Here is a 53,887-nt window from a genome sequence, read left to right as displayed (position 1 = left end):
GCCGCTGAAGTCACGCTCGAGACCCTCTCCTCGCTCTTCGCCACGGTCTACATGCGGGCCTGGTACCGGCTGATGGGCGCCCGGATGGGACAGGGAGCGGAGATCTCCACCAACCTCGCCGGGCGCTACGACCTCGCCGATATCGGGGCCCGCAACTTCATCGCCGACGAGGTCGTGTTCGGCGAGGAGGAAATCCGCCGAGGCTTCATGCACATGCACGAGGTGAGCACCGGCGCCCGCGTCTTCGTCGGCAACGACGCGGTGGTACCCCCGGGCGCCGTGATCCCCGACGACGTGCTCATCGGCATCAAGTCGAAACCGCCGGCCAACGCCATGATGGCGCCGGGCGACACCTGGTTCGGCTCGCCGCCGATCAAGCTCCCCTCCCGCCAGAAGGTCGACCTCGGGTCGCTGGCCCGGACCTACGAGCCGGGCTTCGGGCCCAAACTCAGGCGCGGCGTGTTCGAGGCGTTCTCGACCTCGTTCTCGCCGATGCTGTTCATCAGCTGCGCGATCACGGCGATCGATTTCTACTTCTACCCCGCCATCCTGGCTCAGGACTGGGTCGGGCTCGCGGTCAGCTTCGTCGTTGCCAGCGTCGCCATCGCCTTCATCCAGTCCTTCACGGTGATCGGCGTCAAGTGGCTCCTGATGGGCGCCTACAAGCCCGGCATGCAGCCGATGTGGTCGTGGTGGGCGATGCGCACCGAGGCCGTCGCGGTGCTCTATTGGGGGCTCGCCGGCAAGGTGCTGCTGGAGCATCTGTGCGGCACCCCGTTCCTGCCCTGGATGCTGCGGCTCCTCGGGGTCAAGGTCGGCAAGGGCGTGTGCATGCTCACCACCGACATCACCGAGTTCGACTGCGTCACGATCGGCGACTTCGCCACCATCAACCGCACCTCGGCCCTGCAGACCCATCTCTACGAGGACCGCATCATGAAGGTCGGCCGCGTCGTGGTCGGGCAGGGCGTCTCGGTCGGCGCTTTCTCGACGGTCCTCTACGACACCAAGGTCGGCGACTACGCCCGCTTGCGCCCCCTCACCATCGTCATGAAGGGCGAGTCGATCCCGGCCCACTCGGAATGGGAGGGCGCGCCGGCGGTGCCGGTGGTGCATCCGGCGTAGGCATCTTCGCTCCACGATGGAGCTGCGCGCTACCGTCGTGTTATGATCCTGGAGCCTGCAGGAGAAATCCATGACCAGAGCCGTTTCCGAGGACGGGCCGACCAAGTTCCAACGATATCGACAGGCTCAGCACCGCGAGGGGTGAGGCTGCTTCGCGTCTGGGTGCCGGATCCGGCCGCTCCCGACTTCCAGGCCGAGGCGGCGCGCCAGGCCTCGCTTCTGCGCGGTGTCCCCGAAGAGGCCGACGCACTCGCCTTCATCGAGTCCGCGGTGGGCCGGCCAACATCGTGAAGCGTGGCGATATCGTCACCGTCTCAGCCTCGGGAGATTACGGGAAACCGAGACCCGCTATCGACATGCAATCGGATTGGCTCGACGGCACCGTTAGCGTCCTCGTCGCCTTGTTCACGATCACGTTGCGGGACACGCCGCTCTTCCGCCTCACCGTCGACCCTTCTCCCGCAACCGGCCTCAAGGTCGAATCCCAGATCATGGTCGACAAGATCGTCGCTCTTCCGCGCTCGAAATGCGGAGCGGTGATCGGGCGATTGGACGACGACACGATGCTGGGCCTGAACCGGATGCTCTCCGTCGTCCTCGGCCTCGCAGATTAGACAGAGCTCACCTGCTGTCATTCAACCGGCTCGACGAGAACGTTGGCCCGACTATCCCATCGTGATATTCTAGTCCGTATGACCAGAATACCGAACGCGTCGGATCGACCGTCCCAACCAGGGCGGTGGCCGCTACAGGATGCCAAAGCCAGGTTCAGCGAACTTGTCCGCCGCGTCCGCAGCGAGGGTCCGCAGCACGTCACGGTGCATGGGCGTGATGAAGTCGTGGTGATCTCCGTCGACGAGTTCCATAGACTGAAGGGAGACCGCGATGGTCAGGCGCTTGTCGCCGCCATGCAGGCCTCGCCGCATCGCGAGATCGACATCGAACCCGACCGGTCGATCATGCCCGTGCGCGACGTAGCGCTGTGACGGGCTGGCTGCTCGACACCAACGTTTTGTCGGAGCTGAGACGTCCGAGGCCGGAACCGAAGGTGATCGCCTTCGTCGGGGGTGAACCCCTCGACCAACTTCACGTCAGCGCGGCGACGCTCGCGGAAATCCGCTTCGGCATCGAACGCATCGCCGATGTGGGGCGGCGGGCTGAACTGAACGACTGGCTTTCGCTGAAGGTACGGCCTCTGTTCCGGGGCCGCGTACTCGCCATCACCGAGGACGTCATGTTCACCTGGAGGCTCTTGGTCGAAGAGGGCCGCAAGTCAGGCCACACCTTCTCGCAGCCCGACCTGATCATCGCGGCGACGGCCATCCATCATGGGCTCACCCTCGTCACCCGCGATGTCGGCGATTATGCCCGGACGCGCGCCGCCCTGTTCAACCCTTGGATCGACGCGACGGCTTGATCGTTGCCATTCACCCCACCGACTCCTTCGGCCCAAGCCGCTTGTCGAGGTAGGTGTCGACCGTCTGGGTCAGCTCGTCGACCTTGCCGTCGAAGAAATGATTGGCGCCCTCGACCATCTGGTGCTCGATGATGACGCCCTTCTGGGTCTTCACCTTCTCGATCACCGGCATCACCTCGCGGGCCGGGGCGACCCGGTCCTCGGAGCCGTGGACGAAGAGGCCGGAGGAGGGGCAGGGGGCGAGGAACGTGAAGTCGTAGCGGTTGGCCATGGCGGCGATCGAGATGAAGCCCTCGATCTCGGGGCGCCGCATCAGGAGCTGCATGCCGATCCAGGAGCCGAACGAGACGCCGGCGATCCAGCAGGCCCGCGCCTCGGGGTTCACCGCCTGCACCCAGTCGAGGGCCGAGGCTGCATCGGAGAGTTCGCCCGTGCCGTGGTCGAACGAGCCCTGGCTGCGCCCGACACCACGGAAGTTGAAGCGCAGCGCCGCGAAGCCCCGGTTCGCGAAGGTGTAGAACAGGTTGTACACGATCTGGTTGTTCATCGTGCCGCCGAATTGCGGGTGCGGGTGCAGCACGATGGCGATCGGGGCGCCCTTCTTCTTCGGGGCCTGGTAGCGCCCTTCCAGACGTCCGGCCGGGCCGGTGAAGATGACTTCAGGCATTGCGTCTATCCAAATTCCTGCTCGTCGCCCTGAACGCTCACGATGCCCACCCGGCCTCCCACGCGACGGCGCCACGCCTTGACTCGCGGAGCGACGTTCTTAAAAGCGCTCTTAGGACAATTCTAGTCAATTAGAACAATTCTAAAGAAGGTTGGTCCGGCGAAGACCGGGTCGGCTGCCTCGGAGGTCTGAGCGATCAGGCTCCACTGTCTCCCGCGCGCCTTAGCATGGTCGCGGGGGGCAAAAGCAAGGAATCATCGTTTCGGGTCCGGATGAAGAGATGAGTTCGCCGCGCGCCTATCTCGACCACAACGCGAGCTCGCCCGTCCATCCGGACGTGGCGGCCGCGATGGCGCGCGCCCTGTCCCTGCACGGCAACCCGTCCTCGATTCACGCCGAGGGCCGGGCAGCCCGCGCCGCCCTGGAGGAGGCCCGCGCTGCCGTGGCCGCCCTCGTCGCGGCAACCCCGGAGAATGTGGTCTTCACCAGCGGCGGCACCGAAGCCGCCAACGCGGCCTTGTCGGGTGCGCTCGTCCGCAGGGGCGGTGCCCGCCCGACGCGACTACTGCTCGGCGCCACGGAGCATCCCTGCGTGATGGCCGGCCATCGCTTCGCACCGGATTGCGTCACCGTGATCCCGGTCGATGCTGCCGGCGTCCTGCGGCTCGACGTCTTAGCCGAGGCACTGGTGCAGACCTGCGGCGAGGACGTCCTTGTCTCGGTGCAGGCTGCCAACAACGAGACCGGCGTGGTCCAGCCGCTGCCCGAGATCGTCGCCCTGTCTCGCCGCCACGGCCGTGCCCTCGTCCATAGCGACGCCGTCCAGGCAATCGGCAAGATCCCGGTCGATATGGGCGCCCTCGGTCTCGATGCGCTGACCCTGTCGGGGCATAAATTCGCCGGCCCCAAGGGTACGGGCGCGATCGTGCTCGCGGAGGGCGTCGGGTTCGATGCGCCGCTCCTGCGCGGCGGTGGTCAGGAGAGACGCCAGCGCGGCGGAACCGAGAACCTGCCCGGCCTCGTCGGCCTCGGCGCAGCCGCAGGCCTCGCCGCCGAAAGAGTGCGGGCGGGGATCGATGCCGGCCTACGCGACCCTGTCGAGGCGCATCTGCGCGCGATCGCGCCGGATGTCGTGGTGTTCGGGGAGGGCGCGCCGCGCCTTCCCAACACGCTCCACTTCGCCGTTCCGGGCCTCGCGGCGGAGACGGCCCTGATCGCCTTCGATCTTGCCGGGATCGCGGTCTCGTCCGGCTCGGCCTGTGCATCGGGCAAGGTCGCGCGTTCGCCGGTTCTCGCCGCCATGGGCGTGAGCCCTGCACTGGCCGCAGGGGCGATCCGCGTGAGTTTCGGGTGGAACAGCGGGGAAAGCGACGCCACCCGCTTCCTGGCGACCTGCGAACGGCTCGTCGCCACCCTATATCACCGGCGAGGACAAGCGGCATGAACGCCGCCTTCCCACGCCATTCTCTCACGAACGCCCGGCCCTTGACGCCGGGATTGTTAGGAGACGCCTGATGCCTGCAGTGCAGGAAACCATCGACCGGGTCCGGTCGATCGACCTCGACCAGTACAAGTACGGCTTCGAGACTACGATCGAGATGGAGAAGTCCGAGAAGGGCATCTCCGAGGACGTGATCCGCTTCATTTCGGCCAAGAAGGACGAGCCCGAATGGATGCTGGCCTGGCGCCTCGACGCCTATAAGCGCTGGCAGACCATGAAGGAGCCCGAATGGGCGCGGGTCTCCTATGACAAGGTCGATTACAAGGACATCTACTACTACGCGGCGCCAAAGCGCCCGGCGGCGATGTCCCTCGACGAGATCGATCCGGAGATCCTGAAGACCTACGAGAAGCTCGGCATTCCCCTGCGCGAGGTCGAGGTGCTGGAAGGCATCGCCCCCGAGCGCCGGGTCGCGGTCGACGCGGTGTTCGACTCGGTCTCGGTGGCGACGACCTTCAAGGCGGAGCTGTCCAAGGCCGGCGTGATTTTCATGCCGATCTCCGAGGCGATCCGCGAGTACCCCGACCTCGTGAAGAAGTATCTCGGCTCGGTCGTGCCCGTGACCGACAACTTCTTCGCCACCCTCAACTCGGCGGTCTTCTCCGACGGATCCTTCGTCTACATCCCGCCGGGCGTGCGCTGCCCGATGGAGCTGTCGACCTATTTCCGCATCAACGAGCGCGATACCGGCCAGTTCGAGCGCACCCTGATCATCGCCGACAAGGGGAGCTACGTCTCGTATCTCGAGGGCTGTACCGCCCCGAAGCGCGACGACAACCAGCTCCATGCGGCGGTGGTCGAGCTCGTGGCCCTGGATGATGCCGAGATCAAATACTCGACGGTCCAGAACTGGTACCCTGGCGACAACGAGGGCCGCGGCGGCATCTACAACTTCGTGACGAAGCGCGGCGATTGCCGAGGCGTCAACTCGAAGATCTCGTGGACGCAAGTCGAGACCGGCTCGGCAATCACCTGGAAGTACCCGTCCTGCATCCTGCGCGGCGACAATTCCCGCGGCGAGTTCTACTCGATCGCGGTGTCGAACGGCATGCAGCAGGTCGATTCCGGCACCAAGATGATCCATCTCGGCAAGAACACGACGAGCCGGATCATCTCGAAGGGCATCTCGGCTGGGCGTTCGCAGAACACCTACCGGGGTCTCGTCTCGGCGCACAGGAAGGCGACGGGCGCGCGCAACTTCACCAATTGCGACTCGCTCCTCATCGGCGACCAGTGCGGGGCGCATACCGTGCCCTACATCGAGTCGAAGAATTCCTCCGCCCAATTCGAGCACGAGGCCACAACCTCGAAGATCTCGGAAGACCAGATGTTCTACTGCCAGAGCCGCGGTCTCTCGAACGAGGAGGCCACGGCCCTCATCGTCAACGGCTTCGTCCGGGACGTGCTGCAGCAGCTTCCGATGGAATTCGCCGTGGAAGCCCAGAAGCTGATCTCGATCAGCCTGGAAGGCTCGGTGGGGTGATGGCGCGCGGGGTTGCAGAACGCGCCCCGCTATCGTCGCTCGAGGCGACTGCTCGACGGGCGAAAGAATGACTCAGGACGTGACTTCGTCGCCTGCGGTTCTTCTGGGCGATCTCGCTTGGTCGGAAACGGCGCCGGAACCGGTGACCTCGGGTTTCGACGAGGCTCTGCGTCACCTCGGTGGGGCGGAGCGTAGGGCAGAGGCCGAGAGGCGGATGCGGTATCGCGCGGCGAGCGAGTTCCTCGCCGCGTTCTACAAGGGCGACGTGGAGAACGCCAAAGCCTTGAAGCAATGGGGTATCTCGACGGGTTTCAAATCGAGCCAGATCGCCTTCGCGAAATCCGGCCGGCCCGCGGAGGTCGCCATCGTGGTCACGGGCGGCGGCGAATTGTCGGTCCTGTTCGCACCGGGAGGGCAGCGCTCGACCATGCAGAGGACGGAGCTCGGCGAGTTCGATCCGCTCACCAAGACGGCACTTCGCAAGCGGATGATCGAATTGGTGATCGGGTATCTCGGGGTGAGAAACTGATCGCCATACGACCGAGCGTCAATTGATTGGCCACGGCAAGGATAGCCGCAGGCTACTTGAGACTTTGAAGAATTTTTTACTGAACGGACCAGACTATGATCGAAATCAAGAACCTCGTCGTGCAGATCGAGGACAATCGCATCCTCAACGGCCTCAGCCTCACCGTGAACGACGGCGAGGTCGCGGCCATCATGGGTCCGAACGGCTCGGGCAAGTCGACCCTGTCCTACGTCATCGCCGGCAAGGAGGATTACGAGGTCCTCGATGGCGAGATCCTTCTCGATGGCGAGAACATCCTCGAGATGTCGCCGGACGAGCGGGCGGCGTCGGGCGTGTTCCTCGCCTTCCAATACCCGCTGGAGATCCCGGGGGTGGGCACCATGACCTTCCTCAAGGCGACGCTGAACGCCCAGCGCCGTGCGCGGGGCGAGGGCGAGATCTCGACGCCGGACTTCATCCGCAAGGTGAATGCGGCCGCGGAGAAGCTCGAGATCAACAAGGACATGCTCAAGCGCGCCCTCAATGTCGGGTTCTCCGGCGGGGAGAAGAAGCGCATGGAAATCCTGCAGATGGCGCTTCTGGAGCCGAAGTTCTGCGTCCTCGACGAGACCGATTCCGGCCTCGACATCGACGCCCTGCGCATCGTCTCCGAGGGCGTGAACGCCCTGCGCGCGCAGGGTCGGTCCTTCCTCGTCATCACTCACTACCAGCGCCTCCTGAACCACATCGTCCCGGACGTGGTCCACGTCATGTCTCAGGGGCGCATCGTGAAGTCGGGCGGCAAGGAGCTCGCCCTCGAGCTTGAAGCTTCGGGCTACGCCGAGTACCGGACGGAGGCTGCCTGATGGCCGAGATCACGCCGCTGCGTTCTCCCGCCGAGACCGGCCTCGCCAAGCTCTTCGAGGCCACGAAGATGCGCTACCCGACGGGCGTCTCGATCGCCCGCGAGGAGGCGTTCCGCTATTTCGAGGCTGTGGGCCTGCCGACCCGCCGCGTCGAGGCCTTCAAGTACACCGACCTGCGTTCCGCATTCCGTGATGCGGCGGCGCCCGCCGAGATGCCGTCCGCCGAGACCGCGCAGGCCGCGCTCTCGGGCGCGAAGGGTTTCGCAGGTCTCGAGGCTCTCCGCCTCGACTTCGTCAACGGGCACCTGATCACGGGATCCTCGGATCTCGGGCGTGCGCCCGAGGGCGTCACGATCACGCCGCTCACCGAGGCTCTGAGCCAGGGCCACGCGCTCCTCGACCGGCTGACGCCCGTTCGGCAGGCCTCGGAGAACCCGATCTACCAGCTCAACACCGCCTTCCTGGCCGATGGTGCGCTCATCCACGTAGCGGCCGGCGCCAAGGTCGAGGGCCCGATCCATCTGCGCTTCGTCGGCGCGGGCGGCGAGGCCTTCTCGACGGCGACCCGCGTCCTCGTGGTGCTGGAAGAGGGCGCCGAGGCGACGATCCTGGAGACCCACGAGGGGCCTGACGGCGTCGCCTATCAGCCCAACGATGCGGTCGACGTCGTGGTCGGCGACCATGCCGTTTTCCGGCACGCCCGCCTGAACGCCGAGGGTCGCGAGACGGTCGCCCTCTCAACGCTGTCGGCGCGCCTCGGCGTAGAGGCCGCGATCGAGACCGTGAACGTCGTCGTCGGCGGCGTGCTCTCGCGCCATCAGGTCTACCTGAACTTCGCCGGTGCCGACGCCAAGGCCATCGTCAACGGCGCCACGATGCTGAACGGCTCCCAGCTCGCCGACACCACCTTCCTGGCCGACCATGCTGCTACCGGCGGCGTCAGCCGCGAGCTGTTCAAGACGGTGGTCGACGGCTCCGCGACGGGCGTGTTCCAGGGCAAGATCATCGTCCAGCAGGCGGCGCAGCAGACCGACGGCAAGATGATGTCGGCCTGCCTGATCCTGTCCGAGGACGGGCAGATGATGAACAAGCCGGAGCTGGAGATCTTCGCCGACGACGTCGCCTGCGGCCACGGCGCCACCTGCGGCGCGCTCGACGAGGACCTATTGTTCTACCTTATGCAGCGTGGGCTGCCGAAGGCACAGGCGGAGAGCCTTCTGGTTCAGGCCTTCCTCGGCGAGGCGATCGAGGCGGTGTCGCATGAGGGCGCCCGCGAGGCCCTGGTCGGAACGATCGAGGCTTGGCTGAAGGCGCGAGGCTGAGAGAAACCGAAGGTCCGGCCTGGATGCTGGGGCCGGGCCTTCGGTCCTTCCCGGCGACCTCATCCTGAGGTGCCGGAGCGCAGCGGAGGCCTCGAAGGAGGGCTCCAACTCGCGCAAGGAGTCCTTGAGGCCTCCTTCGAGGCTGCTTCGCAGCACCTCAGGATGAGGTCGCGGGTTGGTAGAGCCACCCGACTCGTCATGAAAGTCGAGACATGAACGCACCCGTGCTCACCAAGCCCTACGATGTCGAGGCGATCCGGGCTCAGTTCCCGATCCTTGCCCAAACGGTCTATGGCAAACCGCTGGTCTATCTCGACAACGCGGCGTCTTCGCAGAAGCCGCGGGCGGTCATCGACGCGATGGTCTCCTGCATGGAGACGGGCTACGCCAACGTCCATCGCGGCCTCCACTTCATGGCCAACGCCGCGACGGAAGGCTTCGAGGGTGCGCGCGAGACGACGCGCCAGTTCCTCAATGCCGGCTCCACCGACGAGATCATCTTCACCCGCAACGCGACCGAGGCCTACAACCTCGTCGCCTCCTCGATGGGCCTGTCGGGCCAGATCGGGGAGGGCGACGAGATCATCCTCTCGATCATGGAGCACCATTCCAACATCGTGCCCTGGCATTTTCTGCGGGAGCGCAAGGGCGCGGTGATCAAGTGGGCGCCCGTCGACGACGACGGCAACTTCCTCGTGGAAGACTACGAGAAACTCTTCACCGCGCGCACCAAGATGGTGGCGATCACCCACATGTCGAACGTGCTCGGCACCGTTACCCCGGCGGCCGAGATCGTGCGCATCGCCCATGCCCATGGCGTGCCGGTCCTGCTCGACGGGGCGCAGAGCGCGGTCCACCGCCCGATCGACGTGAAGGCGCTCGATTGCGACTTCTTTGTCTTCACCGGCCACAAGGTCTACGGGCCCACCGGCATCGGCGTGCTCTACGGCAAGAAGGAATGGCTCGAGCGGCTGCCGCCCTACATGGGCGGCGGCGAGATGATCCGCACGGTGTCGCAGGACGCGGTCACCTACAACGACCCGCCGCACCGCTTCGAGGCCGGCACCCCGGCGATCGTCGAGGCGGTGGGGCTCGGGGCGGCCCTCGAATTCATGATGACGGTTGGCCGCGACCGCATCGCCGACCACGAGGATGCGTTGATGGCCTATGCCCAGGAGCGGCTTGGCGCCATGAACTCCCTGCGCATGATCGGCACCGCTAAGGGCAAGGGCGGCGTCATCGCCTTCGAGATGAAGGGCGCCCATGCCCACGACATCGCCACCGTGATCGACCGCTACGGCGTTGCCATCCGGGCAGGAACCCATTGCGCGATGCCGCTGCTGACGCGCTTTGGCGCCACGTCGAGCTGTCGCGCCTCGTTCGGGATGTATAACACCCGCCAGGAGGTCGATGCCCTGGCCGAGGCGCTTGCCAAGGCGGAGATGATGTTTGCCTGAGGGGACCCGCTCCCCGGCGAAGGCGCCGGGGCGAGCCATCGTCCGCGACAATCGAGAGGACAGACCATGAGCGATGCAGCCATCACCGGAGGGACCAATGCCCCCGCCATCGCCAGCAATTCCGCCATTCCCCCCGAGGAACTCGACCGGCTGACCGACGACATCGTGGCGGCGTTGAAAAGCGTCTACGACCCCGAGATCCCGGCCGATATCTACGAGCTCGGCCTCATCTACAAGGTCGACATCGCCGACGACCGCAGGGTCGCCATCGACATGACGCTGACGGCGCCGGGCTGCCCTGTCGCCGGCGAAATGCCGGGTTGGGTCGAGAATGCCGTGGCGGCCGTCCCGGGCGTTCAATCCTGCGCGGTGACGATGGTGTTCGATCCGCCATGGGACCAGAGCCGGATGTCGGACGAGGCCCGCGTCGCCCTCGATATGTGGTGAGGCGACAGGACTAGCGCGGCGGAGCGCGGCCGGGCTCGAACACCATGTCCTCGTAGATGTCGGCGAGGGCGAGGGAGGCGCCGATGGCGGGCAGGTCGATCCGGTCCGTCATCGCCTCGAAGACCAGTGCCTCCCATTCCTCGCTGCCCTCCTCACGTCGGTAGAGCACCGTGCCGGGAAAGCGCGTCTCGACGAGCAGGATGTAGCGCAGGGCTGGGTGGCGCCGGTACTCGTCGAGCTTGCGGAAGCGGTCGATGCCTGCTGGTCGAGGGAGAAAGCACCTCCACCACCAGGCGCGGCGCGCGGTTCTCGTAGGTGTCGCGGACGAGGTCCCCGCATTCCACGGTGATGTCCGGCCGTCGGATCGTCGTGATGCTGGTGCGCAGGGCCACGTCGTCCGTTGTCGGTCGGCAGCCCGTTCCGCGGAGCTGAGCGTGAAGGGAGGCAATGATGTTCACCGTTGCGCGGTCGTGCTGTACGATGGCGCCGGTCATCATCTTGACGTGCGGCACCGGCACACCATCGACGAGTTCGTAGAGCCCGTCCTGGCTGAGCTGCCATTCGAAGAACTCCTCCACGCTCATCCTGCGGACGGCCGGCTCGCCCACGGCATCCTCCTTCGGCGGTGAACGGAACATAGCACGACCGGGCCGCTGTGGACCTGCGGCTCCGGCATCCTTATCTTAACGCAGTACGATCATCCTCAACCGCCCGGGCCTTGAACCCGGTTGCCGGAGAGAACCCATGGCTTCGAAGTTCAAGGTCCTGTCGCTCACCGACGCGGCCGCCGATCGGATCAAGGCGATCATGGCCGACGCCGACCGGCCGATCGCCGGTTTGCGCGTCGGCGTGAAGAACGGTGGTTGCGCCGGCATGTCCTACACGATGGAATATGCCGAGGGCGCCAAGCCCGGCGAGGACACGGTCGAGGAGAACGGCGTCAGGGTCTTCGTCGACCCGAAGGCGGTGCTGTTCCTGCTCGGCACGCAGATGGACTTTCAGACCACCAAGCTGTCGTCGCAGTTCGTGTTCAACAACCCGAACCAGACCTCGGCCTGCGGGTGTGGGGAATCGGTGGCGATCACGCCCGTCAATCCCGAAGCCCTTCACGCCTCGGCGTAGGTCTCGGCGAGCCTGCCTCACGCCACGTGCGGCAGGTCCATTCCCTCCGGCGCGGTGGTGTCGTCCACCGTGCGGTTGCGGCCGTCGCGCTTGGCCATGAACATGCACAGGTCCGCGCGTTCGAGGAGGGAGACCGGAGTCTCGCCCTTTCGCGCGGTGGCGACGCCGAGGGAGATCGTCACCTTGCCGAGCGACTCGCCGGTCGAGCGCTTGACGAGTTCGCGTCCCATGACGCTGGTGCGGACCTTCTCGGCGATCTCGACGGCCGCCGCACGGTCGGTCTCGGGCAGAAGAATGCCAAATTCCTCGCCGCCGAAGCGGGCGAGCGTCGCCCGGCCCTTGACGTGCTCGCGCATGACGATGGCGACGAGGCGCAGCACCTGATCGCCCGTAAGATGGCCGTAGAGGTCGTTGAAGCGCTTGAAGAAGTCGACATCGATGACGACGAGGCTCGCCGGGCTCTTCTGCAGGGCGGCCCCGTCCACGAGCTTGCGCAAGGATTCCTCGAAATGCTTGCGGTTGGCGAGGCCCGTGAGCGAATCGGTGAGGCTCTCGAGGCGCGTCGCCTCCAGGGTCTCGCGCAGCGTCTCGATCTCGCTGCGGCTCTCGCGCATGCGGGCTTCGAGGGTGCGGTTATTGGCCGAGACTTCCCGGGTGGTCGTGACCAGGGCCGCCACGATCTCGCGCACGCGGGTGCGGTTGAGCCCGGTGCCGTCGAGGTCGATCGACAGCGCTTTGAGCGACTCGCCGTACTGCGCCGTCGAGCCGAGGGAGAGGTCGAGCACCTCCATGATGCCTTCGATCTCGGCGAGCACGTTGGTGCTCATCCGCTCGGCCTCCGTGGAGAGGCGGCGGCTGTCGAGATAGGTCTCGTAGAGGGTGTCGATGTCGGTGTCGGTGAGGTTGCCCTGCTGCGCCGTCAGCCGCTTGACCGCGTCGTTCATCAGGGGCTGGGCGCCGGAGACGTAGGTGTACCAGACCGAGTAGGCCCGCGGCGTTGCCGATGAGCCGTAATCGCGCATCAGCTCGTTCGCCCGCTCGGCCAGGGCGAAGGTCCGTTCCCGGTCTCCGTGGGTGACGCTGCTCATCCGTCCGATCATCCGCTTGGCCGGAGGCCGGCTCGGAGGTGAGCCTGGCTTCTGGTCGGCCGGATGATGCGGCCATAGGATGGAGAACGGGTTAAGGTCCCGCCATTCCCAACCGCCTCGTGCCCCGACCGCCTCGTGACGGAGAGGATCCTCAATCGTCCTTGCGAGGCTTGATCACCGCCGGCCGCAGCAGGAACGCCGGGACATGGGCGCCGAGGCCGAGAGGCGTCTCGCCGTCCTCGTCCTCGTTGCGGCGACGCACCGGCGACGGCCGGCGATCATCCTGCGGTCTCTCGTCCCGGCTCCGCTCGCCGCGAGGGTGAGGCGGCGGTTTTGGAGCGGCCGGCTTGGCTGCGGCCGGCTTGGCTGCGGCCGGCTTCGGCTGACTTGCAGCGACGATCGCCTCGGCTGCCTCGACGCCTGCCGCAGGTGCGGCTCGTGGCGTTCTGCGCGCGCGGGGTTCCGACCGGGCTGCCTCGCCACTGCCGCGTCCCCGCCTGGCACCCTCGCCGGACTTGCCGCGATGGCGGGTGCGTGGCTCGGCCTCGCCGGCGCTTTCGGGCAGGCTCGCGAGATCGCCCTCGGCCCAGGGGATGGGCTGGCCGATCAGCGCCTCGATCGCGTGGAGCGAGCGCTCGTCCGCCCGGCTCGCAAGGGTGAAGGCGTGGCCCGCCCGGCCGGCGCGCCCGGTGCGCCCGATGCGGTGGACGTAGTCTTCGGGATGGTGCGGCACATCGAAATTGAAGACGTGACTCACGGCCGGGATGTCGAGGCCGCGTGCGGCGACATCGCTCGCCACGAGGAGCGGCACTTCGCCAGAGCGGAAGCCGTCCAGGGCAACGGTGCGGGCGCGCTGGTCCATGTCGCCGTGCAGGGCCGCGACGTTGAAGCCGTGGCTGGCCAGCGATTTCTGGAGCAGCGCGACGTCGCGCTTGCGGTTGCAGAAGATGATCCCGTTATTGAGATCGGCCTCGCCGCGGATCAGGCGGCGCAGCACCTCGCGCTTCTCGTGGCCTTCCGGGCCCACGGCGACAAGCTTCTGCACGATCGTCGATGCGGTGGAGGCAGGCCGCGCCACCTCGATCCGCTGCGGGTTGTGCAGGAACATGTCGGCGAGCCGCTCGATCTCCGGTGGCATCGTCGCGGAGAAGAACAGGGTCTGGCGGGTGAAGGGCACCATCTTCACGATGCGCTCGATATCGGGGATGAAGCCCATGTCGAGCATCCGGTCCGCCTCATCGATGACGAGGAGCTCGACCCCGGTGAGCAGCAGCTTGCCGCGCTCGAAATGATCGAGGAGACGGCCAGGGGTCGCGATCAGCACGTCGGTGCCGCGCATCAGCTTGGCGTCCTGGTCGCCAAAGGAGACGCCGCCGATGATCAGTGCCACGTTGAGCTTATGGTTGGTGCCGTAGCGCTCGAAATTCTCGACGACCTGCGCTGCGAGTTCCCGGGTCGGTTCGAGGATAAGCGTGCGCGGCATCCGGGCCCTGGCGCGCCCGTTCTCAAGCATCGTCAGCATCGGCAGCGTGAAGGCCGCGGTCTTGCCGGTGCCCGTCTGGGCGATGCCCAGGACGTCGCGCCGGGCGAGCACGTGCGGGATGGCCTGAGCCTGGATCGGCGTCGGCTCGGTATAGCCGGCCGAGGTGACGGCCTGGAGGACCTTGTCGCTCAGTCCGAGGTCGGCAAAAGACATATCGTTCTAAAAAACCGTTGCGCGCGGGAATGGGCGAGGAACCGGCGCGGAGGGCGACGTCGGATGTGGCGGCTTGACCATTGGCCCTTACCGGATGAATGAGGACCCGCCAGGCGCCGCGCAGACGTTTCACGCGGACACTTAGAGCCTTGTCGCAGCGTGTCAATCGGCGCTGCTCCCTCAGGTCTGGATAGTCGGCGCATCAGAGAGCGGAAGACTCTCGGAAGGTCGGGATCTCAGGCCTCGAACTCGCGCCGTCCGAGATCGTCGTCTCGATTGCGGAAAGTGGCCGGTCTCACGAAGCCTGGACACTCAGCCGGGGACCGATGCAGTCTGAAAACCGAGAGGCTGCCGCGACCTTCATGTGACGCCGCATTCACGAGCGCACCCGAAGCAAACTTGCGTTTATCGGTCCCAGTGGAGTGGCTGCTGCAATATCCTGCCTCCACTGCAACCAACGGCAAGAATTCACCTTGGTCAATTCTATATCTATCGCCTGAACGAGACCCTCTAATCGATGTGCGCAATGGCACAGCCGGGCAACCTGCCTCATGACTTCCGGCTAACCTTTACCCTTCATTGACGGATTCGCCCGTATATGATCGCCTTGTTGCAGGAAAGCGACAGACCTCGCGGCTGCCAGGACCTACAAGCGCGGCGGCTTTCGCCAACTCCAGGACCAGTGAATCCCCATGAAAAAACTGCTTCTCGCTTCCACCGTGCTGGCTGGCCTGACCGCCACCGCTTCGGCTGCCGACCTTCCGCGGCGCGCCGCGCCGCCGGTCTTCGTTCCGGTCCCGGTCTTCACCTGGACGGGCTTCTACTTCGGTATCAACGCCGGCTACGGCTTCGACGCCGGTGACCGCGGCACCAACGTCTACAACAACGTGTTCCCGAACCTCGTGCGCGGCCCCAACGGCGTGCCCGGCGCCGGCGGTCCCTCGCAGGTCGCCTTCTCCGACTCCTCGAGCGAGGGCTTCGTCGGCGGCGGTCAGATCGGCTACAACTACCAGTTCACGCCGGGCTCGGGCCTCGTCGTCGGCATCGAGGCCGACGCCCAGTACGTCGATTTCGGCCGTAACCGGACCGCCTTCGTCCTCACCCCCGGCTTCACCCCGAACAATGGCGTCCAGTTCGTCGATCCGCGCGGCACCGCCAGCCTCGACTACTTCGGCACCGTGCGCGGCCGCATCGGCTACGCCTTCGACAAGGTCCTGTTCTACGGCACCGGCGGCTTCGCCTACGGCGCCGGCAGCGAGGAGCGCTCCTTCGGCGGCTTCCGCGGCAACGACAGCTTCCGCACCGGCTACGCGGCCGGCGGTGGTATCGAGTACGCCCTGCCCACCGACTCGTTCCTGAACTTCTTCAAGTCCTCGGCCGTGACGCTCAAGGTCGAAGGCCTGTACGTCAACCTCGAGAACAACAACCGGAACGCGGGCGTCTACGCCATCGATTCCAACAGCGTCCTCTACCGCCAGCCCGGCTTCACCAACCGCAACTCGGGCAGCGAGTTCGCCGTCATCCGCGCCGGCCTGAACTACAAGTTCGGCTCCTACTAAGCCGACCAGTCGACGCCGCCCGCCAGGCGCGGGCGGCCCATGACGACGAGAAGCCCGGCCTCCATGAGGCCGGGCTTTTTCATGTTCTCTGTGGTGCGCGAGGCCTGACCCGTCTGCGCGGGGTCATGGGGCGAGACAGGTAACCGCGACCGTTCCGGAAAGGGCAATGAGCCCTCTCACCCGACTGGCTATGATGGTGCCGCCTCATCCCGCTCGCGCCGAGCCTGTCCGCCGCGCGCATCGATGCGGGGATCTCGTTAGGCCCGAGCCCCGCTGGGGAGAGGAACGAGCGCGCCTCTCAGATGTCGAGCTCCGCCCCGTCCGCGAAGGCGGCACGTTCGGAGATGAAGGCGAAGCGGGCTTCGGGCTTGTTGCCCATCAGGCGCTCCACCGTGTCGCCGGTGGATTCGCGGGCATCGTCGAGGACCGCGACGCGCAGGAGCGTGCGCTTCCTCGGGTCCATCGTCGTCTCCTTGAGCTGCGCCGGCATCATCTCGCCGAGGCCCTTGAAGCGGCCGATCTCGACCTTGCCGCCCTTGAAGACGGTCTTGATCACCCGCGCCTTGTCGGCGTCGTCGCGGGCATAGGCGGTCTTCGCCCCTTGGGTCAGCCGGTAGAGCGGCGGGATCGCGAGGTAGAGGTGGCCGCGGTCGATGAGCTTGGGCATCTGCCGGTAGAAGAAGGTGATCAGTAGCGACGCGATATGGGCGCCGTCCACGTCCGCGTCGGTCATGATGATGACCTTCTCGTAGCGGAGCTCCTCTATCTTGAAGGCGTTGCCGGTGCCGCAGCCGAGGGCCTGGGTCAGGTCCGAGATGAGCTGGTTGGCGCCCATCTTGTCACGGCTCGCGCTCGCCACGTTGAGGATCTTGCCGCGCAGGGGCAGGATCGCCTGGCTCGCGCGGTCGCGGGCCTGCTTGGCCGAGCCGCCGGCGGAATCGCCCTCGACGATGAAGATCTCCGAGCCCGCCATGCCGGCCTTCGAGCAATCGGCGAGCTTGCCCGGCAGCCGGAGCTTGCGGGTGGCCGATTTCCTCGCGACCTCCTTCTCCTGGCGCCGGCGCAGGCGCTCCTCGGCCCGGTCGATCACCCAGTCGAGGAGCTTGTTGGCCTGGGCCGGGGAGGCGGCGAGCCAATGGTCGAAGGCATCCCGGATCGCGGTCTCGACGATGCGCGAGGCCTCGACGGTGGCGAGCTTGTCCTTGGTCTGTCCCTGGAACTCGGGCTCGCGGATGAAGACCGAGAGCATCGAGGCGCAGGTCGCCATCACGTCGTCCGTGGTGACGTTGGCCATGCGTTTCGCCTGGTTCACGCGCTCGGCATGCTCGCGCAAAGCCCGCAGCAGCGCGACGCGCAGGCCGCTCTCGTGTGTGCCGCCCTCGGCCGTCGGAATCGTGTTGCAGTAGGAGGCGGAGACGCCGTCCTCCGTCACCATCCAGGCCACCGCCCATTCGAGGGAGCCGTGACCTCCCTGTTTGGCGATCTTTCCCGAGAAAATGCTGTCGGTGACGAGCTCCTTGCCGTCGATGTCGCGGGCGAGATAGTCGCGCAGGCCTCCGGGGAAGCGGTGCACGGTCTCGGCCGGGACGTCGTCCATCCCCTCGATCAGGGACGGCGCGCAGCGCCAGCGAATCTCGACTCCGCCGAACAGGTAGGCCTTGGAGCGCGCCATCTTGAACAGGCGGCGCGGATCGAATTTCAGCGCGCCGAAGATCTGCGCGTCGGGGTGGAAGCGCACGCGGGTGCCGCGCCGGTTCTGCACCCGCCCGACGGTCTCGAGGCCGCCCTGCGCGTGGCCGCGCGAGAAGGTCTGGCGGTACAGGGTCTGCGAGCGCGCGACCTCGACCTCGAGCAGGTCCGAGAGGGCGTTGACCACCGAGATGCCGACGCCGTGCAGGCCGCCGGAGGTCTCGTAGACCTTCGAATCGAACTTTCCGCCCGCATGCAGCGTGGTCATGATGACTTCGAGCGCCGACTTGCCCGGGAATTTCGGGTGCGGGTCGACGGGAATGCCGCGGCCGTTATCGGTGACGACGAGGTGGCCGGTCTCCTCGAGCTCCACCTCGATGAAGCTCGCATGGCCCGCCACCGCCTCGTCCATGGCGTTGTCGACGACCTCGGCGAAGAGGTGGTGCAAAGCCCGCTCGTCGGTGCCGCCGATATACATGCCGGGCCGGCGCCGCACCGGCTCCAGACCCTCCAGCACCTCGATCGCGGAGGCGTCGTAGCCGGCCTCGGCCGCGTCCACGGGAAGCTTCGGCAGGGGGGTGCGCGCCGCGAGGGGCGATTTGGCTGCGCGGGCGGTCGTCGGGGAGGCGGGGGCGAACAGGTCGATCGGCCGGCCGGAGCCTTCGGCCTGTGCAGCCTGGCGAGGCGTCTCACGTTGAGTCATGGTGCGATCATACCGGAACGAAACGGAAACATAAAGAGGCGCGCTCACGCATGACGCCGTCTCACATGTAGCTCAGCTTGCACTGATTCCGTTAACGCTGTCCCGCCGGCCTCTTCAGCTCCCGACGCGCCCACCCCCGCGCCGAGTGATGGCGATGACGGCCGGGCGCGGCGGCATCGACGGATCGAAATCCGGCCAGCGGGTCGAGGGCGCCTCGAAGGTGGCGGGCTTGGCGTTCGGGTCGTCCTCGTCGGCCTCGCCCGGATGCTGCACGGCGACGAAGAAGGTGGCATCGTCCGGCGTGAAATACGGGCCGCACATCTCGGCCCCGTTCGGCACCCGGAAGAAGTGCTTGGCGGTGCCGCGGCCCGCCCCTTCGGTTTCGAGTCCCCAGATGCCGTCGTTGCGCCCGGTGCGCGAGGCGGAGTTGCCGTCGGTGGCGACCCAGAGGCGCCCTTGCGCATCGACCGCGCAATTGTCCGGCATGCCGAACCAGCCGTCCTTCGTTGTGGCCGACGAGAAGGTCGCGCCGACGGCGGCGATCGACGGGTCGCCGCAGCGGACCAGGATCTCCCAGGCGAATCCGCGGGCCGCGTGGTCGCCATCGTCCGGCGTCAGCTCGACGATGTGGCCGAAGCGGTTGTCGCCGCGCGGGTTGGCGGCGTCGGCCTGCTCCGGCTTTCGCGAGGCATTGTTGGTGAGCATGACGTAGACCTTGCCGGTCTTTGGATTGGCCTCGACGTCCTCGGGCCGGTCCATCTTGGTGGCGCCGACCGCATCTGCGGCGAGGCGGGTCTGGATCAGCACGTCGGCCTGGCTCGCAAAGCCGTTCTCCGGAACCAGCGGGCCCTGCCCGAATATCAGGGGCAGCCAGGTCCCGCGTCCGTCCTTGTCGAAGCGGGCGACATGGAGCGTGCCGCGGTCGAGGATGTCGCGGTTGGCCGATGCGTCGGCGGCGACCGCGTCCTCGGTGACGAACTTGTAGACGTAGTCGAAGCGCTGATCGTCCCCCTGGTAGACGACGTAGCGGCCGCCCTTCGAGACGATGCCGGCAGCCCCCTCGTGCTTGAACCGGCCCATGGCGGTGCGCTTCTTGGGTACGCTGGCCGGGTCGAAGGGGTCGATCTCCACCACCCAGTCGAACCTGTTGGCCTCGTTCGGCTCGGTTCCCACGTCGAAGCGCGGGTCGAAGCGGCCCCAGGCATAGGCGTTGCCCGGGATGCCGAGGCGCTTGTGGTTCTTCGCCTCGGGCGCGTCCTCGGCGAGCTTGCCGGAGAAGTAGTAGTTGATGTTCTCCTCGCAGGTGAGCCAGGTGCCCCAAGGCGTCGTGCCGCCCGCGCAATTGTTGATCATGCCGAGAACCCTGCGGCCCTCGGGATCGGCCTTGGTCTTCATGCGCTCCGAGCCGGCGGCGGGGCCGGTGAGGGTCATCGGCGTCGTCGCGGTGATGCGACGGGCGTAAGGGGAGTTCGGCACCACGGCCCACTTCCCGCCCGTTTTCCTGACCTCGATGACCGAGCCGCCATGGGCGGCCATCTCGATCCCGACGAGCTCGGCATTCATGCCCGCGAAGGCGACGCTCTTGAGGTCCTGCCGGCCGAGCCCGGGGAACATCAGTTCCTCGTTGGTGTATTCGTGGTTGACGACGAGGAGGCCGTGGGCGGCCGGGTCGGCGGCGCCGGGCATCGGGAAGTAGCCGACGAAATCGTTGTTGTAGCCGAATTGCTGGCCTTGGGCGGCCGCCGACTGGTTGCGCGGGTCGAAGGCCGGCGCGCCGTGCAGCACCGGGTCGCCCCAGCGGATCAGCACGTCGGCATCGTGACCCTCGGCCACGTGGTGCCGCTCGTCGGAGCCCGCCGCAATCTCCTTGAACGGGAACGGCGAGGCGGCCGCGCCATCCGCCGCCCGGGCGCTGCCCGCCGCCAGGGCGCGGGGTGTCACCACCGCCGCGATGGCGCCGACGCCGAGGAGACCGCGCAGAAGGTCGCGCCGGTCGAAGCGGGCCGCGACGACGTCGCCGAAGGTGGCGTTGACGCTCGTATTCGTGCCGATATCCTCGCGGTCCTCGGCGTCCTGAGAGCGGGTGCGTGTCGGCTCGGTCATGGTCTCATCTCAGTGAACGATCTGCGACGTACCTTGCCACGATGGCAGCGCGATGACGGGGAACAAAACCCAAACCTGCCGCGTCTTGCCTGTAGATCGCCCGGCGCGTGGGGAGGATGGCATGGCACCGTCGACGGAATTCGGCCTCACCCGTCACGACGATCTCCTGCGCGCCGCACAGGCCGCCGGCCACGCCTTCGCTCCGGTGGACGAGATTCAGGACGATCACCGCTACGGCGGACCGCGCCGTTTCCTGACTTTATCCGCCGTCTCCCTGTCCGGCTTCGCCGCGAGCTACGGCGCCTTTCTGATGATGGGCTAGACCGAAAACCCAGATCGCATGAATGTTCCGGGCACCGTTCTCGCGGTAGCCGATTGACGGTCAGGCGGCGACTGCTGCTGAGCCGGTCAGGCCGCCGAACCGCCTGTGCCGGGCGCGGAAGACGGTCATCGCCTCTGCGAGGGCATCAGAGTCGAAATCAGGCCAGAGCCGGTCGGTGAAGTGGAACTCGGCGTAGGCGCTCTCCCATAGGAGAAAGTCGGAGAGCCGCTGCTCGCCGCTCGTGCGGATCACGAGGTCGACATCCGGCGTGCCGCCGCTGATCAGCATGGAGAACGCCTCGCGGGTGAGTGGTTCGCAGCCTTGAGCCCAGCGCGCCGCCTGCAGGATCGCCTCGCGGGCGGAGTAATCGACGGCGATCCTCAGATGTAGCCTTTCGCCTTGCGCGGTGGCGGCCTCCGCCCGGGCGATGGCGGCGGCGAGGCCGTCGGGCAGGCGGTCGCGGCGGCCGATCACGCTGAGCCGCACGCCGCTCTCGGCGAGGCGGCCGATTTCGTTGCGAAGGTAGAGCCGCATCAGGCCCATCAGGGCTGAGACCTCGGGTTCGGGCCTGCTCCAATTGTCGCAGGAGAAAGCATAGAGGGTGAGGGTGCCGATCCCCGCTCCCGGCGATGCCTCGACCACCCGCCGGATCGCCTCGATGCCTGCCTTGTGGCCCAGCGCCCGGGGCATGCCGCGTGCGGACGCCCAGCGGCCGTTGCCGTCCATGATGATCCCGACATGCAGGCCGGGCAGCTGCTTGCTTTGCATCACAAAGTTCCTTCACAAAGAAAGGGGCCGGTGGGTTCAGGCAGGGCGGGTGACGAGGGGGAGGGGTGCGCCCTGCGCCGCCTTGGCGGCATCGCGCACGACCTGTTCGAGAACGCCGAGATAATCGAGGAAGCGTGTCCGGCCGGCCGGCGTCAGGCGGCAGGTGGTCTGCGGCCGGGTGCCCTCATGTCCCTTGCGGATCTCCACGAGGCCGGCCTCCTGAAGCACTTGCAGGTGGCGGCTGAGATTGCCGTCGGTGAGGCCGCAGAGCTGCTTCAGGTCGCCGAAAAGGAGGCCCTTCTCCGCGGCCATCAGCGAGGTGAGGAGGCCGAGGCGGGCCTTCTCATGGATCACCCGGTCGAGGCCCTCATAAGCGAAGGGAGCATCCTGGGACTCAGGCATCTTTTTCTCCCGAGGCGCGCTGCAGGATCGCGGCGAGGAGGAACTGGCCGATGGTGAAGGGCAGGCCCATGGCCCAGGGCGAGAGGACGTGCGTCTCGCTTCCCACCATCAGCACGACGAGTCCTGCGACGAGGTACCAGGCGCCAGCCAGGACGACGCCTCGCGGTAGCGAACGTAGCGAGGCGAAGATGCCGAGGCTGACCAGGATCTGCCAGAGGCCCGGCATCATCCAGAGGTTCTCGGGAGACACCCGCCCCATCACGAGGGCGAGGAGAGCGCCGACCGCACCGGCCGGCAGGAACTGCTCCACGGCGTTGAGGATCATCGCGTCGGCGAGACCCGAATGGTGCCGGCGCGAGCGCGCCAGCATCTCGGCGCCGATGATCGCCGAGGAGACGAAGGCGACGGCGACCCAGGTCAGCAGGAAAGCGACGGGTTCCGGCGCCGCCCCGTCGAGCCAGGCATGCTGGGCGAGGGCGGTCAGAAGGGCGAGACCGCCGGTGGCCGCGAGCGCCGCCGGCCCATAGCCCTGGAACGCGCTGGCGCGGGCGATCTGGCTGCGGATCGCCACGATGTCGGCCAAGGCCTTGTCGAGATCGGACATGGAGAAGTCCCGCTTACTTTGCATCGCAAAGTAAGCGGGACTTCGCGCTGCGGGCAAGCGTTATCTCATCGATCGCTCACTTTGCCTGCGATCCGTGTGCGTCAGCGCTCACCGGCGGCAGCGAAGGCCGCCGCCAGGATCCTGCGCGTCGGTCCGTCGAGGCGGCTGTGCAGGACGACCTGACCGGTCGGCAGGTGTGGGAGGTCTCTGTCCGGGGAGGCACAGCCCCCCGGCAGGTGCCGGCGCCCGAAGGCGGCGATGCCCAGACCCGCCTGTACGGCAGCCTGGAGAGCGGAAACGGAGCCGCCGAGGAATGCATAGCGCCACGGCAATCCCGCGGCGTCGAGGGCTTGGATCGAGGAAGCCTTGACGCCACAGGGCCCGTGCAGGGCAACGAGCGGGACAGGGTCGCCTTCGTTCCAGTCGAGGCCGGGCGCTACCGCCCAGGCAAGGGGATCGTCGAACAGGATCGTACCGTCGCGGCGCCCGGTCTCCTGCCGAACGATGGCCGCATCCGCGTCTTCCCGGTCATAAGCTTCGCGCATCGCGGTCGAGAGGCCGACGGACACCTCCGGGATCAGCAGCGGCAGGGCGAGGCGCAGGCCTGCGAGCGCCGTAGCGAGGCGGTTGCCGGCGGCATGGTCACTGATCGCGAGCCGAATCGGCGCGCGCGCCTCTCCGCTTTCGAGCTCCACCAAAGCCCGGTCATGCGCTGCCAGGATGGCGCGCGCATGGGACAGCAGCCGCGTACCGTCCGGCGTGAGGCCGACCGAGCGTGGCGTGCGAGCCATCAGGCGCCGTCCGACCCGGTCCTCCAGCTTCGCGATCCGAAGCGAGACGGCCGATTGCGTGGCGCCGATACAGGCGCCGGCCGCCGTGAAGCTGCGAAGGTCGGCGGCCACCACGAAGGCGCGGAGCTGATCGAGGTCGAGACTGCGCATAACATGATGTGAGTCGCAAATCTCTGAAACGTCAAGAACTCGTTTCTCTCATGGGCGACCGCGAGCGATAAGGGTGTCTGCCCCATCGAACGGAGCTCCTTCATGCCCATCATCACCGTCCTCGTCGCGCCCCGGGATCCCATTCCCGATCTGGAGGAGCGGATCGCCGCCGTCGCCACCGGCGCCTCGACGCATCGCCTCGGCAAGAAGCCGGAACTGACCGCCGTCGCGGTCCAGCGGGTCGATCCCGCCCATTGGTTCGTCGGCGGCCCGTCGCTCGCCGCGCAGGGCAGGTCGAGCGTCTGGGTCGAGATCAAGGTCGTCGACGGCACAAACACCAAGAACGAGAAGGAGGCCTTCATCGCCGACATCTTCTCGGGGATGGCCGATCTTCTCGGCGACCTTCATCCCGAGAGCTATGTCCATGTCGACGAGGTCTCGGCCGACGCCTACGGCTTCGGCGGGTTGACCCAGGAGCGCCGATACATCGCGGCTCGGCTCGGGGTTGCCGCCCGACCGGCAGGGTGAGTGCTGCCTCTCCGTCCCCGCAATGGGGGAGAGGCATCTCGGCGGTTATCGGGATCGACGGTCCCGCTCAAGCCTTCTTGCGCGCGGCGGGCTTCTTGGCCGCCGGTTTCGCAGCCGCCTCGGTCCCGGCCTTCGCCTTGGCCTTGGCGGCGGGTTTGGCCGCCGGCTTCTTCGCGGCCGCCTTGCGGGCGGGAGCCTTCTTCTTCGTGCCTCCCGCCGCCTCGCGGGCGGCGATCAGCTCGAGGGCCTGGGGCAGGGCGATGTCGTCGGCCGAGAGGGTCTTCGGCAGGGTCGCGTTGGTGGTTCCGTCGGTGACGTAGGGGCCGTACTTGCCGGACTTGACCACGATCGGCTTGCCGGTCTCCGGATGGGCGCCGAGGGAGCGGCCGGGGTCGGAAGCGGGGCCGCGGCGTCCGCCGCCCTGCTCCTTGGCCACGATGAGGTCGATGGCGCGGTTGGCGCCGATCTCCAGCACGTCGTCGTCGCGGCCGAGATTGGCGTACATCTTTCCGTGCTGCACGTAGGGTCCGAACCGGCCGAGATTGGCCAGGATCGGCTCGCCGGTCTCGGGATGGCGCGCCACTTCGCGGGGGAGGGCGAGAAGCGCCAGCGCCTTCTCCAGATCCACCGCGGACGGGCTCAGGCCCTTGGGCAGCGACGAGCGCTTGGGCTTGGCCGCATCCTTCTCGGTCGAGGCCTCGCCGAGCTGGACGAAGGGACCGAAGCGGCCATCGCGCAGGGTGACGGGCAGGCCGGTGACGGGATCGTTGCCGAGCACGCGGGTTCCGGGCTGACCTCCGTTCTCCGAGGAGCCGTCGCCTTCGCCCTCGACGCCCGAAGCGGCGAGCTGGCGGGTGTACTTGCACTCGGGATAGTTCGAGCAGCCGACGAAGGCGCCGAACTTGCCGAGCTTGAGCGAGAGCTGCCCCGAGCCGCAGGTCGGGCAGGTGCGCGGGTTCGAGCCATCGGCCTTCTCGGGGAAGATGTGGGCGCCGAGGAGGTCGTTCAGCGCCTCCAGCACCTCGGCGACGCGCAACTCCTTCGTTCCGCCGATGGCTGCCGAGAAGTCGCGCCAGAAGTCGCGCAGAACCTCGCGCCAGTCGATCTCGGCGTTGGAGACCCGGTCGAGCTGACCCTCCAGGTCGGCGGTGAAATCGTACTCGACGTAGCGCTTGAAGAAGCTCTCGAGGAAGCCGGTGACGAGGCGGCCCTTGTCCTCGGCCACGAGCCGCTTCTTGTCGATCCTGACATACTCCCTATCGCGAAGAGTCTGAAGGATCGCCGCGTAGGTCGAGGGACGGCCGATGCCGAGCTCCTCCATGCGCTTGACGAGGCTGGCTTCCGAGAAGCGCGGCGGCGGCTCGGTGAAATGCTGGGTCGAGGCGATACGCTCGCGCTTCAGCGCGTCGCCGGCCTTCATCGGCGGGAGGCGCTTCGAGTCTTCATCTTCCTCGTCGTCCTTGCCCTCCTGGTAGAGGGTGAGGAAGCCGTCGAACTTCACGACCTGCCCGGTGGCGCGCAGCTCCAGCTTGCGCGGTCCGACCGCAGCGACGATGTCCACCGTCGTGCGCTCGAGCTCGGCCGATTCCATCTGGCTCGCCACCGTGCGGGTCCAGATCAGCTCGTAGAGCCGCGCCTGCTCGGCATCGACCGAGCGGGCGACGGTCTTGGGCAGCCGGCTCATGTCGGTCGGGCGCACGGCCTCGTGGGCCTCCTGCGCGTTCTTGGCCTTGGCACTGTACTTGCGCGGCACGCTCGGGACGTAGCGGTCGCCGTATTCCTTGCCGATGACCCGGCGGGCGTCCGCGATGGCCTCGGGCGCCATGTCGACGCCGTCGGTCCGCATATAGGTGATGAGTCCCACCGTCTCGCCGCCGATCTCGACGCCCTCGTAGAGCTTCTGCGCCGCCCGCATGGTCTGGGCCGGGGCCATCCCGAGCTTTCGCGAGGCTTCCTGCTGCAGCGTCGAGGTGGTGAAGGGCGGGGAGGGGTGGCGCTTGGCGGGCTTGGCCTCGACGGACGCCACCTGGAACGTCGCCAGTTCGAGGTCGCGCTTGAACGCGGCGGCCTCGTCGCCGGTGCCGACATCGAGGCGCTGGATCTTCTTGCCGTCCGCACCGACGAGGCGGGCCTCGAACACGGCGCCCTCGGCCGTCACCAGGGTGGCGATCAGCGTCCAGTATTCGCGGGGCTTGAAGCTCTCGATCTCGCGCTCGCGCTCGCAGACGAGGCGCAGGGCCACCGACTGGACCCGGCCGGCGGATTTCGCGCCCGGGAGCTTGCGCCACAGCACCGGCGAGAGATTGAAGCCGACGAGGTAGTCGAGGGCACGCCGCGCGAGGTAGGCGTCGACCAGCGCCTGGTCGATCTGGCGGGGCTGGCGCATCGCGGTGTCGACCGCGGCCTTGGTGATGGCGTTGAAGGTCACCCGCTCGATCGGCATGCCCTTGAGGGCGCGGCGAGCATTGAGCGCCTCGACCACGTGCCAGGAGATCGCCTCGCCCTCGCGATCCGGGTCGGTGGCGAGAATCAGTCCGTCGGCGCCTTTCAGCGCCTTCACGATCTCGGAGACGCGTTTCGAGCCGCGCTCGTCGAGCTCCCACAGCATGCGGAAATCGGCCTCCGGATCGACCGAGCCGTCCTTGGCCGGCAGGTCGCGGATATGGCCGAAGGAGGCCAGCACCTCGTAGTCGCGGCCGAGATATTTGTTGATCGTCTTGGCCTTGGCCGGCGACTCGACGACGACGACTTTCATGTGCGGCTTCAGCCTCTCGTCAGGTCTTCCCGCGGGCAAGGAGTCGGCCGATCGAGGACCGAAACAGGTTGTGCGGGGAGGCGCGGCGCCCCTGTCGCGAGGCCCTTGCGCCGCGATGAAGTGGGTGAAGGGTTGCGCGATGTCAAATGGCGGCGCTGCTCGCCAGCTCGTCTTGCGGCTGCCGCGCACGCCCTGTAGCGCTGACGCTCACCATGAGCACACCCGCAGCGCCCACCTTCCCCCACCGCCATCTCCTCGGGATCGAGGGGCTTTCTCGGCCCGACATCGAGGCTCTGCTGACGCGGGCGGACGATGCCGTCGCCTTGTCGCGTCAGGTCGAGAAGAAGCGCAGCGTGCTGCGGGGCCGCACGCAGATCAACCTGTTCTTCGAGCCCTCGACGCGCACGCAATCCTCGTTCGAGCTCGCCGGAAAGCGGTTAGGGGCCGACGTCATGAACATGTCGGTGGCCTCGTCCTCGGTGAAGAAGGGCGAGACCCTGATCGACACCGCCGCGACCCTCAATGCCATGCATCCCGACATCATCGTGGTGCGCCACCATTCGGCGGGCGCCGTCCATCTCCTCGCCCGCAAGGTCGATTGCGCCGTGGTCAATGCCGGCGACGGCGCGCACGAGCACCCGACCCAGGCGCTTCTCGACGCGCTCACCATCCGGCGCAACAAGGGCCGGATCGAGGGTCTCACCGTCGCGATCTGCGGCGACGTCCTGCACAGCCGCGTCGCGCGCTCCAACATCATCCTGCTGCAGGCGCTCGGCGCGAGGGTCCGGGTGATCGGCCCCTCGACGCTCCTGCCCACCGGCATCGGGCGGTTCGGCGTCGAGGTCTTCACCGACATGCGAAAAGGGCTCGCCGGCTGCGACATCGTCATGATGCTGCGCCTGCAGCGCGAGCGCATGAACGGCTCCTTCGTGCCGAGCGTGAAGGAGTATTTCCGCTATTTCGGCCTCGACGCCGAGAAGCTGTCCCTCGCCGCACCCGACGCGTTGGTGATGCATCCAGGCCCGATGAACCGCGGGGTCGAGATCGCCTCCGACATCGCAGACGGGGCGCAATCACTGATCCGCGAGCAGGTCGAGATGGGCGTCGCCGTGCGCATGGCGGTGCTGGAGGCATTGGCGATGCACCTGCCGAACGCGTGACGCATCGGAGGCAGTCGGCCATGATCACACAAGACGACAAGGTCGCCCGTTTTCGCGACCTCCACCGCGAGGGCTGCTTCATCGTCCCGAACCCCTGGGACGCCCTGAGCGCACGACTCCTCGCCGCGTCGGGCTTCGAGGCGCTGGCGACCACCTCGTCAGGCTACGCCTTCTCCACCGGCAGACAGGATGGGGCCGGACAGCTCTCCCGCGATGATGTCCTGGCCTATGCCGAGCGCGTCGCGGCCTGCACCGACCTGCCCGTCACCGCCGACCTCGAGGACGGCTATGCCGACACGCCCGAGGGTATCGCCGAGACCATCCGGCTCGCAGCCGAAGCCGGCCTCGCCGGGGTTTCGATCGAGGATAGCTGGCCGCTCGGCCCCGCTCCGGTCCGAGATTTTCATTCCGCCTTGGAACGGGTGGGCGCCGCCAGCGAGGCCGCCCGGCGCCATGACGTCGTGCTGACCGCCCGCGCCGACGGCTTGCTGGGAGGTCACTACGATCTCGACGAGGCGATCCGCCGGCTCACCGCCTTCGAGAGAACCGGGGCCGAAGTCGTCTACGCGCCCGGCGTGCCAAGCTTGGAGGCGCTGACCGCTCTCTGTGCAGCGGTTCGAGCGCCCTTCAACCATGTGCTGGGCCTCGGGGCGTCAGGTCTGTCCTTCGAGCAGATTGCCGGTGCAGGCGTCCGTCGCATCAGCCTCGGCGGTGCGTTCACGCGGGCGGCCTGCGGCGCGATCCGGTCGGTGGCATCGCGCGTCGCAGGCGGCGATTTCTCCCCGATCGATAGGGCGCCGCGCTGGGATGCGCTATTGAGCCGACGAGATCTGGATCAGGATGCGGGCATGAGTTCATCCCATCATTCGGACGGGGAGAGGTTGTGACCTTGCGCCCGCTCCTCCTCACCAATGCGACCCTCTGCGACGCAGCCAACGGCCGCGAGGCGCCGGGTCATGTGCTCGTGCGCGAGAGCCGCATCGCCGATATCGCCTGGGGAGAGGCACCTGGCGCCCCGGAGAATTGCGAGACCATCGACTGCGCCGGCCTCGTGCTCTCCCCTGGCCTGATCGACCTGCGCGCCTTCGTCGGCGAGCCTGGTGCCGAGCACCGCGAGACCCTGGCGAGCGCCAGCGCCGCCGCCGCCGCCGGGGGCGTGACCACGCTCGTCTGCATGCCCGACACCAATCCGGTCATCGACGGGCCTGCCATCGTCGATTTCGTCCTGCGTCGCGCCCGCGACACGGCCTGTGTGAACGTCCTTCCCGCCGCCGCCATCACCAAGGGCCTCGCGGGGCGCGAGATGACCGAGTTCGGCCTGCTGCAGGAGGCGGGCGCCGTTGCTTTCACGGACGGCCTCAAGGCGGTCACCAACGCGCAGGTGATGCGCCGGGCGCTCACCTATGCCCGCGATTTCGGCGCGCTCCTGATGCAGCATGTCGAGGAGCCCGACCTCGTCGGCGACGGCGTCATGAACGAGGGCGAGATGGCCTCCAGGCTCGGGCTGCTGGGCATCCCGCGCGAAGCCGAGACGGTGATGCTCGAGCGCGACATCCGCCTCGTTCGGCTCACGGGCGCCCGCTATCACGCGGCGATGATCTCCTGCGCCGATTCCGTCGAGATCGTGCGGCGCGCCAAGGAAGATGGGCTGCCCGTCACCTGCGGCGCCTCGGTCAACAACCTCGTCCTCAACGAGGGCGATATCGGGCATTACCGTACCTTCTGCCGGCTCTCGCCGCCGCTCCGGCACGAGCACGACCGCCTCGCCCTGGTTGCTGCGCTGAACGAGGGCGTCGTCGACATCGTCGTCTCCGACCACAATCCGCAGGATGTCGAGACCAAGCGCCTGCCCTTCGCGGAAGCTGCCGACGGGGCGCTGGGCATCGAGACCCTGCTCGGGGCGGCCATGCGCCTCGTCCATACCGGTGACGTGGAACTGCCGAAGCTTCTCGCGGCGCTGACCGCCAACCCGGCAAGACTCCTCGGGCTCGAGACCGGGCGCCTCGCGGTCGGCGCGCCGGCCGACCTCGTCCTGATCGATCCGGACGTGCCCTACGTCCTCGACAAGCGGACCTTGAAGTCGCGCTCCAAGAACTCGCCCTTCGACGAGGCCCGCCTGCAGGGAGCCGCCGCGATGACCTTCGTCGGGGGGCGACTCGTGTTCCGTTCCGCCGATTCAAACTCCGTGGCCGCATGATTCTCATCGAACAGGCCGGCTGGCCGCTCCTGCTGGCGAGTCTTGCCGGCGGCTATCTCCTCGGCGCGATCCCGTTCGGATTGATCCTCACGAGATTCGTCGGTCTCGGCGATGTCCGCGCGATCGGCTCGGGCAATATCGGGGCGACCAACGTCCTGCGCACCGGCCGCAAGGGCCTCGCCGCCGCGACTCTTCTGGGCGATGCGCTCAAGGGCACGATGGCGGTCCTGATCGCCGCCCGCTTCGGAGAGGGGCCTGCCCTCGCCGCCGGCCTCGGCGCCTTCCTCGGTCACCTCTTCCCGGTCTGGCTCGGCTTCAAGGGCGGCAAGGGGGTCGCGACCTTCATCGGTATCTTGCTTGCCCTGAGTCCGCTCGGGCTCCTCGTCTTTGCGGGCATCTGGCTCGGCCTCGCCTTCACGCTGAAATACTCCTCCCTCGCGGCGCTGGTGGCGTCGGGCGCCACGCCCATCGTCCTGTGGGCGAGCGGACATCTTGCGGTTGCGGTACTCTTCCTCCTACTCGCCGGCTTGCTATGGTGGAAGCACGCGCCCAACATCCGTCGGTTGCTCGACGGGACCGAAGGACGCATCGGGCAGAAGGGCTGAGCACCCGCTGCCTTACGGGGGCGGCCATGCAACTCAACGATGCCCAGAGGCGCGATTGGCTGCGCCTCATCCGCACCGAAGGCATCGGCCCGCGCAGCTTCCGCACCCTGATCAACCGTTTCGGCGGCGCCGGCCCGGCGCTCGATGCCCTGCCGACCCTGACCGGACGCGGCATGAAGCGCGTCGTCCCGCCGACGAAAGCGCAGGCCGAAGCCGAGATCGAGGCCGCGGCCCGGATCGGCGTCAGCTTCGTGGCGATGGGGGAGGCCGCATACCCCAAGCTCCTGCAGGCCGCCGATTCGGCGCCGCCGCTCCTCGCGGTCCGCGGCTCTTCCGATATCCTCAACCGACCGGCCGTCGCCATCGTCGGCTCTCGCAATGCCTCGGCCGCCGGTCTCGCCTTCACCGAACGCCTGGCGCGGGGCCTCGGCGAAGCCGGGCTCGTGGTCGTCTCGGGGCTCGCCCGCGGCATCGACGCCCGCGCCCACAGGGCGGCTCTGAGGGACGGGACGGTGGCGGTTCTCGCCGGAGGGCAAGACCGGATCTACCCGGCCAGCCACGGCCCTCTCGTCGACGAGATCCTCACCGAGGGCGGCGCCGTGGTCGCCGAGATGCCGATGGGCTGGGAGCCGCGCGGGCGCGATTTCCCGAGACGCAACCGCATCATCTCGGGCCTCGCCTATGGCAGCGTCGTGGTGGAGGCCGCCCGACGCTCGGGCTCGCTGATCACGGCGCGCTTCGCCCTCGAACAGGGCAGGGAGGTCTTCGCCGTACCGGGCTCTCCCCTCGATCCGCGGGCGGAAGGGACGAACGACCTCATCCGCCAGGGCGCGACGCTGGTGGCGGATGTCGAGCACGTCACCTCGGCCATCGCGCCGCTGATCGACCGCGGCAGCTTCGGCCAGGCGCCGGCTTTTCCCGGCCCCGACCTCGCCGATGCTCCGATCTTCTGGGACGAGCTCGATCTCGGCGACATGCCGGGTCAGGCCGTTTGCGACGGGACGGCGACGTCCGAAGACGTCGAACCCGATGAGCCGCAGGACGAGCGCGGCCGCCTCATCGCCTATCTCAGCCCGACCCCGATCGGCACCGACGAGCTCGCCCGCGCCTCCGGCCTCGGCGTCCGGCTCGTGCAGACGACGCTTCTCGAACTCGAACTCGACGGCCGCATCGAGCGGCACGGCAGCGGGGCTGTGTCGCTGGTGGGATGACGCTCAGTTCTCCTCCTCCACTAGGCCCCGCATGGTATCGAGACAGCCCTGGAGGATGTAGGCGGCGGCGAGCTGGTCGACGACCTCGCCGCGCCGCGCCCGTGATGCGTCCGCGGCGATCAGGGCCCGCGTCACCGCGGCCGTCGAGAGGCGCTCGTCCCAGTAGAGGACTGGCAGCGGAAGTAGAGGCTTCATGTTGCGGACGAAGGAGCGCGTCGACTGGACCCGCGGCCCCTCGCTGCCGTCCATGTTGAGCGGCAAGCCGATCACCAATCCGCCGACGGCATGCGCTTCGCAAAGGGCCCGCAGCCGCGCGACGTCGGGTGTGAACTTGACCCGGCGGATCGTCTCGAGCGGGGAGGCGATGCGGCGCCCGGCATCGCAGAGGGCGAGCCCGATGGTCTTGGTGCCGAGATCGATCCCGATCAAGCGCGATCCGGTCCCGGCGGCCTCGATGAAGGCGAGGATGTCGGCATCGTTCACGACAGGAGCGTCCCGGCCGGTACGGCATCGTCGCCTTCGAAGATCGACGGCAGCGGTGCGGCCGCCATGCCGAGAATGCCGCGTACCGCCGGCGTCTGTGTGCGACGAAGGAAATCGGCCAGGTCGGGACCGCCGAAACGAACGGATTCGAGGTCGGCACCGAGGACCCAGATCTCGTACTCGCTCCGACCCGGAACCACGTCCCAGAAGAGCAGCTCGCCACCCTCGCTGCGGCCGAAGAAGCAGGCGCGATCGATGACGCTGGAATCGTCGCCCTCGACCTCGAAGGGTCCGAGATCCTGCTCGGCCCGAGCTTTCGCGACGCCGTAGGCGACCGCTTCCGACACGCTGACGAGGTCGGCGCCTTGAGCCTGTCCTGGCAAGGCAATTCGGAACGTGCCGACCGCGAGGCCTGCCCCGCAGTGGCGGCAGAAGCTGCGGTAGCTGGGCGGCAGAGGGAAACCGAGTTCCGTTTCGGCCTGAGCCAGCGTTTCGTCGGTGCATCCCAGCCCCGGCCGCAGGATGGCGAAGACCTCGTCCCACATCCGTTCCATGTCGTCTCGCGTTCCATGTGCCCGTGACGCGTTAACTGTCTCCACAGAGCGCCGCCTCTCCCCCGTAGCGTCGAGGCCTCCATCTGCGTTAGCATTTTGTTAACCGACCCTTCACCCTGGGGAAAATCCGGAGCCGACCGTGATTGCCGTTCAACGCCCTGCGCGCCGCGCGCTGACGCGACGGCAGAAGCTCATGCTGCTCGCTGCCTTCGAGATCATGGTGGCCGGCTTTACTCAGGCCACGATCCACCCCTATCGCCCAGGTGTGGCGGTGGAGATTCCCGTCATTCCCGGCCACGTCATCGTCTGAGCCGATCCTGGCGGAGCAGAGTCCGGCTCGGCCGGAAGTGGCCCCCGGGTCATCCGCATGGCGGTGACGACCCGGGCCGAGGCCCGGCCTGCCGCCGCGCGTGCAGGACCCTCGGCCAACAGCCCGCCGATCAATCAATCGGCCACCTCTTCACGCTTGCTTTTCTGTGTATCGCCGACGCCGCAGGGATGGCGAGGTTCAAAGAGTACAATTGCGCCGACCGTTGTTTACTATTGTTTTCCAGGTAATCCGCCTTGGTTAAATTAATCATGGCAATTGATCTCGAAAATTTGAGATAGATTTTCTGATAAAAACAGGTCTATTGATCATCACGGAGTTGATCAGCGATTAACTCTGATCCCGAACCAGAGGCCAACGATGACCAAGCTTGACTTTACTGCTCTGACGACGATCTCGGGCGGCGGTTACGCCGGCGGCGGCGGAGCTCAAGCCAGCAACGGCGGGGTCGCCATCAACGGCAATGGAAATACGGTCTATTACGGCAATACGACCAATCAGAGTTCGAATAGCGGCTCGTCGAAGAAGTCCTGATCACATCTTGCTTGATATCACCACTCTTACAAAGGATCTCACCATGACCAAGCTCGATCTCGCCACCCTGACCACGGTCGCTGGCGGTGCCGCCCAGGCCACCAACAATGGCGTCGCCATCAACGGCAACGGCAACACGGTCTATTACGGCAATACATCGAACAGCAGCTCCAACAGCGGCTCGTCCAAGAAGTCCTGATCCTTCGGACGCGTGGCTCGAATTCCCTCAATTCCTTCAGGAGACATCATCATGACCAAGCTCGACCTCAACGCGATGACCATGATCTCGGGCGGCGGCGGAGCCCAGGCCAGCAACGGTGGCGTCGCCATCAACGGCAATGGCAATGTCGTCCATTACGGCAACACCGCGAACAACAGCTCGAACAGCGGTTCGTCGAAGAAGTCCTGATCTGGCCTTTGCCCAGCGGGAATGAGAGGCGTGCTGCGGATATCCGCGGCGCGCCTCTCGCCGTTGCGGGGCTGCGAAGGCCGGTGCTATAGCCGCGCGGCGCCATTCCGGGCGATGCGCGCCCTTCTGCGGATCGGATTCGTAGCCAGCATGTCGGTCGACGCACATACGGTGAGGCGGATTGCGCACCTCGCCCGCATCGCGGTGAGCGAGTCGGAGGTCGCGCCGCTCCAGGACGAGCTCAACGCGATCCTCGCCTTCGTCGAGCAACTCGGCGCCGTCGACGTCTCGGGCATCGAGCCGATGACCTCGGTGACGCCCATGGTCATGAAGAAGCGGGACGACATCGTCACCGAGGGTGGCCGCGCCCGCGACGTCGTGTTCAACGCTCCCGAGACCGAGGACCACTACTTCCTGGTCCCGAAGGTGGTCGAGTAGCCTTACCACGTGACGTGATGGACCCCCGACGGGATCGCGCGGGGCCTTGAGTGCCAAGCGCCAGGACGCTTCTGACCATGACGACCTTGAACGAACTCACCCTGGCCGAAGCCCGCGACGGTCTCAAGGCCAAGGACTTCTCGGCCACTGACCTTGCCAAGGCCCATATTGCGGCGGTCGAGGCGGCGCGCGCGCTCAACGCCTATCTCCTGGAAACGCCCGAGCGTGCCCTCCAGATGGCGGCGATCGCCGATTCCAAGATCGCCGCCGGCGAGGCCCGCCCGCTGGAAGGCCTGCCGCTCGGGATCAAGGACCTGTTCTGCACCCACGGCGTCGCCACAACCGCCGGATCGAAGATTCTCGAAAACTTCCAGCCCCATTACGAATCGGCGGTGAGCCACAATCTCTGGCGCGACGGCGCCGTGATGCTCGGCAAGCTCAACCTCGACGAGTTCGCCATGGGCTCATCCAACGAGACCAGCGCCTATGGCGCCGTGGTCTCGCCCTGGCGCCGCACCGGTTCGGAGACGCCGCTGGTTCCGGGCGGCTCGTCGGGCGGCTCCGCGGCGGCCGTGGCCGCGCATCTCTGCCTCGGCGCCACCGCCACCGATACCGGCGGTTCGATCCGCCAGCCCGCCGCCTTCACCGGCACCGTCGGCATCAAGCCGACCTATGGGCGCTGCTCGCGCTGGGGTACGGTGGCTTTCGCCTCCTCCCTCGACCAGGCCGGCCCGATCGCCCGCACAGTGCGCGACTGCGCGATCCTGCTCGCCTCCATGGCCGGGCCTGATTCGCGCGACACCACCTGCGCCGATCTTCCCGTTCCGGATTTCGAAGCCGCCGTCTCGCGCGGCGTCAAGGGCCTCACCATCGGCATTCCGCGCGAATACCGGGTCGAGGGCATGCCGGCCGAGATCCAGAAGCTGTGGGATCAGGGCGCCGAATGGCTCAAGGCCGCCGGCGCGACCATCAAGGATATTTCGCTGCCGCACACGAAATACGCGCTGCCAGCCTATTACATCGTCGCCCCGGCAGAGGCCTCCTCGAACCTCGCCCGCTACGACGGCGTCCGCTACGGCTTGCGCGTACCGGGCAAGGACATCGCGGAGATGTATGAGAACACCCGCGCCGCGGGCTTCGGTCGCGAGGTCAAGCGCCGCATCATGATCGGCACCTACGTGCTCTCGGCGGGCTATTACGACGCCTATTACGTCCGCGCCCAGAAGATCCGCACGCTGATCAAGCGCGACTTCGAGGCGGCCTATGCCGAGGGCGTCGACGCGATCCTCACCCCCGCGACCCCCTCGGCCGCCTTCGGCATCGGCGAGAAGGCGAGTGCCGACCCGGTCGAGATGTACCTCAACGACGTCTTCACCGTGACGGTGAACATGGCCGGGCTCCCCGGCATCGCCGTGCCGGCGGGCCTCGACGCACAAGGGCTTCCGCTCGGCCTCCAGCTCATCGGGCGCCCCTTCGACGAGGAGACCCTGTTCGCCACCGCCCAGGCGATCGAGGATGCGGCCGGGCGGACCAAGCTGCCGCCGGTGTGGTGGGCATGAAGGTCTCCCGATGACCGTTCCGGTCTATCCCTTCGACGTATGGATCTGGGCCGCCCTCGACCCCGTCCTGATCCTCGTGGCGGTCGTGATGGGTTGGAAGTCCGATCAGCTCGTCAAGCTGATCCTCGTGGCGTTGATGGCCTTCACCGCCTCGGTGCTGACGAGCTGGCTCCTGACCATGGCGGGCATTCCGTGGCCGGCGCCGATCGGGCGCGACCTGCCGACCTTCTTTCCCGTCCGAACCGGCGGAGCGTTCCTGTGGGCGCTTCTCGCGTTCCTGACGCGGCTTGTCGTTCGACGTCGCGCTTGACCGCCATTGCGGCGGCTCCCTAGATCTTTCGATTGGGTGGCAATCCTTCCCTCATTTGAGTTCGGACGATCATGAACGCACCCGCGACCCCCAAGAAGCTGATCAAGGGCGGCCTGCACGACTGGGAGGTCGTGATCGGCATGGAGATCCATGCCCAGGTCACGAGCCGCTCGAAGCTATTCTCGGGCGCCTCCACCGAGTTCGGCGGCGAGCCCAACGACCACGTCTCGCTGGTCGACGCCGCGATGCCCGGCATGCTGCCGGTGATCAACGCGGAATGCGTCGCCCAGGCGGTCCGCACCGGCCTCGGCCTGAAGGCGCAGATCAATCACCGCTCGGTTTTCGACCGGAAGAACTACTTCTACCCCGACCTGCCGCAGGGGTACCAGATCAGCCAGTACAAGGACCCGATCGTCGGCGAGGGCGAGGTCATCGTCGATTTGCCGGACGGGACCAGCATCACCGTCGGAATCGAGCGGCTGCACCTCGAACAGGATGCCGGCAAGTCCCTGCACGACCAGAACCCGACCCAGAGCTTCGTCGATCTCAACCGCTCGGGCGTCGCCCTGATGGAGATCGTCTCGCGTCCGGACCTTCGCTCCTCGGAGGAGGCGCGCGCCTATGTGACGAAGCTGCGCACGATCCTGCGCTATCTCGGCACCTGCGACGGCGACATGGAGAAGGGGAGCCTGCGCGCCGACGTCAACGTCTCGGTGCGCAAGCCCGGCGACCCGCTCGGCACCCGCTGCGAGATCAAGAACGTCAACTCGATCCGCTTCATCGGCCAGGCGATCGAGACCGAGGCGCGCCGCCAGATCGCGATCATCGAGGATGGCGGCACGATCAGCCAAGAGACCCGCCTGTTCGATCCGGCCAAGGGCGAGACCCGCTCGATGCGCTCGAAGGAAGAGGCGCACGACTACCGCTACTTCCCCGACCCGGATCTGCTGCCGCTCGAATTCGACCAGGCCTATGTCGACGCGCTGGCCGAGGGCCTGCCGGAACTGCCCGACGCCAAGAAGGCGCGCTTCATCAGCGACTATGGGCTCTCGACCTACGATGCCGGCGTGCTCATCGCCGAGCGCTCCTCCGCCGATTACTTCGAGGCGGTCGCCAAGGGCCGAGACGGCAAGGCCGCGGCGAACTGGGTCATCAACGAGCTGTTCGGACGCCTCAACAAGGAGGGGCTCACCATCGAGACGAGCCCAGTCTCGGCCGACCAGCTCGGTGGCATCGTCGATCTCATCGGCGAGGGAACCATCTCCGGCAAGATCGCCAAGGACCTGTTCGAGATCGTGTGGTCCGAGGGCGGCGACCCGCGTGCGCTCGTCGAATCGCGCGGCATGAAGCAGGTTACCGATACCGGTGCCATCGAGGCCGCCGTGGACGAGATCATCGCCAAGAACCCCGACAAGGTCGCCCAGGCGAAGGAGAAACCGACCCTGCTCGGCTGGTTCGTCGGGCAAACGATGAAAGCCACCGGCGGCAAGGCCAACCCGGCGGCTGTGAACGTGCTGCTGAAGTCGAAGCTCGGGATCGAATGACCCGCGGCGGAAGCGGCTTGAAGTGGGGCTGATGCGTGTTCGAAGTCGTGCCGTGCCGGCCGCTTCTGCGCCCCTGGAGCCGCTTCCGTCGTGGTGTTCGCGCTAAGCTGCTACGCCTCGGGCCGAACCGGTCCCGTCGCGATCTCGGCAGCGTCCTGCTGGGGTGGAGTCATTCCTGTCTCCTTCAGCGTTGGCCATTAGGACAGCATCGAATACTGCACCTCCGGCTTCTCTGTGCTTCGTCGGCGAAGCACAGGATGAGATTGCGGCGGTCCTTTGCGCTCGTCAAGCGCGAGTTTCGCAGCCAAGGTTAAGTATTTCTGCCGGCATCCATCATGCTGCACTGCATCCTATTGAGATGAATAACTTGCCCGTGGTTTCGATGCGTCGCAACATATCCCCTCAACGCTTGGCGGTTGTGGGAGCCGTGTCCGATGGGGCTGGAATCATGCCTGCCACCTGCCGACGCAAGCCCTGGAGCCAAGTGCGGGCAGGGCCGCCGGTCTCGCCCACCGAGACCGTCGCGGTCATGCCCGCGACGAGGGCGACGCCATCCGGCACATGGTCGATGCGGATGCGGACGGGCACCCGCTGGGCGAGGCGCACCCAGGTGTAGACCGGGTCGACATTGGGCAGCCCCTGCGTGCTCGGCGCGGCATTCCCGGTGCTGATGCCGAGGGTGATGCTCTCCACCGTCCCGGAGACCGGTTCGGCATAGCCCATCAGTTCGGCGATCGCCCGATCGCCGACATGGATTGCCGCCATCTTGGTCTCCTCGAAATAGCCGTCGATCCAGAAGGAATCGGTGTCGATCACGGCGACGTTGACGGTGCCGGTGCTGGCGTAGTCGCCGGCCCGCAGCAGGAGGTTGGTGACGCGGCCGTTGACCGGGGAGCGCACCTGCGCCCGTTCGAGATCGAGCTTGGCCTTCCTCAGCTGTGCCTTGGCCGAGGCAAGCGCCGCCTCGGCGATCTTGGCGGTGCCGGCATATTGCTGCTTCTCCTCGATCGAGGTCGAGAGGGTGGAAAGGGCCTCGCGCCGCGCCGCCTGGGTGCGCTTCACCTGGAGGTCGGCCTCCCTGTTATCGACCTCGGCCTCGGCCTGCGCGATGGCGATCTCGAAATCCGCCGGCTCGATCACGTAGAGCACGTCGCCGCGCCTGACCGCCTGGTTGTCGGCCACGCGCAGCTCGGCGATCTGGCCCGAGACCTGGGGCGCCACGCTCGCGACCTGAACCCGGACCCGCCCGTCGCGAGTCCAGGGCGCGACGACGTAGAAGCGCCAGACCACGATCGCCGCGGCGAGGGCGGCGCAGAGGATCAGCCCGGTCACCACCAGCCGGCCGAGGCGCGCGAGGCTCCGGGGGCGGGGAGGGGCGGGCAGGGTCTCGTCTGGCATCACAGCAACACGATCAGGAGGGCGAGGAGACAGATGTAGATCCCGGCTTCGGCGAGCGGCGGGTTGGCGACGTAGCGGGCGAGTCGCAGGCCGGCGAAGGCCCGCCGGAAGAGCGTGAGCAGGATCAGCGCCCCAAGCGCATAGCCGAGGAACGGCGAGACCAGCACGCCGCCGAGGTCGATGTCATGAAACATCGGCGATCCCCAGCCGGCGCAGGAAACGAGCGTAGCCCCGCAGGAGGGCGGCCACGGCGAGGAGGTCGCTCGCGGCGCGAACGATCCGCTCGCGGGTGATCGCGTCCGCCTCCCCTCCGGCCGCCACGAGGCCTCCGGCCGCCGCCGTCATCGCCCCGCTATCGGCCTCGACGATGGCGCGGCCGCTCCGCTCGGCGAGGTGGGAGAGGCCGGGGTCGTGTGCGATGAGCCGGAGCTGCCCGTGGGCGCGGGCGGCGGCGGCCTCCAGCCGCGACAGGGCGAAGGCGTGGTCGAGGGCCATCGCCCTCACCGCGCCGCTGCCCGAGCTCCACTGCGCGAACTGCAGCAGGCGGTCGCTGTTGAGGCTGGTCCGTGTGGTGGCGTCGCCGCCCTCTCCGGCGAGGGCGGCGGCGAGGGAGCGACGGGCGGAATCGAGGGCGATGGCCCGGTGCTGCGCCGGCGTCACCGGCAGGATCACCCGAACCGTGGCGGCGAGGATCGCGGCGGCGACCACCACGAGGAAGGCGTTGCCGAGGAAGGCCTCTGGGTCGTAGCTCTGCGGGTTCGAGGGTGAGAGCAGGACGGGGAAGAACACCAGCAAGATGAAGCCGACCGGGAAGGTCGCCGGATTGAGGCTGAGGAGGCATGCGCAGAACACCACCGGCGCCATGGCCAGCGCCAGGAGCGGAAAGCCCTGGACGCCCGACAGCATGACGAAGAGGACGAACCCGGCACAAAGAGCGGCGAGCGGCATGCCGATCATGACGCCTCGGGCGAAGGCCTTCGGGTTCGGCGCGATCGACGAGAGGGCTCCCTGCGCGGCGACCTGGACGAGGGCGAAGGAGGTGCCGGGCCAGCCGGTGCTCACGAAGAACAGCGCGGTGAGGCCGAAGGCCAGCGCCACCCGGGCGGCTCCCCGCAGGGCGACGGGGACGTCGCGGTGAGTGGGCAAGGGCACGTCGCGCAGCGGCCGGCATCCTGTCTCGAAGGCCCTCCATCCGCCGCGGACATGGATCATCGCTTCCGATACGTCTCTGGCGCGCTGCAAGGCCAGGAGTATGCCGAGATCCTCGCCCTCGGCCACGGCCGTGTCGACGAGCGCGCCGATCCGATCGGCCACTGTCCCGGGAGCGTCGCCAGACCCCGCCTCGGTCAGCCGGAGGCAGAGCTCCCGTGCCTCCGCCACCGACGGGTTCGTCATTTCGAGGCGGCCCTGCGCCTCCCTGAACGTCCGTGCGGCCGCGATCATCTCGTAGAGCGCGGCGATGACACTGCGCGCGCCGGCCGAGCGGTTCGCGCCGTCACCGGACTCGCTGCGGACGGCACCAGCGTCGCTGCGCAGGGCGGCGATGCGTCGGATCAGGGCGGATGTGCGCTCCGCCCCAGGATCGGCCTTCGTCAGGGTCTCGCTGACGAAGTCCATCGCGGCGTCCCGGACCTCGGCGAGGCTGGTCCGCAGAGACGTCGAGACTCGCGGCGCGCCGAGCGCATCGTTGATCAGCGTGACGGCGACGATTCCAAGGACGATCGCAGCGACGCGGTCGATGGCGGCCTCGAAGGTCGCCTGCGGCGCGTCGATATGGGCGATGGCGATGATGGCCACCGTGTAGCCCGACAGCATGGCGCCGTAGGCGCGCGTGTCCTGCAGGAAGTGAGCGGCGTAGACGCAGAGGCTGAGCCAGCAGGCGAAAGAGACGAGCAGTAGTACCCTGTCCTGCGCGAACAGGCCGATCATCGCCACCGCCACCACAGCGCCGACGAGCGTGCCGAGAAACCGGTAGACCGCTTTCGACAGGGCTTGTCCGCGTCTCGGCTGCGCCAGGATCGCGACGCAGACCGCGGCCGAGGAGGCGCCGGAGAGCTGCAGCCAGAACGCCGCGCAGAGGGCGAGCATCATGGCGATCCAGATCCGCAGGGCGAAGGCGAAAGCCGAGGCGGGCGGCAACAGGCTGTCAATCCGCGCGAGGGTCCCGTCGAGACGCGGCGCGGCAGCCTCGCTCATCGGTCGACCTCGTCCGGAAGAGCCTCGTCCGGAAGAGCCTCGTCCTCGGCCCTGCGGGCGACCCGCGCTTGCCAGAGGCACAGGAGCGGGGTGAGCACGAGCTCGACGCCGAGCGCGCCCATCATTACCAGGGACGGCACTCCAGTCAGGTAGAGCCCGAGCAGCCGCGACAGGCCGCCGAGAACGACGACGAGCGTCAGGAACCGGAACAGATCCGTCTTGGTCTCGATACCCGGCACGCAGGTCCAGAACAGGATGCCGATGCCCATCAGCAGGCCGGAGAGATAGCGAAAATGGCTGTCGGCGGAGATGTCGGCGAAGCCGGACCGCCAGATCCCGTCGATTCCGAAGAGGACGCCGTACGCCCCGCCGATCACCGGGATGAGAGCGGTCACGGCGACCGCGCGCTGCAGGTATCGTCGTTCCGCGTCCATGCTCGATCCGGTGGAGGGGGGCTCGCCTGGGCGAAACGTCAATGCCTTCGAGGCCCGGCGTGTTCGTGATAGGCGACGCGAACCCGCGCTGCGAGGTGCCGATGCTCACGATCCGGAACGCGGAACCCGGCGATCTTTCCGAGATCGTCGCCCTCTATGCGGCCGATTTCCTCGGCGGCCACGGCGATGCCTGGAATCCGCAGACCGAAGCCGCCTACCGCGCTGCCTTCGCCGACATCGCGGCTTCGACCGACAACCGCCTCCTCGTGGCGGTGGAGGAGGGCTGCGTCGCCGGCGTGTTCCAGCTCGTCCTGTTCAGTACCCTGGTTGGACATGGGGCGCGGCGGGCCAAGCTCGCGAGCGTGCAGGTCCGCGCCGAGTGCCGCTCCCGCGGGATAGGCGAGCGGATGGTCCGCTATGCCGAGGTCCTGGCGCGCGATGTCGGTGCGGCGATGCTCGAACTCAGTTCGTCCAATCGCCGTCACGACGCGCATCGGTTCTATGACCGGCTCGGCTACGAGCGCAGCCATGAAGGGTTTCGCAAGCGTCTGTGAGGCGCCTCAGGCCCTCTGTTCCTTGAGCTTCTTGACGCATTTGCTGAAGTATTGCGGCCATTTCGGCCCCTGCGTCGCCTTCTCGCTCACCGACAATGACCGCCACTGTGCGCCGCAGGTCTTCTGGCGTTGGCGCGCCGCGCTCTGGCCGACGGTCATCTCCTTCGGTTCCTTGGGCGCGGGGCTCTGGGCCAGGGCGGGAGCCGCGATGAGCGATGTGCCGATCACAACGGCGCGGACGAGACAAAGCAGCATCGACGGAATCCTCGCAAGCCGCCTTACTCGACGGTAGTCGCCATCTCAGCCGAAAGAACCGGGGAAGGGCAAGCGGCATTCGCCCGTTCTGCAACCCTACGCTGTCCTCACCTGTGGAGGAGGATTTCCGGCGCGTCGATCGCGGCGCTTGAGCCGGGGCCGCGACGTGGTCTAGCTGAACTAAGCTGCAACTTTCCGCCCGTCATCCGGCTTGTTCCGGATCGCGACCGACACCGACCTCACTGGAACCCAGCGCATGGCACCCGCACCGGGACACGCAATCGACGTCCATACCTGGAGCACGCCGAACGGCTGGAAGATCCCGATCATGCTCGAGGAGTGCGGGCTGCCCTACCGTGTGGTGCCGGTGAATATCGGGAAAGGCGAGCAGATGGCGCCGGACTTCCTCAGTTTGTCGCCCAACAACAAGATCCCTGCCATCCTCGATCCCGACGGGCCGGACGGTTCCCCGATCACGGTCTTCGAATCTGGCGCGATCCTGCAGTATCTCGGCCGCAAGACCGGCTGCCTGTACCCGCAGGATGAGCGGGCGCGGGTGGCGGTCGACGAATGGCTGTTCTGGCAGGTCGCCGGGTTCGGGCCGATGCTCGGCCAGACCCACCATTTCCGGATCTATGCGGAGGAGAAGATCCCCTACGCCATCGATCGTTTCACGAACGAGGCGGTGCGCCTCTATGGCGTTCTCGACAAACGGCTTTCCGCACAGGATCACGTTGCCGGCGCGTATTCCATCGCCGACATCGCGATCCTGACCTGGGCGAAGTATCACGAGAAGCAGGGCATCGATCTTGACGGCCTGACTCACGTTCGCCGCTGGCTCGACCGGCTTCTGGAGCGGCCGGCCGTTCAGCGCGGCTTCGCATCGATTTGAAAGAGATTTACGCCGACCCCTTCACGCCCTCGACGAGGTAGTTGGTGCCTTCGAGCGCCAGGGCGTTCTCGGCCAGCGCCGCGCCGGCAGCGGCGATCTCCTTGCCCTTGTTGTCCTTGAGCGGTCCCTTGATGATCGAGAAGCCGCCCTTCATCATCTCGGCCTTCACGGCGTCGACCTGCTTGCGAGACGCGTCCGACATGCCCGGCCCGTACGGGCTCATCGCCACGAAGCCGTCGGCCAGGCCGCCGCGCAGGAAGTTCGGGGGCGCCTTGCCGGCCTGGATGTCGGCGACGAAGCTCTTGTAGATCGGCGTCCAGTTCCACTCAGCGCCCGTGAGGTACTTGTCCTTGGCAAGGGCCGATTGGTCGGCGTGATAGCCGCAGACGAAGGCGCCGCGGCGAACGGCGGTCTCTACAGTCACCTTTGGGCTGTCGACGTGGCAGGTGATGACGTCGGCGCCGCCATCAATGAGGGCGTTGGTCGCTTCCGCCTCCTTGACCGCGAGCGACCACTCGCCGGTGAAGATGACCTGGCAGGTGATCGAAGGGTCGACGCTGCGCGCCCCGAGCAGGAAGCCGTTGATGTTGTTCAGGACCTGCGGAATCGGCTTCGCCGCGACGAAGCCGATTTTCTTCGACTTCGAGGCATGGGCGGCGGCGATGCCGTTGAGGTACTGGCCCTGCATAATGTAGCCGAAATACGAACCGGCATTCTTCGGGTTCGCGTCGGTCCAGAGACCGCCGCAATGGCGGAACTGGACCTTCGGGTACTTCTTGGCCTCGATCAGGACATGGGGGTCGTAGTAGCCGAAAGAGGTCGGGAAGATCAGGCTCGCGCCGTCCAGGTTGATCATGCTCTCCATGGTCTTCTGGACGTCGATGGTCTCGCGGACGTTCTCCTCCTCGACCACCTCGATGCCGGGAATCGCCTTGAGGGCGCCGGCCGCCTTGGCGTGGGCCTGGTTGTAGCCGTAATCGTCCTTCGGCCCGACATAGATGAAGCCGATCGTGGTCTTGCCGGCGGCGCGCGCTCGCGGGAGCAGCAGACCGGTCACACCGAGTGCCGCGGCTCCGCCGACGAACGCCCTGCGAGAGATTGGAGTGTTCGCCACCATGGGTCGCCCCGTCCTTGGGCGCTCCGCTTGCGGCACCCTGCGAGGCGAAGCTTACGTCCGCCGAGCTTGACCCTGGAAGCCGGGATTTGCGGCATCCTGACCGCGTTCGCGCCGGAGCGGCGCCGAGGGCGCCGCTCATTATTCGCGCTGTATGTGCACGGCGAAACGCCAAAAACCGGGAGCGTGAAGGGCCGGCTTCCCCCTGGGGAAGGCCGGCCCCCGACAGGCGACTTGAGTCCGCCGTCAGCGGCGGCCGGCATCGGCTCCGCTGCGGCGGCTGCGGACGGAGCCGGTGCTCACGTCGTCGCCGCGGACGACGCGGCCGAAGCCTCGCGCTTCCTCGGCCAGATTGTAAGCGGCGGCGCGGCCCTGCAGGCCGCCGGGGGCGACGGCGGCCGGGATGCCGGCGGGTGCATTGTAGCTCTGCGCCACGGCCGCGCCGGCCGAAAGGCTGAGCGCGAAGGCGAGGGTGTTGGTGAGAAGTCGGGCGGTCATGGCGGTCTTCCTCTTGATCGATCCTCGATCAGGTGACCGATATAAGAGGCCACGCTCGTCGTGGTTCCTAACTTTTGAGCATGACCGCCTTGAGAAACAACAAAGAATGCCTGCGTGCTATGCAGCAAACGCTCGATCGCTCGGCTGGCTTATCAGTGAATTCCAGCTTCAGCACCGCATTTACTGAAGAATAAGGTTTTCAATCAGCTACTTTCAGGAGCTGAACGATCTTGTGCAATGCCGCAGCCGGACTGACACGATTCTGTTGCGACATGTGTGCTTGGTCACGTTCCACCGCATGATGCGCTCCGGCGCGGTGATGCCGCAAGGAGACGTCGCAAGGTGATGCTCCCGGGAACGCTGCGCACCGACGGCCCCAGCCGCAGTTCCGCGGCGAGAGGACGCCCTCGCGGTTCTGGAGGAGGGGGCGGCCCGACCTCGCGATCGCGCTCAATCGACCGCGCTGTACTTCTCGAACGCGACTTCGATCCTTTGCGCCACCAATCGAACATGTCCGTCGAAGGGAGGGCGCGCCCGCCGCATCAGGCTGACGGTCTGGGTGATGGCGCCGGCATCGGCGAGGGGCGTGAAAGCGAGGACACCGCGGCGCAACTCCTCGCTCACATCCGACAGGTTGAGGAAGGTGACGTGAGGCGCGGTCTGCGCGAGCCGCTTCATCAGTTCGATCGAGTTGGTCTCGACGGCGGGCACGAAGCTCGCGCCCTCCGGAACGAGGAGTTCGAGCACGTCGCGCAGGGTCATGGTCGGGTCGGCGACGACGAGGGGGTAGTCGAGGCAATCGGCCATCCGCACGAGACAGCGGCCACTGAGCGGATGGTCGGGGGCCATCACCGCGCCGAGATGATGCTGGAATTCGGCGATGCAGGAGAGGCGCGGATTCGCCGGGACCCGGTAGGCCAGCGCCAGATCCGCCGTCCCCGAGATCAACGCGGCGACGATCTCCTCCGCCGGGAGCACGCGGACCTTGAGGACGATGCCCGGATCCGTCTCGCGGAACTCGCGGATGACACCGCAGAGCACCCCGGCGGCGAGGCTCGCCATGGTCACCACCGTCACCTCGCCGCGCGTCATGCCCTTGAGCGCCGCCACCTGCGCCAACACCCGGTCGTGGTCCTTCAGCGTCTCGCGGATGTGGCGGATCACGACCTCGCCGGTGGCGGTCAGGCGCAGGCCCCGTGGCAACCGCTCGAACAACGGCGTGCCGATCTCCTCCTCGAGCGCGAGGATCTGCCGGTTTATCGCGCTTGAGGCCACGTTGAGGCGCGCTGCCGCCCGGCGGATCGAGCCGCTTCGCGCGACCTCGTCGAGATAGCCGAGCAGGCGGTGATGGAGCATCCGGTTCCCCGGGCCGAGGATCGACGCAGCCGGCGCGCGCTCGCGTGCCTGCCAAGTCCGCCCTGCATGTTGCAGAGAGCTTGCCAGTTGGCCGCGCGGGCGGGTTGCCGGTTTCGCCTAGAGGCTGTGCAGCGAGCCTTCGGGGACCCTGACATCGTCGGCGAACACGACGCGGTCGCCGTCGAGCCGAGCGTGGCCGCTCGCCACCAGGGCGAGGGCGGCCGGATAGATCCGATGCTCCTGCACCAGGATGCGGGCGGCGAGGCTGTCGGGATCGTCGCCGGGCAGGACAGGCACGGCGGCCTGAGCGATGATCGGCCCGGCATCGAGCTCGGGCACCACGAAGTGGACCGTGCAGCCGTGCAGCCGCACGCCGGCTCTGAGCGCCTGTTCGTGAGTGTGCACGCCGCGGAACAGCGGCAGCAGCGAGGGGTGGATGTTGATCATCCGCCCCGTCCAGGCTTCGACGAACGGCGCGGAGAAGATCCGCATGAAGCCGGCGAGGACCACGAGCTCGATTCCGGCCGCGTCGAGTTCGGCTTGCAGCGCCGCGTCGAAGCTCGCCCGGTCGCGAAAACGCTTATGGTCGACCGCCCTGGTCTCGATGCCGGCCGCGGCGGCATGGGCAAGCCCGCCCGCTTCGGGTCGGTTCGAAAGGACGAGGGCGATCTCTGCAGGATAATCCGGCGCCTGCGCAGCCGCCATCACCGAGGCCATGTTCGAGCCGCGCCCCGAGATCAGGATCGCGATCCGGGTCTTCGCCGCAGGCGACATCAGAGTGCGAGGGTGCCGGTGAACGTCACGGGCTCGGGGCCGCGCTCGGTGATGCGGCCGAGCCGGACCGGCGCCTCGCCAGCCTCGGCGAGCGCGGCGATCACAGCTGCGGCGGCCGGGGCCTCGACCACCGCGACCATGCCGATCCCGCAATTGAAGGTGCGCAGCATCTCATGGACCGCGACGTTGCCGGTCCTGGCGAGCCAGCCGAAGACCGGGAGCACCGGGATGGCGTCGAGGTCGACCGCGATGCCGACCGCGTCCGGCAGGACCCTGGGCAGGTTGTCGGGAAAGCCACCGCCGGTGATGTGGGCGAGGGCCTTGATCCCGTCGGTGGCCTTCAGAACGGCGAGCAGCGGTTTCACGTAGATCCGGGTCGGTTCCAGGAGCGCCTGGCCCAGCGACAGGCCGGGCGCAAATGGAGCGGGTGCGTCGTAGCCGAGGCCGCTCGCCTCGACGATTCGGCGAACCAGCGAGAACCCGTTCGAATGGACGCCGGAGGAGGGCAGCCCGAGCACCACATCGCCCGGCGCGATGCCCTGGCGCGGCAGCAGCGTGCCTCGCTCGGCCGCGCCCACCGAGAAGCCGGCGAGGTCGTAATCGGCACCGTCATACAGGCCCGGCATCTCGGCGGTCTCGCCGCCGATGAGGGCACAGCCGGCGCGGACGCAGCCCTCGGCGATGCCGCGCACGATGTCGGCGCCGACACCCGGCACGAGCTTGCCGGTGGCGTAATAGTCGAGGAAGAACAAGGGCTCGGCGCCCTGGACGATGATGTCGTTGACGCACATCGCCACGAGATCGATGCCGATGGTGTCGTGGCGGCCGGTCTCGATCGCAACCTTCACCTTGGTGCCGACCCCGTCATTGGCCGCCACCAGGATCGGGTCCTTGAAGCCCGCGGCCTTCAGGTCGAACAGCCCGCCGAAGCCGCCGATCTCGGCATCCGCCCCGGGCCTGCGGGTCGCGCGCACCAGCGGCTTGATCGCGTCGACCATGGCGTTGCCGGCATCGATGTCGACGCCTGCCTGTGCGTAGGTCATTCCGTTCCCAGGCTCGCTCGTCATCGGCGCCTCGTTCCTCGTCTGAATTCGTGCGCAACCCTCTAGCGGGTCGCATCGGGCGGGGCGAGTCGCCATCGACGCCGAGCGCCAACCGGTCCTGTAGGAACGGAGAAAGCCGGCATCGTGCGCCTTGACCCTGCCTCCCGACCCTCCCATGACTCCGCCCCGACGAGTCAGGCGAAGGGTGGCCGATGCGCGGCAAGGCGATGATCGGGTTGGCGGGGCTCGCGGTGGTCGTGCTGCTTCTCTACCTCCTCAAGGACGTAATCCTGCCCTTCGCCGCCGGCTGTGCGCTTGCCTACTTGCTCGATCCCCTGGCCGACCGGCTGGAGCGGCTCGGTCTCGGGCGGCTCGCCGCCTCGCTCCTCATCCTCGCCCTCTTCGTCGTCGCGCTCGTGATGACCCTTCTGATCGTCGGCCCCCTCGTCGCCAAGCAGGTCTCCGCCCTCGTCTCGACCCTGCCCGGCATGGTCTCGAAGCTGCAGGGCCTCATCGTCGCGCGGGCCGGGCCGCTGCTGGAGCGGGTCGGTGGCGCCGACGTGCTGAACGATCTGCAATCCTCCGTCGGCACCATCGTCAGCCAGGGGGGAAGCTGGTTCCTGACCTTCCTCGGCTCGCTCTGGACCGGCAGCCAGGCCCTGGTCTCGGTCGTCTCGCTCGTGGTCATCACTCCGGTCGTCGCCTTCTACATGCTGCTCGACTGGGACCGGATGGTCGCCAAGGTCGATAGCTGGGTGCCGCCGCGGCATCGTCCGACGGTGCGCCGGCTCGGCCGTGAGATGGACGGCGCCGTCACGGGCTTCCTGCGCGGTCAGACCCTGGTCTGCCTCATCCTCGGCAGCTTCTACGCCGTGGGGTTATTCACCATCGGCCTGAACTTCGGCATCCTCATCGGGCTGATCGCCGGATTCCTGACCTTCGTCCCCTATGTCGGCACGATCGTCGGCTTCCTGCTCTCGGTGGGCGTGGCCCTGGTTCAGTTCTGGCCGAATTCGGACTGGCTCCATATCGGGCTCACCATCGCCGTCTTCGTGGTCGGGCAGTTCCTCGAGGGCAACATCATCTCGCCCAAGCTCGTCGGCGATTCCGTTGGGCTCCATCCGGTCTGGCTCATGTTCGCGCTCCTGGCCTTCGGCTCGCTATTCGGCTTTCTCGGCCTTCTCATCGCCGTGCCGGTGGCGGCCTCGATCGGCGTCCTCGTGCGCTACGCCCTCGACCGCTACCTCGAAAGCCCGCTCTATCACGCCGACGAACCGGTCCTCCTGTCGGGCCCTGAGCGGCGCGAGCCTTGAATCCGCCATGGACCGTTCCCGCCGCGACGCCGCTCCACCGAAGCAGCTCACCTTCGACCTGCCCCTCGACCCGCGCTACGGCCGCGAGGATTTCCTCGTCGGTCCGGCCAACGAGATCGCCTACGGCCTGATCGAGGCTTGGCCGGATTGGCCCGACACCGTGTTCCTGCTCACGGGTCCCGCCGGCAGCGGCAAGAGCCATCTCGCCTCGATCTGGGCGACCCGGGCGCATGCCTGGACCGCCAAGGCCTCGGAGGTGGTTGACGCGGCGATCCCCCACCTCGTCTCGAACGGCGCCCTCGTCGTCGAGGACGTGGACCGTCCGCAGGGCCGCGACGAGGCCGCCCTGTTCCACCTCCTCAACCTCGCCCGCGAGCGCAAGACCCCGGTCCTTCTTACCGCAGGCCGGCCGGTGGAGGCGATGGGGCTGGCCACCGCCGACCTGCGCTCGCGCTTGCGCCTGGCGCCGGGAGCGACCATCCTGCCGCCCGACGAGGCGCTGCTGCGCGCGGTCATCGTCAAGCTTTTCGTCGACCGACAGCTCGTCGTCGATCTGAGCGTGGTCGAGGCGCTCGTGCTGCGCATCGACCGCTCGTTGGCTCTCGCCCGCGAGGTCGTGGTCGAGCTCGACCGAGACGCGCTGGGCCGCGGACGGCGCATCACGCGGCCCCTAGCTCTCGCTGTCCTTGCCCGCCTCGGCCTCGGGACGGAAGACAACGATGAAGAGCCGGGCTGACGTCATGCCGGTGCAATGATCCGGACGCAGACCGGTCGAGAAGGCTGAAGGAGAACCGTCGTTGTCGGACATGGAATCGGATCGCGTGCAGGCCAACGAAGGCGCGGCGGAGCTGGTCAGCGAGGGCGGCTCAACCGAGAGAGCCCCCTCCGGACCGGCCAAGGTTCCTGCGTCTGCCCGTACCCGCACGGCCCGCAGGCCTGCGCCCGTTTCGCCGGTGGTCGATGCGGCAGCGGAGAATGTACCGGCCGATGCCGCACCGGGCCCGGCCACTGCTCGCGAGGAGGCCGTCCGCGCAACCGTGGTCGAGGCCGGCAAGGCCCTGCGCAAAGCGCCCGAGCGTTTCGTCAACCGGGAGATCTCCTGGCTCCAGTTCAACCACCGGGTCCTCGAGGAGGCCTCGAACCCTAACCATCCGCTGCTCGAACAGCTCCGCTTCCTCTCGATCTCGGCCAACAGCCTCGACGAGTTCTTCATGGTCCGTGTCGCGGGCCTCCATGATCAGGTCCGGGCCGGCCTCGTCGTGCCCTCACAGGACGGGCTGACGCCCGCCGAGCAGCTCACCCGCATCGGCACCGAGGTGTCGTCCCTCGCCCTGGAGCAGCAGCAGCGCTGGCGCGAGCTGCGCAGCGAGCTCCACGGCGTCGGCATTGACCTCGTCGAGCCGGCCGACCTCAGCCAGGACCACGCCGGCTGGCTGCAGGATTACTTCCTCAACTACGTCCTGCCGGTGCTGACGCCGCTCGCCATCGACCCGGCCCATCCGTTCCCGTTCATCCCCAATCTCGGCTCGACGATCGCCCTGATGCTGGTGCGCCCCCGCGACGGACGCACCCTGCGCGCGCTCATCCGCCTGCCGTCGGTGATCGAGCGGTTCGTGCGCCTTCCCGACGTCCAGGGCGACGCCACCGCCCGGTTCATCGCCATCGAGCAGGTCATCGTGCTGTTCACCGGGCGGCTCTTCCCCGGCTACTTCGTGAAGGGGCAGGGGGCCTTCCGCGTCATCCGCGATTCCGATCTCGAAGTGGAGGAGGAGGCCGAGGATCTCGTTCTGCATTTCGAGAGTGCCTTGAAGCGCCGCCGCCGCGGCGTCGTCATCCGCCTCGAGGTCGAGTCGGGCATGCCCGAGGATCTGCGCGGCTTCGTTGCCGACGAGCTCGAGATCGGCCCCGATGCGGTGTTCCTCGTCGAGGGCATGCTGGCCCTCAACGAGCTCTCGCAGATCGTCGGGATCGACCGGCCCGACCTCAAGTTCAAGCCCTACAATCCGCGCTTTCCCGAGCGCATCCGCGAGAGCGGCGGCGATGTCTTCGCGGCGATCCGACAGAAGGACTTCATCGTCCACCACCCCTACGAATCCTTCGACTCGGTGGTGCAGTTCCTCAACCAGGCCGCGCGCGATCCCCACGTCGTCGCGATCAAGCAGACCCTCTACCGCACCTCGTCGAACTCGCCGATCGTGGCGGCCCTCGCGGAAGCCGCGGAAGCCGGGAAATCGGTGACGGCCCTCGTCGAGCTGAAGGCCCGCTTCGACGAGGAGGCCAATATCCGCTGGGCGCGCGACCTCGAGAAGGCCGGCGCGCAGGTGGTCTTCGGCTTCATCGAGCTGAAGACCCACGCCAAGCTCTCGATGGTGGTGCGGCGCGAGGGCGACCGGCTCGTGAGCTACTGCCATGTCGGCACGGGCAACTACCACCCGATCACGGCGCGCATCTATACCGACCTGTCCTTCTTCACGGCCGATCCGGCGGTGACGCGCGACGTCTCCCGTATCTTCAACTTCATCACCGGCTACGCCGAGCCGGCAGAGCTCGAGCGGATGTCGGTCTCGCCGCTGACGCTGAAGGCACGGCTCCTCGACAGCATCGAGCAGGAGGTCGGCCATGCCAGGGCCGGGCGCCCGGCGGCGATCTGGCTGAAATGCAATTCCCTCGTCGACGCGCAGATCATCGACGCGCTCTACGACGCCTCGGAAGCCGGCGTGCAGATCGACTGCATCGTCCGCGGGATCTGCTGCCTCAGGCCCGGCATCCCCGGATTGTCGGAGAGGATCCGGGTCAAGTCCATCGTCGGGCGCTTCCTCGAACACGAGCGGATCTACGCCTTCGGCAGCGGCTACGGTCTGCCGCACCCCAAGGCCGCCGTCTACATCTCCTCGGCCGATCTCATGAGCCGCAACCTCGACCGCCGCGTCGAGGCGCTCCTGCCGATCACCAATCCGACGGTGCATCAGCAGGTGCTCGATCAGATCATGCTCGCCAACCTCCTCGACAACCGCCAGAGCTGGCGTGTACTGGCCTCGGGCGCGAGCGAGCGGACCCATCCTGCCGATGGCGAGGAACCTTTCAACGCGCACAAATACTTCATGACGAATCCGAGCCTGTCCGGGCGCGGAAAGTCGTCCAAGAAATCGAGTCCGCGGGCTCTGAGCCGACGCGCCCAGCGACCGTGACGGACCCCTCGCAAGGACCCTGGATGGGCCTCTCCTCCACCAGCCCGATGCCAATCTCCGCGACCGCCGGCGACGCGCCGGCGCGGACACCGGTGGCAATCATCGATATCGGCTCGAACTCGGTCCGCCTCGTCGCCTATCACCGCCTGACCCGGGCGCCGACGCCGCTCTACAACGAGAAGGTCCTGTGCGGACTCGGCCGCAACGTCATCACCACCGGCCGCCTCAACGAGGAGGCCGTCAGGCGGGCCCTGGCCGCCCTGGCTCGTTTCCGGGTGCTGTGCGAGGTGATGAAGATCGACAGAGTCTTCGTCCTCGCCACGGCCGCCGCCCGCGACGCCGAGAACGGCCCCGACTTCCTCGCCGCGGCCGAGGCCGCCTGCGGCCACCCGATCGAACTGCTCTCCGGCCGGCGCGAGGCCGAACTCTCGGCGCTGGGCGTCATCTCCGGCTTCCACGCGCCCGAC

General features: G+C 67.4%; 59 protein-coding genes (2 of these 59 only partly in view). 35 read left to right on the top strand and 24 right to left on the bottom strand.

Going from position 1 to position 53,887, the window contains the following annotated elements:
• From K2Y56_RS06650 to K2Y56_RS06630, 5 genes are all read left to right on the top strand, one after another.
• Window positions 1-1,125: the end of a Pls/PosA family non-ribosomal peptide synthetase gene (locus tag K2Y56_RS06650; protein ID WP_292506298.1), read on the top strand. Its footprint begins 2,928 nt before the window's first position; 1,125 of the gene's 4,053 nt are visible here — the last part of the coding sequence; its start codon lies beyond the left edge, outside the window; it ends in the stop codon at window positions 1,123-1,125.
• 141 nt (window positions 1,126-1,266) lie between these two features.
• On the top strand, window positions 1,267-1,416 hold the full coding sequence (locus K2Y56_RS06645; protein ID WP_292506296.1) for an antitoxin MazE-like protein: 150 nt from the start codon (window positions 1,267-1,269) through the stop codon (window positions 1,414-1,416).
• Window positions 1,413-1,739, top strand: coding sequence for a type II toxin-antitoxin system PemK/MazF family toxin (locus tag K2Y56_RS06640; protein WP_292506294.1), 327 nt, complete (start codon window positions 1,413-1,415; stop codon window positions 1,737-1,739). Before K2Y56_RS06645 ends, K2Y56_RS06640 begins: the two co-directional genes overlap by 4 nt.
• A gap of 78 nt (window positions 1,740-1,817) precedes the next feature.
• Window positions 1,818-2,111 (top strand): type II toxin-antitoxin system Phd/YefM family antitoxin, encoded by a 294-nt coding sequence (locus K2Y56_RS06635; RefSeq protein WP_292506292.1) that lies wholly within the window; start codon window positions 1,818-1,820, stop codon window positions 2,109-2,111.
• A complete protein-coding gene (locus tag K2Y56_RS06630) occupies window positions 2,108-2,542 on the top strand; it encodes a type II toxin-antitoxin system VapC family toxin (protein WP_292506291.1) in 435 nt (144 codons plus the stop codon). The genes K2Y56_RS06635 and K2Y56_RS06630 overlap by 4 nt, the downstream gene beginning before the upstream one ends.
• A gap of 10 nt (window positions 2,543-2,552) precedes the next feature.
• On the opposite strand, the gene K2Y56_RS06625 is transcribed toward K2Y56_RS06630, so the two are convergent.
• Window positions 2,553-3,209 carry an alpha/beta hydrolase gene (locus tag K2Y56_RS06625; RefSeq protein ID WP_292506290.1) on the bottom strand — a complete coding sequence of 219 codons (657 nt, stop codon included), beginning with the start codon at window positions 3,207-3,209 and terminating at the stop codon, window positions 2,553-2,555.
• A 280-nt stretch (window positions 3,210-3,489) separates the two neighbouring features.
• Here K2Y56_RS06625 and K2Y56_RS06620 point away from each other — a divergent pair, with 280 nt between their 5' ends.
• The 7 genes from K2Y56_RS06620 (at window position 3,490) to K2Y56_RS06590 (ending at window position 10,793) form a co-directional block, all read left to right on the top strand.
• Complete coding sequence (locus K2Y56_RS06620; RefSeq protein WP_292506289.1) at window positions 3,490-4,653, top strand: cysteine desulfurase family protein; 1,164 nt, start codon at window positions 3,490-3,492, stop codon at window positions 4,651-4,653.
• 70 nt (window positions 4,654-4,723) lie between these two features.
• Window positions 4,724-6,193, top strand: a complete 1,470-nt coding sequence (gene sufB, locus K2Y56_RS06615; protein WP_292506288.1) for a Fe-S cluster assembly protein SufB — start codon at window positions 4,724-4,726, stop codon at window positions 6,191-6,193.
• A 67-nt stretch (window positions 6,194-6,260) separates the two neighbouring features.
• Window positions 6,261-6,722 carry a hypothetical protein gene (locus K2Y56_RS06610; protein ID WP_292506287.1) on the top strand — a complete coding sequence of 154 codons (462 nt, stop codon included), beginning with the start codon at window positions 6,261-6,263 and terminating at the stop codon, window positions 6,720-6,722.
• Between the two features lie 95 nt (window positions 6,723-6,817).
• Window positions 6,818-7,567, top strand: coding sequence for a Fe-S cluster assembly ATPase SufC (sufC, locus tag K2Y56_RS06605; protein WP_292506285.1), 750 nt, complete (start codon window positions 6,818-6,820; stop codon window positions 7,565-7,567).
• On the top strand, window positions 7,567-8,889 hold the full coding sequence (gene sufD / locus K2Y56_RS06600) for a Fe-S cluster assembly protein SufD (RefSeq protein ID WP_292506283.1): 1,323 nt from the start codon (window positions 7,567-7,569) through the stop codon (window positions 8,887-8,889). The genes sufC and sufD overlap by 1 nt, the downstream gene beginning before the upstream one ends.
• Before the next feature lie 212 nt (window positions 8,890-9,101).
• On the top strand, window positions 9,102-10,346 hold the full coding sequence (locus K2Y56_RS06595; protein ID WP_292506281.1) for a cysteine desulfurase: 1,245 nt from the start codon (window positions 9,102-9,104) through the stop codon (window positions 10,344-10,346).
• A 66-nt stretch (window positions 10,347-10,412) separates the two neighbouring features.
• Window positions 10,413-10,793, top strand: a complete 381-nt coding sequence (locus K2Y56_RS06590) for an SUF system Fe-S cluster assembly protein (protein ID WP_292506280.1) — start codon at window positions 10,413-10,415, stop codon at window positions 10,791-10,793.
• A 10-nt stretch (window positions 10,794-10,803) separates the two neighbouring features.
• On the opposite strand, the gene K2Y56_RS06585 is transcribed toward K2Y56_RS06590, so the two are convergent.
• Window positions 10,804-10,962 carry a hypothetical protein gene (locus K2Y56_RS06585; protein WP_292506278.1) on the bottom strand — a complete coding sequence of 53 codons (159 nt, stop codon included), beginning with the start codon at window positions 10,960-10,962 and terminating at the stop codon, window positions 10,804-10,806.
• Window positions 10,946-11,401 (bottom strand): Uma2 family endonuclease, encoded by a 456-nt coding sequence (locus K2Y56_RS06580; RefSeq protein ID WP_292506276.1) that lies wholly within the window; start codon window positions 11,399-11,401, stop codon window positions 10,946-10,948. The genes K2Y56_RS06585 and K2Y56_RS06580 overlap by 17 nt, the downstream gene beginning before the upstream one ends.
• A 136-nt stretch (window positions 11,402-11,537) precedes the next feature.
• On the opposite strand from K2Y56_RS06580, the gene K2Y56_RS06575 reads away from it, so the two are divergent.
• Window positions 11,538-11,915 (top strand): iron-sulfur cluster assembly accessory protein, encoded by a 378-nt coding sequence (locus tag K2Y56_RS06575; protein WP_292506274.1) that lies wholly within the window; start codon window positions 11,538-11,540, stop codon window positions 11,913-11,915.
• A gap of 17 nt (window positions 11,916-11,932) precedes the next feature.
• Here the strand turns inward: K2Y56_RS06575 and K2Y56_RS06570 are convergent, their stop codons facing one another.
• Window positions 11,933-13,003, bottom strand: coding sequence for a GGDEF domain-containing protein (locus tag K2Y56_RS06570; protein WP_292506272.1), 1,071 nt, complete (start codon window positions 13,001-13,003; stop codon window positions 11,933-11,935).
• A 151-nt stretch (window positions 13,004-13,154) separates the two neighbouring features.
• Window positions 13,155-14,699: a DEAD/DEAH box helicase gene (locus tag K2Y56_RS06565; protein WP_292506270.1), complete on the bottom strand. Its 1,545-nt coding sequence runs from the start codon at window positions 14,697-14,699 to the stop codon at window positions 13,155-13,157.
• A gap of 692 nt (window positions 14,700-15,391) precedes the next feature.
• On the opposite strand from K2Y56_RS06565, the gene K2Y56_RS06560 reads away from it, so the two are divergent.
• Entirely contained in the window at window positions 15,392-16,258 is an 867-nt protein-coding gene (locus K2Y56_RS06560) for a porin family protein (RefSeq protein WP_292506269.1), read from the top strand.
• Window positions 16,259-16,556: 298 nt separating this feature from the next.
• Here the strand turns inward: K2Y56_RS06560 and parE are convergent, their stop codons facing one another.
• Window positions 16,557-18,650: a DNA topoisomerase IV subunit B gene (gene parE / locus K2Y56_RS06555; RefSeq protein WP_292506267.1), complete on the bottom strand. Its 2,094-nt coding sequence runs from the start codon at window positions 18,648-18,650 to the stop codon at window positions 16,557-16,559.
• A 114-nt stretch (window positions 18,651-18,764) separates the two neighbouring features.
• On the bottom strand, window positions 18,765-20,753 hold the full coding sequence (locus K2Y56_RS06550; RefSeq protein ID WP_292506266.1) for a PhoX family phosphatase: 1,989 nt from the start codon (window positions 20,751-20,753) through the stop codon (window positions 18,765-18,767).
• 121 nt (window positions 20,754-20,874) lie between these two features.
• Between K2Y56_RS06550 and K2Y56_RS06545 the strand changes: the two genes are divergently transcribed.
• A complete protein-coding gene (locus K2Y56_RS06545; RefSeq protein ID WP_292506263.1) occupies window positions 20,875-21,075 on the top strand; it encodes a hypothetical protein in 201 nt (66 codons plus the stop codon).
• Window positions 21,076-21,135: 60 nt separating this feature from the next.
• Here the strand turns inward: K2Y56_RS06545 and K2Y56_RS06540 are convergent, their stop codons facing one another.
• From K2Y56_RS06540 to K2Y56_RS06525, 4 genes are all read right to left on the bottom strand, one after another.
• A complete protein-coding gene (locus tag K2Y56_RS06540) occupies window positions 21,136-21,843 on the bottom strand; it encodes a di-trans,poly-cis-decaprenylcistransferase (protein WP_292506261.1) in 708 nt (235 codons plus the stop codon).
• Between the two features lie 36 nt (window positions 21,844-21,879).
• Complete coding sequence (locus K2Y56_RS06535) at window positions 21,880-22,245, bottom strand: transcriptional regulator (RefSeq protein WP_292506260.1); 366 nt, start codon at window positions 22,243-22,245, stop codon at window positions 21,880-21,882.
• Window positions 22,238-22,849, bottom strand: a complete 612-nt coding sequence (locus tag K2Y56_RS06530; RefSeq protein WP_292506259.1) for a hypothetical protein — start codon at window positions 22,847-22,849, stop codon at window positions 22,238-22,240. The genes K2Y56_RS06535 and K2Y56_RS06530 overlap by 8 nt, the downstream gene beginning before the upstream one ends.
• Before the next feature lie 101 nt (window positions 22,850-22,950).
• Window positions 22,951-23,790 carry a LysR family transcriptional regulator gene (locus K2Y56_RS06525; protein WP_292506257.1) on the bottom strand — a complete coding sequence of 280 codons (840 nt, stop codon included), beginning with the start codon at window positions 23,788-23,790 and terminating at the stop codon, window positions 22,951-22,953.
• A 102-nt stretch (window positions 23,791-23,892) separates the two neighbouring features.
• On the opposite strand from K2Y56_RS06525, the gene K2Y56_RS06520 reads away from it, so the two are divergent.
• The gene (locus K2Y56_RS06520; protein ID WP_292506256.1) at window positions 23,893-24,318 is read left to right on the top strand and encodes a tautomerase family protein; all 426 of its coding nucleotides are present in this window, start codon (window positions 23,893-23,895) and stop codon (window positions 24,316-24,318) included.
• 67 nt (window positions 24,319-24,385) lie between these two features.
• Here the strand turns inward: K2Y56_RS06520 and topA are convergent, their stop codons facing one another.
• Window positions 24,386-27,073 carry a type I DNA topoisomerase gene (topA, locus tag K2Y56_RS06515; RefSeq protein WP_292506254.1) on the bottom strand — a complete coding sequence of 896 codons (2,688 nt, stop codon included), beginning with the start codon at window positions 27,071-27,073 and terminating at the stop codon, window positions 24,386-24,388.
• Between the two features lie 212 nt (window positions 27,074-27,285).
• Here topA and K2Y56_RS06510 point away from each other — a divergent pair, with 212 nt between their 5' ends.
• The 5 genes from K2Y56_RS06510 to dprA are packed head-to-tail and all read left to right on the top strand — an operon-like array spanning window position 27,286 to window position 32,246.
• Window positions 27,286-28,233 (top strand): aspartate carbamoyltransferase catalytic subunit, encoded by a 948-nt coding sequence (locus K2Y56_RS06510; RefSeq protein WP_292506253.1) that lies wholly within the window; start codon window positions 27,286-27,288, stop codon window positions 28,231-28,233.
• A 20-nt stretch (window positions 28,234-28,253) separates the two neighbouring features.
• Window positions 28,254-29,120, top strand: coding sequence for an isocitrate lyase/phosphoenolpyruvate mutase family protein (locus K2Y56_RS06505; protein WP_292506251.1), 867 nt, complete (start codon window positions 28,254-28,256; stop codon window positions 29,118-29,120).
• Window positions 29,121-29,122: 2 nt separating this feature from the next.
• On the top strand, window positions 29,123-30,430 hold the full coding sequence (locus K2Y56_RS06500; protein ID WP_292506346.1) for a dihydroorotase: 1,308 nt from the start codon (window positions 29,123-29,125) through the stop codon (window positions 30,428-30,430).
• Window positions 30,427-31,035 (top strand): glycerol-3-phosphate 1-O-acyltransferase PlsY, encoded by a 609-nt coding sequence (plsY, locus tag K2Y56_RS06495; protein WP_292506249.1) that lies wholly within the window; start codon window positions 30,427-30,429, stop codon window positions 31,033-31,035. The genes K2Y56_RS06500 and plsY overlap by 4 nt, the downstream gene beginning before the upstream one ends.
• A gap of 26 nt (window positions 31,036-31,061) precedes the next feature.
• Window positions 31,062-32,246, top strand: coding sequence for a DNA-processing protein DprA (dprA, locus tag K2Y56_RS06490; RefSeq protein WP_292506247.1), 1,185 nt, complete (start codon window positions 31,062-31,064; stop codon window positions 32,244-32,246).
• A 3-nt stretch (window positions 32,247-32,249) separates the two neighbouring features.
• Here dprA and ruvX read toward each other — a convergent pair whose 3' ends face one another.
• Both ruvX and K2Y56_RS06480 read right to left on the bottom strand, forming a co-directional pair.
• Complete coding sequence (ruvX, locus tag K2Y56_RS06485; protein WP_292506245.1) at window positions 32,250-32,729, bottom strand: Holliday junction resolvase RuvX; 480 nt, start codon at window positions 32,727-32,729, stop codon at window positions 32,250-32,252.
• Complete coding sequence (locus tag K2Y56_RS06480) at window positions 32,726-33,283, bottom strand: SMI1/KNR4 family protein (protein ID WP_366848357.1); 558 nt, start codon at window positions 33,281-33,283, stop codon at window positions 32,726-32,728. The genes ruvX and K2Y56_RS06480 overlap by 4 nt, the downstream gene beginning before the upstream one ends.
• Window positions 33,284-33,422: 139 nt before the next feature.
• Between K2Y56_RS06480 and K2Y56_RS06475 the strand changes: the two genes are divergently transcribed.
• The 8 genes from K2Y56_RS06475 (at window position 33,423) to gatB (ending at window position 38,405) form a co-directional block, all read left to right on the top strand.
• A complete protein-coding gene (locus tag K2Y56_RS06475; protein ID WP_292506243.1) occupies window positions 33,423-33,593 on the top strand; it encodes a hypothetical protein in 171 nt (56 codons plus the stop codon).
• Between the two features lie 378 nt (window positions 33,594-33,971).
• Complete coding sequence (locus K2Y56_RS06470; RefSeq protein ID WP_292506241.1) at window positions 33,972-34,145, top strand: hypothetical protein; 174 nt, start codon at window positions 33,972-33,974, stop codon at window positions 34,143-34,145.
• A gap of 43 nt (window positions 34,146-34,188) precedes the next feature.
• Window positions 34,189-34,344, top strand: a complete 156-nt coding sequence (locus tag K2Y56_RS06465; RefSeq protein WP_292506239.1) for a hypothetical protein — start codon at window positions 34,189-34,191, stop codon at window positions 34,342-34,344.
• Between the two features lie 51 nt (window positions 34,345-34,395).
• Window positions 34,396-34,554, top strand: a complete 159-nt coding sequence (locus K2Y56_RS06460; RefSeq protein WP_292506238.1) for a hypothetical protein — start codon at window positions 34,396-34,398, stop codon at window positions 34,552-34,554.
• Window positions 34,555-34,704: 150 nt separating this feature from the next.
• Entirely contained in the window at window positions 34,705-34,992 is a 288-nt protein-coding gene (gene gatC / locus K2Y56_RS06455; RefSeq protein ID WP_292506236.1) for an Asp-tRNA(Asn)/Glu-tRNA(Gln) amidotransferase subunit GatC, read from the top strand.
• A gap of 77 nt (window positions 34,993-35,069) precedes the next feature.
• Complete coding sequence (gatA, locus tag K2Y56_RS06450) at window positions 35,070-36,551, top strand: Asp-tRNA(Asn)/Glu-tRNA(Gln) amidotransferase subunit GatA (protein ID WP_292506235.1); 1,482 nt, start codon at window positions 35,070-35,072, stop codon at window positions 36,549-36,551.
• A gap of 10 nt (window positions 36,552-36,561) precedes the next feature.
• Window positions 36,562-36,861 carry a hypothetical protein gene (locus K2Y56_RS06445; protein ID WP_292506232.1) on the top strand — a complete coding sequence of 100 codons (300 nt, stop codon included), beginning with the start codon at window positions 36,562-36,564 and terminating at the stop codon, window positions 36,859-36,861.
• 71 nt (window positions 36,862-36,932) lie between these two features.
• Window positions 36,933-38,405: an Asp-tRNA(Asn)/Glu-tRNA(Gln) amidotransferase subunit GatB gene (gene gatB, locus K2Y56_RS06440; protein WP_292506230.1), complete on the top strand. Its 1,473-nt coding sequence runs from the start codon at window positions 36,933-36,935 to the stop codon at window positions 38,403-38,405.
• A 402-nt stretch (window positions 38,406-38,807) separates the two neighbouring features.
• On the opposite strand, the gene K2Y56_RS06435 is transcribed toward gatB, so the two are convergent.
• The 4 genes from K2Y56_RS06435 to K2Y56_RS06420 are packed head-to-tail and all read right to left on the bottom strand — an operon-like array spanning window position 38,808 to window position 42,433.
• Entirely contained in the window at window positions 38,808-39,803 is a 996-nt protein-coding gene (locus K2Y56_RS06435) for an HlyD family secretion protein (protein WP_292506228.1), read from the bottom strand.
• Window positions 39,803-39,997, bottom strand: a complete 195-nt coding sequence (locus tag K2Y56_RS06430) for a DUF1656 domain-containing protein (protein ID WP_292506226.1) — start codon at window positions 39,995-39,997, stop codon at window positions 39,803-39,805. The genes K2Y56_RS06435 and K2Y56_RS06430 overlap by 1 nt, the downstream gene beginning before the upstream one ends.
• Window positions 39,987-41,999 carry an FUSC family protein gene (locus K2Y56_RS06425; RefSeq protein ID WP_292506224.1) on the bottom strand — a complete coding sequence of 671 codons (2,013 nt, stop codon included), beginning with the start codon at window positions 41,997-41,999 and terminating at the stop codon, window positions 39,987-39,989. The genes K2Y56_RS06430 and K2Y56_RS06425 overlap by 11 nt, the downstream gene beginning before the upstream one ends.
• Window positions 41,996-42,433, bottom strand: coding sequence for a DUF4345 domain-containing protein (locus K2Y56_RS06420; protein ID WP_292506223.1), 438 nt, complete (start codon window positions 42,431-42,433; stop codon window positions 41,996-41,998). Before K2Y56_RS06420 ends, K2Y56_RS06425 begins: the two co-directional genes overlap by 4 nt.
• A 41-nt stretch (window positions 42,434-42,474) precedes the next feature.
• On the opposite strand from K2Y56_RS06420, the gene K2Y56_RS06415 reads away from it, so the two are divergent.
• A complete protein-coding gene (locus tag K2Y56_RS06415; protein WP_292506221.1) occupies window positions 42,475-42,987 on the top strand; it encodes a GNAT family N-acetyltransferase in 513 nt (170 codons plus the stop codon).
• Between the two features lie 6 nt (window positions 42,988-42,993).
• On the opposite strand, the gene K2Y56_RS06410 is transcribed toward K2Y56_RS06415, so the two are convergent.
• Entirely contained in the window at window positions 42,994-43,242 is a 249-nt protein-coding gene (locus K2Y56_RS06410) for a hypothetical protein (protein ID WP_292506219.1), read from the bottom strand.
• A 256-nt stretch (window positions 43,243-43,498) separates the two neighbouring features.
• Here K2Y56_RS06410 and K2Y56_RS06405 point away from each other — a divergent pair, with 256 nt between their 5' ends.
• Window positions 43,499-44,134, top strand: a complete 636-nt coding sequence (locus K2Y56_RS06405) for a glutathione S-transferase N-terminal domain-containing protein (RefSeq protein ID WP_292506217.1) — start codon at window positions 43,499-43,501, stop codon at window positions 44,132-44,134.
• A 7-nt stretch (window positions 44,135-44,141) separates the two neighbouring features.
• Here the strand turns inward: K2Y56_RS06405 and K2Y56_RS06400 are convergent, their stop codons facing one another.
• From K2Y56_RS06400 to purM, 5 genes are all read right to left on the bottom strand, one after another.
• Entirely contained in the window at window positions 44,142-45,251 is a 1,110-nt protein-coding gene (locus K2Y56_RS06400; protein WP_292506216.1) for a BMP family ABC transporter substrate-binding protein, read from the bottom strand.
• A gap of 243 nt (window positions 45,252-45,494) precedes the next feature.
• A complete protein-coding gene (locus tag K2Y56_RS06395) occupies window positions 45,495-45,746 on the bottom strand; it encodes a hypothetical protein (protein WP_292506215.1) in 252 nt (83 codons plus the stop codon).
• Between the two features lie 450 nt (window positions 45,747-46,196).
• A complete protein-coding gene (locus K2Y56_RS06390; protein ID WP_292506213.1) occupies window positions 46,197-47,102 on the bottom strand; it encodes a LysR substrate-binding domain-containing protein in 906 nt (301 codons plus the stop codon).
• A 117-nt stretch (window positions 47,103-47,219) separates the two neighbouring features.
• Window positions 47,220-47,876: a phosphoribosylglycinamide formyltransferase gene (purN, locus tag K2Y56_RS06385; protein ID WP_292506211.1), complete on the bottom strand. Its 657-nt coding sequence runs from the start codon at window positions 47,874-47,876 to the stop codon at window positions 47,220-47,222.
• On the bottom strand, window positions 47,876-48,943 hold the full coding sequence (gene purM, locus K2Y56_RS06380) for a phosphoribosylformylglycinamidine cyclo-ligase (protein ID WP_292506209.1): 1,068 nt from the start codon (window positions 48,941-48,943) through the stop codon (window positions 47,876-47,878). Before purM ends, purN begins: the two co-directional genes overlap by 1 nt.
• A 188-nt stretch (window positions 48,944-49,131) precedes the next feature.
• Here purM and K2Y56_RS06375 point away from each other — a divergent pair, with 188 nt between their 5' ends.
• The 4 genes from K2Y56_RS06375 to ppx all read left to right on the top strand — a co-directional run.
• Window positions 49,132-50,232: an AI-2E family transporter gene (locus tag K2Y56_RS06375; protein WP_292506207.1), complete on the top strand. Its 1,101-nt coding sequence runs from the start codon at window positions 49,132-49,134 to the stop codon at window positions 50,230-50,232.
• Between the two features lie 7 nt (window positions 50,233-50,239).
• A complete protein-coding gene (locus K2Y56_RS06370; RefSeq protein ID WP_292506205.1) occupies window positions 50,240-50,968 on the top strand; it encodes a hypothetical protein in 729 nt (242 codons plus the stop codon).
• A gap of 70 nt (window positions 50,969-51,038) precedes the next feature.
• Window positions 51,039-53,420 (top strand): RNA degradosome polyphosphate kinase, encoded by a 2,382-nt coding sequence (locus K2Y56_RS06365; protein WP_292506344.1) that lies wholly within the window; start codon window positions 51,039-51,041, stop codon window positions 53,418-53,420.
• 47 nt (window positions 53,421-53,467) lie between these two features.
• Window positions 53,468-53,887: the 5' portion of an exopolyphosphatase gene (gene ppx, locus K2Y56_RS06360; RefSeq protein ID WP_292506342.1), read on the top strand. 1,095 nt of this gene lie beyond the right edge of the window; the window shows 420 of its 1,515 coding nt (coding positions 1-420); it begins with the start codon at window positions 53,468-53,470; the stop codon falls past the right edge of the window.

Origin of the sequence: Methylobacterium sp. (assembly GCF_019745455.1) — a bacterium.
In the GTDB taxonomy this organism is placed as follows: Bacteria; Pseudomonadota; Alphaproteobacteria; order Rhizobiales; family Beijerinckiaceae; genus Methylobacterium.
This window is presented reverse-complemented; position numbering and strand designations above follow the sequence as displayed.

Bases quoted from the DNA above. Each gene is read 5' to 3' on its own strand.
- K2Y56_RS06530 (WP_292506259.1), bottom strand. From the start codon at position 22,849: ATGTCCGATCTCGACAAGGCCTTGGCCGACATCGTGGCGATCCGCAGC.
- K2Y56_RS06620 (WP_292506289.1), top strand. From the start codon at position 3,490: ATGAGTTCGCCGCGCGCCTATCTCGACCACAACGCGAGCTCGCCCGTC.
- K2Y56_RS06400 (WP_292506216.1), bottom strand. From the start codon at position 45,251: ATGGTGGCGAACACTCCAATCTCTCGCAGGGCGTTCGTCGGCGGAGCC.
- K2Y56_RS06520 (WP_292506256.1), top strand. From the start codon at position 23,893: ATGCCCATCATCACCGTCCTCGTCGCGCCCCGGGATCCCATTCCCGAT.
- K2Y56_RS06505 (WP_292506251.1), top strand. From the start codon at position 28,254: ATGATCACACAAGACGACAAGGTCGCCCGTTTTCGCGACCTCCACCGC.
- parE (WP_292506267.1), bottom strand. From the start codon at position 18,650: ATGACTCAACGTGAGACGCCTCGCCAGGCTGCACAGGCCGAAGGCTCC.
- K2Y56_RS06395 (WP_292506215.1), bottom strand. From the start codon at position 45,746: ATGACCGCCCGACTTCTCACCAACACCCTCGCCTTCGCGCTCAGCCTT.
- K2Y56_RS06370 (WP_292506205.1), top strand. From the start codon at position 50,240: ATGGACCGTTCCCGCCGCGACGCCGCTCCACCGAAGCAGCTCACCTTC.
- K2Y56_RS06550 (WP_292506266.1), bottom strand. From the start codon at position 20,753: ATGACCGAGCCGACACGCACCCGCTCTCAGGACGCCGAGGACCGCGAG.
- K2Y56_RS06465 (WP_292506239.1), top strand. From the start codon at position 34,189: ATGACCAAGCTCGATCTCGCCACCCTGACCACGGTCGCTGGCGGTGCC.
- K2Y56_RS06430 (WP_292506226.1), bottom strand. From the start codon at position 39,997: ATGTTTCATGACATCGACCTCGGCGGCGTGCTGGTCTCGCCGTTCCTC.
- dprA (WP_292506247.1), top strand. From the start codon at position 31,062: ATGCAACTCAACGATGCCCAGAGGCGCGATTGGCTGCGCCTCATCCGC.
- gatC (WP_292506236.1), top strand. From the start codon at position 34,705: ATGTCGGTCGACGCACATACGGTGAGGCGGATTGCGCACCTCGCCCGC.
- sufC (WP_292506285.1), top strand. From the start codon at position 6,818: ATGATCGAAATCAAGAACCTCGTCGTGCAGATCGAGGACAATCGCATC.
- K2Y56_RS06595 (WP_292506281.1), top strand. From the start codon at position 9,102: ATGAACGCACCCGTGCTCACCAAGCCCTACGATGTCGAGGCGATCCGG.
- K2Y56_RS06425 (WP_292506224.1), bottom strand. From the start codon at position 41,999: ATGAGCGAGGCTGCCGCGCCGCGTCTCGACGGGACCCTCGCGCGGATT.
- K2Y56_RS06540 (WP_292506261.1), bottom strand. From the start codon at position 21,843: ATGCAAAGCAAGCAGCTGCCCGGCCTGCATGTCGGGATCATCATGGAC.
- sufB (WP_292506288.1), top strand. From the start codon at position 4,724: ATGCCTGCAGTGCAGGAAACCATCGACCGGGTCCGGTCGATCGACCTC.
- purM (WP_292506209.1), bottom strand. From the start codon at position 48,943: ATGACGAGCGAGCCTGGGAACGGAATGACCTACGCACAGGCAGGCGTC.
- K2Y56_RS06565 (WP_292506270.1), bottom strand. From the start codon at position 14,699: ATGTCTTTTGCCGACCTCGGACTGAGCGACAAGGTCCTCCAGGCCGTC.
- K2Y56_RS06415 (WP_292506221.1), top strand. From the start codon at position 42,475: ATGCCTTCGAGGCCCGGCGTGTTCGTGATAGGCGACGCGAACCCGCGC.
- K2Y56_RS06575 (WP_292506274.1), top strand. From the start codon at position 11,538: ATGGCTTCGAAGTTCAAGGTCCTGTCGCTCACCGACGCGGCCGCCGAT.
- purN (WP_292506211.1), bottom strand. From the start codon at position 47,876: ATGTCGCCTGCGGCGAAGACCCGGATCGCGATCCTGATCTCGGGGCGC.
- K2Y56_RS06625 (WP_292506290.1), bottom strand. From the start codon at position 3,209: ATGCCTGAAGTCATCTTCACCGGCCCGGCCGGACGTCTGGAAGGGCGC.
- K2Y56_RS06570 (WP_292506272.1), bottom strand. From the start codon at position 13,003: ATGAGCAGCGTCACCCACGGAGACCGGGAACGGACCTTCGCCCTGGCC.
- K2Y56_RS06560 (WP_292506269.1), top strand. From the start codon at position 15,392: ATGAAAAAACTGCTTCTCGCTTCCACCGTGCTGGCTGGCCTGACCGCC.
- K2Y56_RS06480 (WP_366848357.1), bottom strand. From the start codon at position 33,283: ATGGAACGGATGTGGGACGAGGTCTTCGCCATCCTGCGGCCGGGGCTG.
- K2Y56_RS06375 (WP_292506207.1), top strand. From the start codon at position 49,132: ATGCGCGGCAAGGCGATGATCGGGTTGGCGGGGCTCGCGGTGGTCGTG.
- K2Y56_RS06410 (WP_292506219.1), bottom strand. From the start codon at position 43,242: ATGCTGCTTTGTCTCGTCCGCGCCGTTGTGATCGGCACATCGCTCATC.
- K2Y56_RS06460 (WP_292506238.1), top strand. From the start codon at position 34,396: ATGACCAAGCTCGACCTCAACGCGATGACCATGATCTCGGGCGGCGGC.
- topA (WP_292506254.1), bottom strand. From the start codon at position 27,073: ATGAAAGTCGTCGTCGTCGAGTCGCCGGCCAAGGCCAAGACGATCAAC.
- K2Y56_RS06390 (WP_292506213.1), bottom strand. From the start codon at position 47,102: ATGCTCCATCACCGCCTGCTCGGCTATCTCGACGAGGTCGCGCGAAGC.
- K2Y56_RS06510 (WP_292506253.1), top strand. From the start codon at position 27,286: ATGAGCACACCCGCAGCGCCCACCTTCCCCCACCGCCATCTCCTCGGG.
- K2Y56_RS06405 (WP_292506217.1), top strand. From the start codon at position 43,499: ATGGCACCCGCACCGGGACACGCAATCGACGTCCATACCTGGAGCACG.
- K2Y56_RS06445 (WP_292506232.1), top strand. From the start codon at position 36,562: ATGACCGTTCCGGTCTATCCCTTCGACGTATGGATCTGGGCCGCCCTC.
- K2Y56_RS06635 (WP_292506292.1), top strand. From the start codon at position 1,818: ATGACCAGAATACCGAACGCGTCGGATCGACCGTCCCAACCAGGGCGG.
- K2Y56_RS06610 (WP_292506287.1), top strand. From the start codon at position 6,261: ATGACTCAGGACGTGACTTCGTCGCCTGCGGTTCTTCTGGGCGATCTC.
- K2Y56_RS06470 (WP_292506241.1), top strand. From the start codon at position 33,972: ATGACCAAGCTTGACTTTACTGCTCTGACGACGATCTCGGGCGGCGGT.
- plsY (WP_292506249.1), top strand. From the start codon at position 30,427: ATGATTCTCATCGAACAGGCCGGCTGGCCGCTCCTGCTGGCGAGTCTT.
- K2Y56_RS06590 (WP_292506280.1), top strand. From the start codon at position 10,413: ATGAGCGATGCAGCCATCACCGGAGGGACCAATGCCCCCGCCATCGCC.
- K2Y56_RS06420 (WP_292506223.1), bottom strand. From the start codon at position 42,433: ATGGACGCGGAACGACGATACCTGCAGCGCGCGGTCGCCGTGACCGCT.
- gatA (WP_292506235.1), top strand. From the start codon at position 35,070: ATGACGACCTTGAACGAACTCACCCTGGCCGAAGCCCGCGACGGTCTC.
- K2Y56_RS06365 (WP_292506344.1), top strand. From the start codon at position 51,039: ATGGAATCGGATCGCGTGCAGGCCAACGAAGGCGCGGCGGAGCTGGTC.
- K2Y56_RS06435 (WP_292506228.1), bottom strand. From the start codon at position 39,803: ATGCCAGACGAGACCCTGCCCGCCCCTCCCCGCCCCCGGAGCCTCGCG.
- sufD (WP_292506283.1), top strand. From the start codon at position 7,567: ATGGCCGAGATCACGCCGCTGCGTTCTCCCGCCGAGACCGGCCTCGCC.
- gatB (WP_292506230.1), top strand. From the start codon at position 36,933: ATGAACGCACCCGCGACCCCCAAGAAGCTGATCAAGGGCGGCCTGCAC.
- K2Y56_RS06525 (WP_292506257.1), bottom strand. From the start codon at position 23,790: ATGCGCAGTCTCGACCTCGATCAGCTCCGCGCCTTCGTGGTGGCCGCC.
- K2Y56_RS06535 (WP_292506260.1), bottom strand. From the start codon at position 22,245: ATGCCTGAGTCCCAGGATGCTCCCTTCGCTTATGAGGGCCTCGACCGG.
- K2Y56_RS06545 (WP_292506263.1), top strand. From the start codon at position 20,875: ATGGCACCGTCGACGGAATTCGGCCTCACCCGTCACGACGATCTCCTG.